At 42.3% G+C, this 47,966-nt stretch carries 50 protein-coding genes (1 of these 50 only partly in view); 5 read left to right on the top strand and 45 right to left on the bottom strand.

Annotated elements, in window-relative coordinates:
• A partial coding sequence (locus tag T500_RS16675) for an ATP-binding protein (RefSeq protein WP_196243486.1) occupies positions 1–176 on the top strand: 176 nt, incomplete at its 5' end.
• Between the two features lie 504 nt (positions 177–680).
• Here T500_RS16675 and T500_RS0108430 read toward each other — a convergent pair.
• From T500_RS0108430 to T500_RS15555, 44 genes are all read right to left on the bottom strand, one after another.
• Positions 681–1,724 carry an NAD-dependent epimerase/dehydratase family protein gene (locus T500_RS0108430; RefSeq protein ID WP_028907754.1) on the bottom strand — a complete coding sequence of 348 codons (1,044 nt, stop codon included), beginning with the start codon at positions 1,722–1,724 and terminating at the stop codon, positions 681–683.
• Positions 1,725–1,755: 31 nt separating this feature from the next.
• Entirely contained in the window at positions 1,756–3,084 is a 1,329-nt protein-coding gene (locus T500_RS0108425) for a UDP binding domain-containing protein (protein ID WP_155267489.1), read from the bottom strand.
• Between the two features lie 45 nt (positions 3,085–3,129).
• Positions 3,130–3,864 (bottom strand): nucleotidyltransferase family protein, encoded by a 735-nt coding sequence (locus T500_RS0108420; RefSeq protein ID WP_028907752.1) that lies wholly within the window; start codon positions 3,862–3,864, stop codon positions 3,130–3,132.
• 12 nt (positions 3,865–3,876) lie between these two features.
• Positions 3,877–4,362, bottom strand: a complete 486-nt coding sequence (locus tag T500_RS17335; RefSeq protein ID WP_230580878.1) for a hypothetical protein — start codon at positions 4,360–4,362, stop codon at positions 3,877–3,879.
• A 3-nt stretch (positions 4,363–4,365) separates the two neighbouring features.
• Positions 4,366–5,046: a galactokinase family protein gene (locus tag T500_RS17330; protein ID WP_230580877.1), complete on the bottom strand. Its 681-nt coding sequence runs from the start codon at positions 5,044–5,046 to the stop codon at positions 4,366–4,368.
• Between the two features lie 79 nt (positions 5,047–5,125).
• Positions 5,126–5,308 (bottom strand): hypothetical protein, encoded by a 183-nt coding sequence (locus T500_RS16935; RefSeq protein ID WP_155267488.1) that lies wholly within the window; start codon positions 5,306–5,308, stop codon positions 5,126–5,128.
• Positions 5,309–5,320: 12 nt separating this feature from the next.
• Positions 5,321–5,737 carry a WbuC family cupin fold metalloprotein gene (locus tag T500_RS0108405; RefSeq protein WP_028907751.1) on the bottom strand — a complete coding sequence of 139 codons (417 nt, stop codon included), beginning with the start codon at positions 5,735–5,737 and terminating at the stop codon, positions 5,321–5,323.
• An 85-nt stretch (positions 5,738–5,822) separates the two neighbouring features.
• Positions 5,823–6,992, bottom strand: coding sequence for a GDP-L-fucose synthase family protein (locus tag T500_RS0108400; RefSeq protein ID WP_028907750.1), 1,170 nt, complete (start codon positions 6,990–6,992; stop codon positions 5,823–5,825).
• Between the two features lie 26 nt (positions 6,993–7,018).
• Positions 7,019–8,122 (bottom strand): GDP-mannose 4,6-dehydratase, encoded by a 1,104-nt coding sequence (gene gmd / locus T500_RS15570; protein ID WP_051611966.1) that lies wholly within the window; start codon positions 8,120–8,122, stop codon positions 7,019–7,021.
• A gap of 81 nt (positions 8,123–8,203) precedes the next feature.
• Entirely contained in the window at positions 8,204–9,409 is a 1,206-nt protein-coding gene (locus T500_RS0108390; RefSeq protein ID WP_028907749.1) for an NAD-dependent epimerase/dehydratase family protein, read from the bottom strand.
• On the bottom strand, positions 9,394–10,554 hold the full coding sequence (gene wecB / locus T500_RS0108385) for a non-hydrolyzing UDP-N-acetylglucosamine 2-epimerase (RefSeq protein WP_028907748.1): 1,161 nt from the start codon (positions 10,552–10,554) through the stop codon (positions 9,394–9,396). Before wecB ends, T500_RS0108390 begins: the two co-directional genes overlap by 16 nt.
• Positions 10,555–10,601: 47 nt before the next feature.
• Positions 10,602–11,648, bottom strand: coding sequence for a polysaccharide biosynthesis protein (locus tag T500_RS0108380; RefSeq protein WP_028907747.1), 1,047 nt, complete (start codon positions 11,646–11,648; stop codon positions 10,602–10,604).
• A gap of 24 nt (positions 11,649–11,672) precedes the next feature.
• Positions 11,673–12,062: a WbuC family cupin fold metalloprotein gene (locus T500_RS0108375; protein ID WP_028907746.1), complete on the bottom strand. Its 390-nt coding sequence runs from the start codon at positions 12,060–12,062 to the stop codon at positions 11,673–11,675.
• A gap of 70 nt (positions 12,063–12,132) precedes the next feature.
• Positions 12,133–12,786 (bottom strand): sugar transferase, encoded by a 654-nt coding sequence (locus T500_RS0108370; RefSeq protein ID WP_028907745.1) that lies wholly within the window; start codon positions 12,784–12,786, stop codon positions 12,133–12,135.
• Between the two features lie 34 nt (positions 12,787–12,820).
• A complete protein-coding gene (locus T500_RS0108365; protein WP_028907744.1) occupies positions 12,821–13,936 on the bottom strand; it encodes a nucleotidyltransferase family protein in 1,116 nt (371 codons plus the stop codon).
• A gap of 43 nt (positions 13,937–13,979) precedes the next feature.
• Positions 13,980–14,801 (bottom strand): glycosyltransferase, encoded by an 822-nt coding sequence (locus T500_RS0108360; protein WP_028907743.1) that lies wholly within the window; start codon positions 14,799–14,801, stop codon positions 13,980–13,982.
• 10 nt (positions 14,802–14,811) lie between these two features.
• Positions 14,812–15,363 (bottom strand): hypothetical protein, encoded by a 552-nt coding sequence (locus tag T500_RS16410; protein WP_051611965.1) that lies wholly within the window; start codon positions 15,361–15,363, stop codon positions 14,812–14,814.
• 1 nt (position 15,364) lies between these two features.
• A complete protein-coding gene (locus T500_RS0108350; RefSeq protein WP_028907742.1) occupies positions 15,365–16,573 on the bottom strand; it encodes a CDP-glycerol glycerophosphotransferase family protein in 1,209 nt (402 codons plus the stop codon).
• Position 16,574: 1 nt separating this feature from the next.
• A complete protein-coding gene (locus T500_RS0108345; RefSeq protein WP_028907741.1) occupies positions 16,575–17,687 on the bottom strand; it encodes a glycosyltransferase family 4 protein in 1,113 nt (370 codons plus the stop codon).
• Between the two features lie 12 nt (positions 17,688–17,699).
• Positions 17,700–18,836, bottom strand: coding sequence for a glycosyltransferase family 4 protein (locus T500_RS0108340; RefSeq protein ID WP_080694836.1), 1,137 nt, complete (start codon positions 18,834–18,836; stop codon positions 17,700–17,702).
• Entirely contained in the window at positions 18,793–19,752 is a 960-nt protein-coding gene (locus tag T500_RS0108335; RefSeq protein ID WP_036908882.1) for an acyltransferase family protein, read from the bottom strand. Before T500_RS0108335 ends, T500_RS0108340 begins: the two co-directional genes overlap by 44 nt.
• A 3-nt stretch (positions 19,753–19,755) precedes the next feature.
• Positions 19,756–20,691, bottom strand: coding sequence for a hypothetical protein (locus T500_RS0108330; protein WP_028907738.1), 936 nt, complete (start codon positions 20,689–20,691; stop codon positions 19,756–19,758).
• Positions 20,688–21,602: a hypothetical protein gene (locus T500_RS0108325; protein WP_028907737.1), complete on the bottom strand. Its 915-nt coding sequence runs from the start codon at positions 21,600–21,602 to the stop codon at positions 20,688–20,690. The genes T500_RS0108330 and T500_RS0108325 overlap by 4 nt, the downstream gene beginning before the upstream one ends.
• Before the next feature lie 10 nt (positions 21,603–21,612).
• On the bottom strand, positions 21,613–23,043 hold the full coding sequence (locus T500_RS0108320; protein WP_028907736.1) for an MBOAT family O-acyltransferase: 1,431 nt from the start codon (positions 23,041–23,043) through the stop codon (positions 21,613–21,615).
• A gap of 8 nt (positions 23,044–23,051) precedes the next feature.
• A complete protein-coding gene (locus tag T500_RS0108315) occupies positions 23,052–24,182 on the bottom strand; it encodes a glycosyltransferase family 4 protein (RefSeq protein ID WP_028907735.1) in 1,131 nt (376 codons plus the stop codon).
• Positions 24,183–24,240: 58 nt separating this feature from the next.
• Entirely contained in the window at positions 24,241–25,503 is a 1,263-nt protein-coding gene (locus T500_RS0108310; RefSeq protein WP_036908880.1) for a hypothetical protein, read from the bottom strand.
• Between the two features lie 2 nt (positions 25,504–25,505).
• Positions 25,506–26,399, bottom strand: a complete 894-nt coding sequence (locus tag T500_RS0108305; RefSeq protein ID WP_028907733.1) for a glycosyltransferase — start codon at positions 26,397–26,399, stop codon at positions 25,506–25,508.
• Entirely contained in the window at positions 26,392–27,921 is a 1,530-nt protein-coding gene (locus T500_RS0108300) for an O-antigen translocase (RefSeq protein WP_051611964.1), read from the bottom strand. The genes T500_RS0108305 and T500_RS0108300 overlap by 8 nt, the downstream gene beginning before the upstream one ends.
• Positions 27,922–27,954: 33 nt before the next feature.
• A complete protein-coding gene (locus tag T500_RS0108295; protein WP_028907731.1) occupies positions 27,955–29,082 on the bottom strand; it encodes a DegT/DnrJ/EryC1/StrS family aminotransferase in 1,128 nt (375 codons plus the stop codon).
• Positions 29,083–29,102: 20 nt separating this feature from the next.
• Positions 29,103–29,537, bottom strand: coding sequence for an acyltransferase (locus T500_RS17400; protein ID WP_262502943.1), 435 nt, complete (start codon positions 29,535–29,537; stop codon positions 29,103–29,105).
• A 20-nt stretch (positions 29,538–29,557) separates the two neighbouring features.
• The gene (locus T500_RS0108285; RefSeq protein ID WP_028907729.1) at positions 29,558–29,977 is read right to left on the bottom strand and encodes a sugar 3,4-ketoisomerase; all 420 of its coding nucleotides are present in this window, start codon (positions 29,975–29,977) and stop codon (positions 29,558–29,560) included.
• 7 nt (positions 29,978–29,984) lie between these two features.
• Positions 29,985–31,094 carry an acyltransferase family protein gene (locus T500_RS0108280; RefSeq protein ID WP_028907728.1) on the bottom strand — a complete coding sequence of 370 codons (1,110 nt, stop codon included), beginning with the start codon at positions 31,092–31,094 and terminating at the stop codon, positions 29,985–29,987.
• A 5-nt stretch (positions 31,095–31,099) separates the two neighbouring features.
• Positions 31,100–31,510, bottom strand: a complete 411-nt coding sequence (locus T500_RS0108275; RefSeq protein WP_036908879.1) for a sugar 3,4-ketoisomerase — start codon at positions 31,508–31,510, stop codon at positions 31,100–31,102.
• 2 nt (positions 31,511–31,512) lie between these two features.
• Entirely contained in the window at positions 31,513–32,424 is a 912-nt protein-coding gene (rfbA, locus tag T500_RS0108270; RefSeq protein ID WP_028907726.1) for a glucose-1-phosphate thymidylyltransferase RfbA, read from the bottom strand.
• Positions 32,425–32,452: 28 nt separating this feature from the next.
• Positions 32,453–32,878 carry a serine O-acetyltransferase gene (locus T500_RS16405; RefSeq protein WP_155267486.1) on the bottom strand — a complete coding sequence of 142 codons (426 nt, stop codon included), beginning with the start codon at positions 32,876–32,878 and terminating at the stop codon, positions 32,453–32,455.
• Between the two features lie 253 nt (positions 32,879–33,131).
• Positions 33,132–34,445 carry a UDP-glucose dehydrogenase family protein gene (locus tag T500_RS0108260; RefSeq protein WP_028907725.1) on the bottom strand — a complete coding sequence of 438 codons (1,314 nt, stop codon included), beginning with the start codon at positions 34,443–34,445 and terminating at the stop codon, positions 33,132–33,134.
• A 93-nt stretch (positions 34,446–34,538) separates the two neighbouring features.
• Positions 34,539–35,549 (bottom strand): UDP-glucose 4-epimerase GalE, encoded by a 1,011-nt coding sequence (galE, locus tag T500_RS0108255; RefSeq protein ID WP_028907724.1) that lies wholly within the window; start codon positions 35,547–35,549, stop codon positions 34,539–34,541.
• A 39-nt stretch (positions 35,550–35,588) separates the two neighbouring features.
• Entirely contained in the window at positions 35,589–36,845 is a 1,257-nt protein-coding gene (locus T500_RS0108250; RefSeq protein WP_028907723.1) for a DegT/DnrJ/EryC1/StrS family aminotransferase, read from the bottom strand.
• Between the two features lie 449 nt (positions 36,846–37,294).
• The gene (locus T500_RS0108245; protein WP_028907722.1) at positions 37,295–38,185 is read right to left on the bottom strand and encodes a FimB/Mfa2 family fimbrial subunit; all 891 of its coding nucleotides are present in this window, start codon (positions 38,183–38,185) and stop codon (positions 37,295–37,297) included.
• 33 nt (positions 38,186–38,218) lie between these two features.
• Positions 38,219–38,386: a hypothetical protein gene (locus T500_RS16930; RefSeq protein WP_155267485.1), complete on the bottom strand. Its 168-nt coding sequence runs from the start codon at positions 38,384–38,386 to the stop codon at positions 38,219–38,221.
• Positions 38,386–39,195 carry a polysaccharide biosynthesis/export family protein gene (locus T500_RS0108235; RefSeq protein ID WP_028907721.1) on the bottom strand — a complete coding sequence of 270 codons (810 nt, stop codon included), beginning with the start codon at positions 39,193–39,195 and terminating at the stop codon, positions 38,386–38,388. The genes T500_RS16930 and T500_RS0108235 overlap by 1 nt, the downstream gene beginning before the upstream one ends.
• 38 nt (positions 39,196–39,233) lie before the next feature.
• Complete coding sequence (locus T500_RS0108230; protein WP_028907720.1) at positions 39,234–39,668, bottom strand: BT0820 family HAD-type phosphatase; 435 nt, start codon at positions 39,666–39,668, stop codon at positions 39,234–39,236.
• Positions 39,665–42,205, bottom strand: coding sequence for a GumC family protein (locus tag T500_RS0108225; RefSeq protein ID WP_080694835.1), 2,541 nt, complete (start codon positions 42,203–42,205; stop codon positions 39,665–39,667). The genes T500_RS0108230 and T500_RS0108225 overlap by 4 nt, the downstream gene beginning before the upstream one ends.
• A gap of 33 nt (positions 42,206–42,238) precedes the next feature.
• Positions 42,239–43,111, bottom strand: a complete 873-nt coding sequence (locus T500_RS15555) for a FimB/Mfa2 family fimbrial subunit (RefSeq protein ID WP_036908878.1) — start codon at positions 43,109–43,111, stop codon at positions 42,239–42,241.
• A 260-nt stretch (positions 43,112–43,371) separates the two neighbouring features.
• Between T500_RS15555 and T500_RS16400 the strand changes: the two genes are divergently transcribed.
• From T500_RS16400 to T500_RS0108195, 4 genes are all read left to right on the top strand, one after another.
• Positions 43,372–44,283, top strand: coding sequence for a UpxY family transcription antiterminator (locus T500_RS16400; RefSeq protein ID WP_051611962.1), 912 nt, complete (start codon positions 43,372–43,374; stop codon positions 44,281–44,283).
• A complete protein-coding gene (locus T500_RS0108210) occupies positions 44,270–45,619 on the top strand; it encodes a glucose-6-phosphate isomerase (RefSeq protein ID WP_028907717.1) in 1,350 nt (449 codons plus the stop codon). Before T500_RS16400 ends, T500_RS0108210 begins: the two co-directional genes overlap by 14 nt.
• A complete protein-coding gene (locus T500_RS0108205; protein WP_028907716.1) occupies positions 45,619–46,311 on the top strand; it encodes an HAD family hydrolase in 693 nt (230 codons plus the stop codon). Before T500_RS0108210 ends, T500_RS0108205 begins: the two co-directional genes overlap by 1 nt.
• Positions 46,312–46,629: 318 nt before the next feature.
• Positions 46,630–47,517 (top strand): transposase, encoded by an 888-nt coding sequence (locus T500_RS0108195; RefSeq protein ID WP_155267484.1) that lies wholly within the window; start codon positions 46,630–46,632, stop codon positions 47,515–47,517.
• A 63-nt stretch (positions 47,518–47,580) separates the two neighbouring features.
• On the opposite strand, the gene T500_RS0108190 is transcribed toward T500_RS0108195, so the two are convergent.
• A protein-coding gene (locus tag T500_RS0108190; protein WP_028907714.1) for a type II toxin-antitoxin system VapC family toxin crosses the window boundary here: on the bottom strand, positions 47,581–47,966 show its 3' portion. It continues 73 nt past the right edge of the window; the window shows 386 of its 459 coding nt (coding positions 74–459); the start codon falls outside the window, past its right edge — the gene reads right to left on this strand; it ends in the stop codon at positions 47,581–47,583.

Genomic DNA, 47,966 nt, shown 5'->3' with positions numbered 1-47,966 from the left:
CTATCATCGTGTCTCAATTGCCAGTTTCAAACTGGTACGACGTGCTTAAGAAGAATACCACTGCTGCTGATGCCATCCTTGACAGAATCGTGCACACAGCTGTACGTTTTGACCTCAAAGGAGAGAGTATGCGGAAGAAAAAATCGACAAAAAAGAGCGATGTTACAGAAAAATGATTAAATTTGCAGCGCCATTAGGATGAACGAGTCAGAAAAGTGAACGGATATCCCCGTTTTGGGTGGGTGGATATCGACCGTTTTTTGCACAATGTCTTTACTGTTTACTGCCATAACTCAAAATTAAAGTTGATGGCGCAAAGGTAATGCCTATTTCTGAGAACACCTAAAAAGGGGTTGGATGCTTACGAAAGTAACACTCTTGTCTTGTCCTTCTATCAGACAGCCATGCCCAAACATCTCTTGGTACATCAGATTTATCAGATGCCCCAAACAATGTGCCTTTCCCACATTTCCTCTTCCAAACAGCGCTATTACTCTCATGTCCTTTCAGTTTTTCCTTAATTCCATCAATACGTGCTTCCGCATTCCTCAGCCTTCACACCTCAACTTTCTCTAAAAACCGACAAGCGGCCATATCACTATTGGAAGTTGCTCTCAAACCAATAGCTCAATGACCGACTTGTCTGTATCTTGCTACTTGCTAAATTCGTTCGATTACCATCATTTGTGGCCATAGAACTCCTTATACCACTCCGCAAACTTCCTCAATCCCTCTCTCAACGTAATCTTCGGGGTAAACCCAAAGTCACGTTCAAGGGCTGTGGCATCCGCATACGTAGTGGGAACATCACCTGGCTGCATGGGAACAAGTTGCTTGTGTGCTTCAAAGTCGAAGTCAGCAGGAAGGACACCGGCACGAACTAACTCCTCCTGCAGGATGTTCACGAAGTCTAGCAGGTTCTCTGGCTGACCACCACCGATATTATAGACTGCATATGGAGGGATAGGCAGGCCGTCTTCACCCTTCTTACGCTCTGGAGCTTTCTGCATCACACGATACACGCCCTCTACAATGTCATCAACGTAGGTGAAGTCACGACGGCAGTTGCCATAATTGAATATCTGGATAGTCTCACCCTTCAACAGTTTGTTGGTGAAGCCAAAATACGCCATGTCAGGACGACCAGCAGGGCCATATACCGTAAAAAAGCGCAAGCCCGTTGTGGGTATGTCATACAGCTTTGAATAGCAGTGGGCAAACAGCTCGTTGCTCTTCTTCGTAGCTGCATACAGCGACACAGGATTATCCACACGATCATCCGTCGAGAATGGCACTTTCTTGTTGCCACCATATACAGAACTTGAAGAAGCATATACCAGATGCTCCACAGGGTTATGCCTGCACGCCTCTAATATATTATAGAAGCCAATCATGTTGCTCTGAATATAGGCATCAGGATTGGTGATGCTATAACGCACACCCGCCTGGGCAGCCAGATTCACCACCACGTCAAAGTGGTACTTCTCGAATAGTCCATCAATCAGAGTTTTGTCTGCCAAGTCCCCCTTCACGAACTCATATTCTATTCCCGCAGGCTTAGCTTTTTCAATCTCACTGAGGCGATAATCTTTCAATGTCGGATCATAATAATCATTCAGATTATCCAGTCCAACAATAGTACCTTCGCTCATTTCCTTAAATAAGCGTAGCACCAAGTTCGAGCCAATAAATCCAGCACTTCCTGTAACTAATATTGTCTTCATAAATTCGTATTATTCGTGCAATTCGTGTTCGTTAATCTCTCTTGAAAATGTCTCTTGTATAGACCTTCTCCTGAACATCATCCAGAGCCTCGTCGTAGCGATTGGCAATAATGGCATCACTCTGCTTTTTAAACTCTTCCAAGTTATTCACAACACGAGACCCGAAGAACGTTTCGCCATCCTTTAACGTAGGCTCATAGATGATGATATTGGCACCTTTTGCCTTCACACGCTTCATGATGCCCTGAATAGCACTCTGACGGAAGTTATCGGAATTAGATTTCATCGTCAGACGGAACACACCGATAGTCACATCCTTCTCAGCACTCTCACTCCAGTCACTATTAGCAGTATAGTAACCAGCTTTACGCAGCACCTCATCTGCAATAAAGTCTTTACGAGTCCTATTACTCTCCACGATGGCCGTCATCATGTTCTGAGGCACATCCGCATAGTTGGCCAGCAACTGTTTGGTATCCTTAGGCAGACAGTAACCGCCATAACCGAATGAAGGATTATTGTAGTGCGTGCCGATACGCGGATCCAGACCTACGCCCGATATGATAGCCCGACTATCCAATCCTTTCACCTCTGCATAAGTATCCAGCTCATTAAAGTATGATACACGCAAAGCCAAATAGGTATTGGCAAACAATTTCACAGCCTCTGCCTCCGTCATTCCCATAAACAGCGTATCGATATTCTCCTTGATAGCACCTTCCTGCAGCAGACCGGCAAAGGTCTTTGCCTTCTCCTCTGCCTCTGGATTACCGATAGCTGTTATGGCAGCATTCTCCTCGTCCCACTTTCTGTTTCTATCGGCAGGCAATATCTTTGGATAGCCTACAATAATACGAGAGGGATAGAGATTATCATACAACGCCTTACTCTCACGCAGGAATTCTGGTGAGAAGAGCAAGTTAAACTTCTTTCCCTTCAACTCTGGATCAGTCAAGAACTTCAGCGCATACTTTACATACAGAGAACGGCAATACCCCACGGGGATGGTACTCTTAATCACCATCACTGCATCGGGATTCACACTTAACACGAGGTCAATCACATCCTCGATATGATGCGTGTCGAAGAAATTCTTCTGCGGGTCATAATTCGTCGGAGCCGCAATCACAACATAGTCAGCATCCTTATAGGCAGCCATCCCATCCAGCGTTGCTGTCAAGTCAAGCTCCTTCTCTGCCAAATACTTCTCAATATACTCATCCTGAATAGGCGAAATCTTTTTGTTGATTTTCTCCACCTTCTCAGGTATCACGTCAACAGCTGTTACATGATTATGCTGAGCAAGCAGTGTTGCTATACTCATACCAACGTAACCTGTTCCTGCAACTGCAATTTTCATTTTATAATAAGTTTTTATTCGTTAGATTCGTGAAATTCTTGTTCGTTACTTACCATATTTCTCAACCGCCTCGTAATATGTATCGAGGCTACCAATATCAAAACGTCCTGCACTCATGGGCCAAGCATGCATAGTGGTATGCTCTACCATATAGTGAGCGAGATTACCTGGCGCATCCTTGCCGCAACCATTCTCTACAGAATGCCGAACCAAGTCGAGGTCTTTCTTCAAATAGATATAGAACGGTGGTACTGCCCAGTGGCTCTTTGGCACTTGTGGTTTTTCTTCCATGCCTAACACCTTATTGTTGGCATCCAGTTCTACTACACCTGTACGCTGCAGTTTCTCTATTGAAGGCTGCTCGTGGCACATGATGCACGAAGTGCCTTTGGCACTAGCAAAGTCCACAAACTCCTGGAATGAGAAAAACAACAGGTTATCCGCTGCCACTACCAACAAATCATCATCGATGTGGAGCTTATCCATGGCATACAACAAATCGCATACAGCTCCAAGACGAGTTTCGTTAGTCTCTGTGCCATCATCCACAATGGTAACCGGCTTGCTATAGTGCAAATCCTTCTTCCAGCCCTCGAAGATGCTTGCGAACTTATGATTTGTAATGATAATATGTTCATCAATCTCAGGAATCCTGTCGATATCATCCAACATCCTTCCCAAGATAGTATTCTCTCCAATCTTCAACAATGGCTTTGGGAAGTTCTTCGTCAACTCTCCAAGCCTTGTCGCATATCCAGCAGCAATAACAATGTCTTTCATACTTCACAATTATCAATTATCCAAGAATCTTGCCCCATCATCCGGCTTCACCCAGAACACCTGGAATGTCTTTTCGTATTCAGGGAACTGTTCTAGATATTTCTCTGTGAGCACCTTCTGTATCTCCTCCTTATAGGCAGGATCCACAAGGGCAATACAAGCGCCCTTGAAGCCTGCACCAGAGAAACGACCACCATAGACACCTGGCAACTGACGCATAATCTCATAGATAGCAATGAGTTCTGGTGAACCGCACTCATAATTATGGATGCTACTCTCACACGAATCGAACGACAACTTACCGAATAATTTCATATTGCCCGTTTCCCAAGCCGTCACGCCTTGACGCACACGGCGGTACTCACTATAGAAATGCTCTGCACGACGAGCAAACCTCGCAGGCATGGCTATACGAGTCTTATCAAATGTTGCTTTGGGAATATCGCGAAGGAATGTCTTATCAAACGTCTTCAGTGGCTGGTCCGTATAGGCAAGCATATTCTATGCAGCAGTCTTGCACTCATACACACGAAGATTATAGTCACTATTCACCAATGAACGAGTCAATCCAGAGAAGAAGATGCCAATCTCAAACTCTGGCATGTCAGGATTACGCTTGATGATACGCCAATCATTACTATCGCAGTCAAGGAACAGCAGTCCATTCTTCTTACCCAGTGCAATGCAAGCCTGGTCGAGAAGACCATTATTCAGTCCAATGTACTCACGTTCTGCCTCCGAAGCAATCTTCACCACCTCAAATGGCTGGAGCGTAATGTCATTCGCCTTAGCAAACGCCATCACATACGCAATCAGAACTGCAGCAGAGGAACTGAGTCCACCCACCGGCAACGAGCCCTGTATAACACCATCAATACCTCGCTTTAGTTCAAAGCGCTTGCGCAATGCATACTTGGCACCACGAGCATAGTCACCCCAATGCCCTTCCTTCACCTGACTCGGAGCATCGATGTCAAAGTCCACCGTTCCCTCGAACGTCCTCGACTCCAGATGCACATGCGGGTCACATCTTCCATCTTCCATCTGACCTCTTACATCGAAGTATAGGTCAACACCCTTGTCAATGGCAAAACCTGTCACCAATCCGTGCTGGTGGTCAACGTGTGCCCCCAATGGGCAAACCCTATACGGGCTAAAAATATGATATTGATACTTTTCCATAAATATTATTGCCTATGTTTTCCCCATTGAGGCACAAAAAGTTATGAACAAAACGCCCATACCCCTTTAACAATCTCCTTTATCCAACCATAAATCCTTGATTTCTCAACTCAATCAAGCCGTTCTCAATATCTTCCATCGGGATTGCGCCTCCCCACATCCTATAAACGTAAAGAGGTGTTATGCAACCAAAATCCATGGAACCTGACCGTACCTCGTTCTCCACAAATTCTCGCAATCGGTATAAAACATCTTCCATCATATCTTTCCTTTCTCACATCGAGGCGTACGTCTCCGACCCATCCTCACCATACTTACCATCCTTACCTTCGTATATCACGGATGGTTCTAGCACCTCTACCGTATGCCACACGCCTTTCGGCACCTGACATCCATATACACCACCTTCTGGGCACAGATGAATACGCTCAACCTCTCTCAGTGATGCTTTGCCATCGGAAGATATCTCCTCCTCATACAGCACTTCATCCAGCCTACCCTTAATGAGTATCACATTTTCATTACTCATCGGGTGCCTATGTATCGCGACTTCCGTTCTAGGCAGCATTGTGTTCAGCATACGCTGGGAGCCATCCTCTGCCGATGTGCGCAAATCTAGGTTCGTCCTCAGGCGAGGGTTTCCCTTCGCCTCTTCAAAAAGTTTTTCTAGTAATTCTTGGTTAATCGTCATAATAACGCTTTTGTGGTACAAACAAATAGGAACAGAAAATCCAAAGTCCCTTAAGGAAACCCATCATATATTAGTTTCTTAATTGTCATGAAAGAGATTCTTTATACCATTGGAATAAATTCCCAACGCCATCTTCTATCTCAACCTTATGAGTCCAGCCAAGAGAATGTAGTTTGCTTACATCAATGAGTTTACGCATCGTGCCGTCAGGCTTTGAAGCATCAAACTCCACTTCACCCTCAAAACCAACAGCCTTTACAACAAGTTCTGAAAGTTCGCGAATAGTCAACTCCTTGCCTGTGCCTACGTTGATATGGCAGTTGCGGATTTCACCCAACGATGGTATAGCACCACCTCTGCCAGCACTGTGATTACGATCTATAGCACCATCGGTGCTGGCTCCATAATGTACTGACGAGTACTTCTCAATGCCAATCACATCCTTAAAGTCCACATTCAGCAATACATGTACAGAAGCGTCTGCCATATCCTCGCTCCACAGGAACTCACGCAATGGAGTACCAGTACCCCAAAGCACCACCTTATTATCGTAGATACCATACTTCGCTAGAATGTTCAGTATGTCGTCATGTGATGACGACCCATCTACTCCCTCTACAGGACGCTTATTCAGGTCGATAGCAATCTTATCCCAGGCGCCATCATGTACCAGTTTTGCCAAATATACCTTTCGCATCATGGCCGGCATCACGTGGCTGTTCTCCAGGTGGAAGTTGTCGTTCGGTCCATACAGGTTCGTAGGCATCACGGCTATGTAGTTGGTGCCGTACTGCAGGTTGTAGCTCTCGCACATCTTCAGGCCAGCAATCTTCGCAATAGCATACTCCTCGTTGGTGTACTCCAGTGGCGATGTCAGCAAACAATCCTCCTTCATTGGCTGAGGAGCATTCTTGGGATAGATACACGTCGAGCCCAGAAACAGCAACTTCTTCACTCCATGAGCATAAGCCTCTGAAATCACATTGCACTGAATCTTCATGTTCATCATAATGAAGTCAGCACGATATAGCATATTAGCCATGATACCTCCTACAAAGGCAGCAGCCAACACTACAGCATCCGGCAGCTCTTCATCAAAGAACTTTTTGACAGCATTCTGATCTGTCAAATCCAGTTCTTTATGAGAACGTCCTATAAGGTTATTGTAACCTCTACTCTTCAGATTATTCCAAATAGCAGACCCAACGAGTCCGTTGTGGCCTGCTACATAGATTTTTGAATTCTTATCTAACATTCGTGTAATTCGTGAAATTCGTGGTTTTATTTAACAATACCCTTTTCAAGATACTCTGCTAGGTTAGTTCTTACTTTAGCGGCAGCACCTTCTGCTGCAACCTTGGCGATGTCAGATTCTACCATGATGCGAACAAGCTCTTCAAAACTGGTCTTGTTCGGATTCCACTTCAGCTTAGCCTTTGCCTTAGTAGGATCACCCCAAAGGTTAACTACATCCGTTGGACGATAGAAGTCCTCAGAAACGGCAACTACAGTCTTGCCGATGAGATTCTCAGGACCACTTACAACGATACCCTTCTCGTTGATGCCCTTGCCTTCAAACTTCAATTCAATGCCTGCATGTTTGAAAGCGAGCTCAGTAAACTCTCTTACACTATGCTGTACACCAGTTGCGATTACAAAGTCCTCCGGTTTATCCTGCTGCAGGATGAGCCACATACACTCTACGTAGTCCTTAGCATATCCCCAGTCACGCAAAGAGTCCATATTGCCCAGATACAGGCAATCCTGCAGGCCCTGAGAAATACGAGCAGCTGCCAGCGTAATTTTACGAGTTACAAAAGTTTCACCTCTGCGTTCTGATTCATGATTAAATAGAATGCCTGAGCAGCAGTACATATTATAAGCCTCACGATACTCCTTCACAATCCAGAAGCCGTACTGCTTAGCTACTGCATAGGGCGAATAAGGATGGAACGGTGTATTCTCGTTCTGAGGAACCTCCTCTACCTTACCGTAAAGCTCAGAAGTTGAAGCCTGATAAATACGGCAAGTCTCAGTCATACCCAACTGACGGACTGCCTCCAGGATACGCAATACACCTACAGCATCCACGTCAGCCGTAAACTCAGGTGAGTCAAAACTCACCTGAACGTGGCTCTGTGCCGCCAGATTATATATCTCATCAGGGCGAACCTTTCCAATCACGCCCAGCACACTCATCGAGTCACCAAGGTCTGCATAGTGCAGATGAAAATGAGGTGTGCCTTCCAGGTGTGCTATACGCTCACGGAAGTCCACCGACGAGCGACGGATTGTTCCATGAACATCATAACCTTTTTCTAACAAAAACTCGGCCAAATAGCTTCCATCTTGGCCAGTAATACCAGTAATAAGTGCTGTCTTCATATACTAAGATAATACTATTTTTACAATTCGAATTCTATTTCATCTTTCTTTTCATAAATCCAAGAAGCCTACAATCCTTTGCTATTTTACGGGCTCGAAGAACGTATCTGGCCTATTTGGATCAAAGATCTCGTTGCAGTACATAACTGTGACGAGATTTTCTGTGTCTGAGAGGTTGATGATGTTATGAGTATATCCTGGCAACATGTGGATGCACTGGATATTGTCACCAGATACCTCAAACTCAATCACTTCATCACTACCCAACTTGCGCTCCTGAATCAAGCCATGACCAGCCACCACAATGAAGAACTCCCACTTGGTATTGTGCCAGTGCTGTCCTTTCGTGATTCCTGGCTTAGAGATGTTGATTGAAACTTGACCGGCATTGAGGGTGTGAACTAGTTCTGTAAACGAACCTCTATCATCCACATTCATCTTCAAAGGGAAAGCCACTTTCTCCTTGGGAAGATAACTCAGATAAGTAGAATACAACTTCTTGGCAAACGAGTTTGCAGGAATTTCAGGAATCATCAAAGTCTTGGGCTGTTCTGCAAAAGACTTCAACAATTCCACAATCTCACCTAATGTCACTTTATGAGTGATGGGTGCAGCACAATAGCGACCATCCTCTTTCATTACGGTCTCTACCCCATCGAACTCGCAATGATGCTCCTTGCCTTGTAGGCCATTCAGCATCTCATCTACCAAATCATCAATATACAGCAATTCAAGCTCAACAGATGGATCATTGACTGTATAAGGAAGGTCGTTGGCAAACGCATTGCAGAAGGTGGCTACTGCTGAATTATAATTCGGGCGACACCACTTTCCGAACAAGTTTGGGAAGCGGTAAACCAAAACCTTAGCACCTGTTTCTTTGCTATAGTCAAAGAACAGTTCTTCGCCAGCCTTTTTGCTTTTACCGTATTCTGAGGTTCCAAAACGTCCAGCAAGCGTTGCTTGGATAGAACTTGAAAGCATTACAGGACACTTATTCCCATGCTTTTTGAGTGTATCCAGTAATGTAGAAGCAAACCCAAAATTACCAGCCATGAATTCAGACTGCTCTTTTGGACGATTCACGCCAGCTAAGTTGAATACGAAATCACAATCACTACACCACTTATCCAGTTCTTCTGCAGTATTGTCAATATCGTACTCATAAACAGCTTCGATAGAAAGTTCTGGGAACCTTCTATCTTTGCCGTCTTTGATTGTATTAAGTTGAGCACAGAGGTTCTTACCTACGAACCCCTTTGCTCCTGTTACTAGTATTTTCGCCATACCATCTTATTTACTACACCAACATAAGATTGGATAATTCTAACCACCTTGGTTGATACATTCTCATCCACGTAGTCGGGCACAGGAATACCTTGGTTGCCATCCTTGATAAGGCTTACAGCCACATCAACGCTTTGTAACAGGCCAACGGTATCAATTCCGCTCAATACGAAGCAACCTTTATCCAATGCTTCAGGACGCTCTGTAGAGGTACGGATGCAGACAGCTGGGAAAGGATGACCTACAGAGGTGAAGAAGCTGCTTTCTTCGGGCAGTGTGCCGCTATCAGAAACCACCGCAAAGGCGTTCATCTGTAAGCAGTTGTAGTCATGGAATCCCAGAGGCTCGTGCTGAATAACTCGCTTATCCAATTGGAAACCTGAAGCCTCCAAACGCTTGCGTGAACGAGGATGACAGCTATACAAAATTGGAATATCATACTTCTCTGCCATCTTATTAATCGCCGTAAACAGGCTCATAAAGTTCTTCTCAGTATCAATATTTTCCTCTCTATGAGCAGAGAGCAAAATATACTTACCTTTCTCAAGACCAAGGCGCTGGTGAATATCGCTAGCCTCAATCTCAGCCAAGTTGTTGTGCAGCACCTCGGCCATCGGGCTGCCAGTAACGTATGTACGCTCCTTGGGCAGACCTGTATCTGCCAGATACCTGCGAGCGTGCTCAGAGTATGCCATATTCACATCGCTGATGATGTCCACGATGCGGCGGTTGGTCTCCTCTGGCAGGCACTCATCCTTACATCTGTTGCCAGCCTCCATATGGAAGATGGGGATATGCAGGCGCTTTGCGCCAATAACTGACAGGCAGCTATTGGTATCGCCCAGTACCAGAACTGCATCGGGCTTCACTTCCACCATCAGCTGGTAACTCTTAGCAATGATATTGCCCATGGTTTCGCCAAGGTCATTACCTACAGCCTCCATATACACATCGGGATCTGCCAATTTGAGGTCTTTGAAAAAGACACCATTCAGGTTATAGTCATAGTTCTGACCCGTATGTGCCAACAATGTATCGAAGTACTTGCGGCATTCATTGATGACAGCTGCCAATCTTATAATCTCAGGGCGTGTACCCACGATGATCAACAGCTTCAATTTTCCATTATCTTTAAATTGAGCCATATAATTCTTGATAAATTAATGTCTAATTAATGGTAATTCGTGTTCACTTAAACCAAGTTAGGAATTCCATTCAACTCGTTCTGAATGTAAGTAAGCGAAGCGATCTTCTCTTTCGTTTCCTCCAGATTCAGGATTCTCGTATTGTTCGAGTTAAACTCATCAATCAACGCGCGCTTTACATCACCCTCCTTGAAGTACTTGTCATAGTTCAAGTCGCGGTTGTCAGCAGGTACTGCATAGAAGTTACCCATATCAATAGCCTTAGCAGCTTCTTCTTTAGTCAGAAGGGTTTCGTACATCTTCTCTCCATGACGAATACCAATCACCTTGATCTCTTCCTTCTTGCCACCGAACAACTCACAAACTGCCTCAGCCTGAGTCTGAATCGTGCAGGCAGGTGCTTTCTGTACGAGAATGTCACCATTCTTTCCGTTCTCGAAGGCAAACAGTACGAGATCTACAGCCTCTTCAAGGCTCATGATGAATCGTGTCATCTTGGGTTCAGTCAACGTAATAGGATTACCCTTGCGAATCTGGTCAATCCAAAGAGGAATAACTGAACCTCGGCTACACATCACATTACCATAACGTGTGCAGCAAATCTTGGTGTCGCCAGAGAGGCGGCTCTTAGCAACAGCTATCTTCTCCTCAATGGCCTTGGTAATACCCATAGCGTTGATGGGGTAAGCAGCCTTATCAGTAGAAAGGCAAATAACGCACTTAACACCTGCATCGATAGCAGCATCAAGCGTGTTGTCTGTTCCAATCACGTTGGTCTTCACAGCTTCCATCGGGAAGAACTCACACGAGGGTACCTGCTTCAAGGCAGCAGCATGGAACACATAGTCCACACCCTTCATGGCGTACTTCAGTGTGCTCTTGTTGCGTACGTCACCAATGTAGAACTTGATTTTGTTGGCCACCTCCGGCATACGCGCCTGGAAATCATGACGCATATCGTCCTGCTTCTTCTCATCACGCGAGAAAATACGAATCTCTCCGATATCAGTACGGAGAAAACGGTTCAACACTGCATTACCAAAACTACCAGTACCTCCAGTAATCAGGAGGGTTTTGTCTTTAAATACACTCATATTCGCATATTAATTTAAATTGTCTTACTTAGTAAAAATTTCATCCTCATCCAGAGGTCTATAGGCGCCATCCTTAGCTTCCAGAAGTATCGTTCCAGATTCAAGGCACTTCAAACTATGCCATTGACCTTTCTCGATATTCAGCACTACTCCTCCTGGCATCATATCAATGGTATCCGCGAGATTACCATTCTCATCATAGAAGTATTCTTCGAAATGTCCTCTTACACAAACACAAGTTTCTGAAGACCCCTTATGCCTGTGAATAGGCATAATAGTTCCAGGTTCCAAAGCATTCAGCATCCGCTGGCTATTATCTTCAGCAGAATTGCGCAAATCAAGGTTACACCTTAATCTTGGAGAAGTTTTCGCTTTCTGTGTCAGCTCATCAAGTATATCTTTCGTTATTTTCATTCTTCAAATCTTGGTTTACGTTGCGGGACAAACAAGAAACTACAGAACAGCCATATTGCTTTTAGGTATTTCATATAACCTCCCCAGCGTAAGACATCTTCTTACCAAGTACCGTACACAGTATCATCTTGAAATCCTTCACAAACGAGTAGTGATCCAGATAATACAGGTTCAATCGCACCTTATCGGGATAAATTACCGTATCGTTATACTCCTCGGCTATTTCCTGCATGCCACGAGTATCGCCAGCAGCCTGCTTCTGGGCTACATACTCTGAAATCATTTCGTCTTCCAGACGATATTTCAAAGTTGCAGGTCCCGTGATACCTGGGCGCAACTTCAACACTCGTCGGTCATCACCTTGCAGCTGGTCAGCATAACCAGGAACATCTGGTCTTGGACCAACAAAGCTCATGTTACCAATCAGCACATCCCAAAGTCCTGGCAGCTCATCCAGCTTATAATGACGAAGTGTAGCACCAAAAGGCGTAATGCGGCTATCTCCTGCAACAGAAACAGTTGAACCACTATGTTTAACCGTCATCGTCCTGAACTTATGACAATCAAACAACTTACCATCCTTGCCTACCCTCTTCTGAACGAAGAACGCAGGTCCTCCCGGCATTTTAATTTTTACCAATATCGCTGTTATCAGTAATACTGGCCAAAGAAACAATAGGCCGATTAACGATACCAGCCTGTCGAAGATCCATTTCAATATCATTTACTACTATCTTTATTCTATTAAATAGAAATTCTTATTCACCTCTTGCTGCAGCCCTCAATCCTACGTACATAATCCTAGGAAAAAACCTCAGCGAATCCATAGGGAATACCCTTGTATGGCGAATCAAGTCGCCACACCTTCTACTCATCGAACACACCTTACGTATCAGATAAGGATACTTTTCAAAGTAACTCATATCTCTGTTATGCCCCATATTCCCAACTTCTAGAATAAAAGCACATATCCTGTCTGCTTTCTTTTTCCACTTTACATCTGCAGAATAAAAAGGCATAGCTTCAGTTGGCATTCCAAGGTAATCTACGGCAAATGCTCCAAAAGCTTTCCATTCTGTCATCAGCCCCATTTTCTTAACCCGTGATTCTAGTAACTCTAGATTTAGAGAATCCCTATAAGCCCATAAGAGCCTACACCAGTCACAAACTTGACGAACCCCCAGTCCTCCTTTATAAAAATGGTTCAAGTAATGCGTAAAAACATAAACAGCATCTATGTCAAAACCCGGAATAAAAACTTGCGTTCTTTCATTTAACCATGAACGAACATTGCCACCATAGAACACATCTCGCTGCAACTCATCCATCACTTTGTTTATTCTGTTTGACATACCGCCATAAAGTGTACCATGTAGCTCCACAGTCCAAGTGTCTATGGTCATACCTAGGTGTTTACCTTTTTTCCCCTCTGGTTCAACAGAACTTGCTATTGGCAGCAGGAAATCCTTAGCCTTTGTATAACCGCTATCATTCAGAAACAAATCGACATCGCCACCACATCGCCAAAGTGGTCGCTCATAACATTGTGCGACCCCTTGGCCTTTCAGTAAAAGTGCATAGATATCTTTATTCCGCAACCTTTCAATTAGGTTTGCGATAAAGGAATTCATTGCTATATTTTGCTGTTCTATCTGTAACGTTTGGCCTATAAATTGAAGAGATACTTCCTGCGGAACTTTCACATCTTGAACATGATCCATACCTGCAGTTATAAGCCCCATAACCGACTGTTCATCTGCAATCCGCATTATCTCGTTATAATCTATTTTCCCATACTGTAGGATCTGGGCATCACTTTCCCATAGCCCAGCCCTAAGTAATTCGAAGAAAGTATCAATATTATTTGATTTCATAACCTTACCTCATACTGCATCTGTTCAAATAAACAGTGGTTATTCATTTCCTTGCAAAAGTCCTGAATACCCACCCCCTAACACTATTGGGTAACATCAATTGAATTATAAAACGTTCTATATAGTTAACAATGAACTGGTATCGTGTAATCAGACCTTCTTTTAACATCAACTTCTTGATGCCAATTTCGCTGTCGAAATATTTCTTTCCACCACGTCTAGCATATTGATCAGCACCACTTCTTACATTTACTGCCACATCGGGAATATTAGCGAACTTGCAGCCCGCCATCATCATTCTTACCCAAAGATAATAATCCTCATTCCAAAACCAATCTTGATAATTTCCAACCTTTAACACAGATGCTTTGCGAAACATAACAGTTACATGATTCAAAGCACAACGGCTCTTCATGAACTCATATATCTCCTCATTCGAAAGGGGCACCTCACGCCTACCAACAATATTCTCTGGCGTATCAATAAATTCTGTCATCTGGGCACCAACAATATCACATTCAGGATGAGTTTCAAGGTATGCCAATTGCTTCTCAAAGCGATTTGGAAGGCAAATGTCATCACTATCCATTCGTGCACAAATATCGTATTTAGCATTCTCAACACCTAGTTTCAAGGCATTGCCCAATCCGCCATTCTTTTCCAATCGAATAACATTCATAACCTCAGGGTATCTACTCTCATACACCTCCAACACCTGCTGCAACTCATCAGGCACTGGCCCATCTTGCACCAATACTATCTCCGATGGTTTCACACTCTGATTTACCAACATACTGTCAAGTGCAACACTGACAAAATCTGGTCTATCATTCTTATAAATTGATGTACAAACACTAAATTTCATATTTAATATATTACTCTTTATTTAACAACCGCCCAGGACAGCCAACATAAACACCTGATTCAAGTGCATCCTTGACGATACAGCAATGGGCAGCCAAAGTAACATCGTCAGCAATCATGCCACCCCCAACTATACTACTATTTGTATACATAGTTACATTATCACCTATGACAGGAACGCACCATTTTTGGTTACCTTTTCCCATCTTATGCCCAATTGTACAATTTTGATATATTGTAAAATTACAGCCAATCTTAGTATGAGCAATCACTATACTAGATGGATGGGGAATACTTAGCCCTTTCCCTATTACTGTCTGAGGGTCTATATAAATTCCATATCTCCTAGCGAGTTTAACTTTAATCATTAACGCCAACATCCGTTTTATGCCTCCACAGGAATAAAAATATTGCATTTTTCTTATCAAATATGTAGCGTTCCCCTGTGGCGAGATATATTTGGCTCTTATCTTATCTATCCACGACAAGCGTCTATGAAGAAAACTTTCATAGAATTCATATACCTCAAATTTAACAAGTTCATTATACTCAGACTTATCCATTTTATTTCATATTATTGATTGCGTCGAATGTTCGCTTACAGTTACATGTATCATGAAACGCAAAAAAGTCATCCACCTTATTTTTATACTCTAATGGCATCTGCATATTGTTTTCGATGATATTTTCAATCTCAGAAACAAGCAAATCCTCCTTTTCAACAACCGGTCCAAATCCATCACGTTTATATACAAAATACCCTTCTTGATATTGTCCTTTCCTATACTTATCATAGTCGAACTGGTAATATATAAGAGGTTTTTTCATATATGCAAAATCAAAATAAATACTAGAATAGTCTGTGATTAATGCAGCAGATTCCATTAGCAATTGCTGAACATCATATTGTCTAGCGTCGGCTATTAATATATTTTGAGAATTACAATTAAAATCACCTAAATACTTTTGCATGGTAGAATGTGGGAAAAACAAAAGCTTTATATTGTATTTTTCCAATACATTTTTCAGTTTCTCGCTATGTAACAGACTACTCCAAGTCAGGAAATATTCTGAATCCGTAAATTTTTTCGACTTTTCATACTTCAATGTATCACTGGATATAACCCGTAACCATTCCCTCATTGTCGGCATCACCAAGATCTGCCTCTTTACCTCATGATCCGATAGCAGGTTATCATATCGGCAAAGGCCAGTTAAAGCCACGTTCTTTTCCGGATAGTTAAGAGTGTCTATCATCAGATCATGTTCTGGCTTAGCTGAAGTGAATATGAGATTAATCTTAGTTATCCTATAGTTTATCCATTCCTGATTATCCTTACAAATACCATGTCGTATATAGGCTCTATTTTTAACAAGTCCCAGATAGACTTCCAAAATAAAGCATAAAGCAGCATTGGGCTTTCCTTCTTTTTGCGATGATATATTTCGTTTTGCTGCAAAATAATATGCCCAATGTTTCAAGGATCCATACGGAATAGTTTTGCCTAGTTTCGATACTTTGGGGTAATCCACACTAGTACTGTCAATAGCATATACCGCATCAATTTCCGGATGGTATTCACACATATATTTAAAAAACCAATAACCATTATCACGAGCCTCGTTGGGTCGCTCACATATCAGCCATAGGTTCTTGTATTTTATACGAACAAAGATTGACATCAAAAAACCAACAATCATAGGGAACACTTCCAGAAGATCGTGTATCTTGACGAATTTCAATCTTTTACCAAACTCAACAAAACCATTCATTTTATTTTCTATTCAATATTTTCTTATATACGTTTTCATAGTTCTCAGCTAATTTCCAAATACTGAATCTATCAAGTGCTAACTGTCTAGATTGCTGTGATACTTCCTCCTTGTCCCATTCCATTGATTTTTTAAGAGCATCAATAAGTTCTTCTTTGGAATCTCGTGAGAACAACGCACCTACACCTGTCCCCTCAATCAACTCTTTGTGAGGCTCGATGTCAGACAAAACAACAGAAAGGCCACAAGCCAAAGCCTCTAAGATAGAGTTCGGAAGCCCTTCTGCCAGAGAAGCTGAAAGCATAACGTCAGAAGCTTTTAAGTATATAGAAGGATCTTTTACTTGACCGATAAAATGTATATTATCATCGTTCTTTGTTTGTTCTCGCATCTCCTCTAATTGTGGTCCACCACCCACAAAAAAAGCAGATAAACGTTCATCCTTGATCTCATGCAAAGAATCCACTATCATTTGAATATTTTTTCTTGTTCTTACACTCCCTAAAATAAGAATCATCACCTGATTTGCTGTCAATCCGAGTGATGTCCTTGCCTCTTCTTTTTCAATTGAAGTGGCTGGTTTGAATTTTTCTGTATTAACTCCATTCTGTACAGCATCTATATTCATGAAAAATTCATTCATAAAAACAGATTGTAATGATTTAGAGCAAGCCACAACCCCATCCATCTTTTTAAGCATCTTTAAATGCAAATAATTTAATAATGGTTGCTGCCATTTAGGAAATTTTTCAACAACATCATGAGGATGAGAACGCTGTGTTGATACTTTTATCGCACCGCATTTCGTTAGCAGACTAACCGTGTCAGCTCTATACCCTGCTGAGTGTATTACATCTACATGATGCTCTTCCACATATTGGCGAAGTTTCTTCACACATCGCCAAGTACTCTTCAGAGGTTGCATAAACTGCACCACCTCTATACCATTGTCATAGAATCTTTGTAACCATGAATTATTTTCTTCTTCTGGTGCTAAGGTCACCAAAGCTGCATGCACTCGCCCATTCTGCTTCATTCCTGTCAGTATGTTCAGTGCTTGATTTATCGGCCCCGAAGGCCTTGCACGACTTATCAAGTAAATTACTTCTAACATTGTTGTAATTGTTTATTTCTCAATAATCATTAAATCATTTATTAGATCCAACCATTGTCTGTATATATTTTCTGGATCCAATTTTTGCTGTATTTTCCTTGCATTTTCACTTAATCTTACCGCATATTCCCTATCAGACAATACTTTAGAAATAGAATCGCTCAACAACTTAGTATTACCTTTTGGTACTAACAAACCGTTCACGCCATTCTCTATTAAAAATTTCGCACCACCACCATCTGAATCTGTTGCGATACAAGGTAGCCCTAAAGCCATTGCTTCTGCGAGTGTATTCGGCATGCCCTCAAAATTAGAAGACAATACATATAAAGATGCAGACCCAATACTATCAGCAATATTGTTCGAGAACCCCTCAAAACAAACCTTGCTCGATATTCCGAGATCAAGTGCTAATGCTTCCAGCTTATCTTTTAATCCTCCTTTGCCATAAATAATAAGTTTATAGCCAGGAAAATCAGATTGAATGGCTGCAAACGCCCGAATTAGTAATGGATAATTTTTGGCACCGACAAGTCTACCCACGGCCACTATTTCTTTTTTTCGCTCACCGTTAAATTGTTTACGCAAGAAGGCTGGGTTAATAGCGTTCGGTATAATATGTACTTTTTGGGGACCCATTATACCCCTGTACCATTCTGCATTCGTTTCGGTTTGACAAACACAACCATTTGCTCTCCTTGATAATACGCGAAGTAAAACTTGCATGTATTTTGGATAACTTAATGGATAATTTCGCTCTGATATAATGACTGGTACTTTAGGACGCATACTCAAAAGAAGAAGAATAGTAATTGGAAGGAAAGCTATATAGCACTGTACTTTCTCCCTCTTTACATAACTACGCAGCCTACTCCAACGCAAATAACTATTTTTTATATTACTTCCTCGTTCATCCTGAGTAAGAAGACACACGCGATTTATCCCCTCAGCAATGGTATATGACGGCACGTCATCAGACATTGTCAACAGAGTTACCTCATGTCCATTCTGGTTTAGATAATTGGCTAAATTGCAAACTGTTCGCTCTGCTCCACCCCCAGAAAGGCCACCAATAAATATTGTTATCCTCAACATTATTTTTTGATTACTTAGTAACTTTATATTTCCATTTACCATATAACAAGCCATTAAAGATTTTTAATGGCTCAACAAAAAGTTGAATGCCCACGCAGCATAAAGAAAAAAATATAGCAATTAACAAAAGTGTAATGCCCTGCACCATTATATTATTAATTCCAAAAAGCCAATCCAAGTTTAGACTACGTATAAAATAGTAGTGGCAGACATAAATCCCTAAAGTGTAACTACCAATAAAAGCTAAAGGCCGAATCATTTTCATTTCCTTCACCTCCAATTCTTTAAACAAAAAAGTCAGAGAAGTAGATGCTAGTATTGAAACAATACTGGAAATCCAAATGTTTGATGTATCCATATGTCCTTCACCAAAATGATAATACCCCACAAGAAGAAGAAACGCCACCCCCAATATGGAATATATATCTATTGGCAATCTATTCACAATATCATATTTTTGGAAATAGTACCCCATCTCGAAAATAACCGCAAAAAAGAATATATACTTATGGGTCACAACCATCCCTGCCAATAATGCAATCCCAAGTAACAATATCAACAACATACCATATTTCCACTGAAAAGCTAATCGACCTACTGCATGAACAATACAGACCAAAAGGAGCGCATTTAGAAACCAGTATTGACCAAAATTAATATGGACATCCTTAAGATTCATAAAAAAACAGGGTACCATCACAGTCCATACCAAAAATGGAACAGTCAACATTAGCACACGTCTCCAGAGATATTTTCCGACCACTTTAATTCCAAAAAGTGGCATTTTTACTTCTGACAAGTACTGAGCCAAACCACTTATAAAGAAAAAAAGTGGCATATGGAAACTATAAATCAAATTGAATATTGGATGAGAATACCATTCATTTGCATTGTATTGGATGAGATGGCCCATAACCACTAACAAAATAGCGAACCCACGTAATGCATCAATATATAACAAACGAGCCATATTTTATCCATTTATGAGTTTATTAATCTCTACACGTTTACATTCTTTACCACCAATCAGTGCACCATAGTAAGAAAATGCGCTTTTATATAGATGTTCACAATTTAGTTGATAAACAGCCTTTGCTCGTGAAATCATATACAAATCTACAAGAGCCTTTCTCACAACGTCTTCTGATGAATGATAGCTTATATGCCCGACATTACCTTCTAGTGTATTAACCCCTCTTTTGCGACATTCCTCCAAAAAAATATTACTATCGGAGAATACAAGAGCAGGACTTTTTTCCTGTTCTGCCAATATCATAATAGAGCGAATACAATCATCCATCAGCTGCAGTCTTTCATTTTCACATAATGGCCTTTGAGAGTATCTCGTTTCTTGTAGCTCTAAAGCATTCACAAAACGTACATGTACTGCAATATATTGATTAGGCTTGTGAGGAAACTCCTCTAAGCAAGAATTTAACATCTTCGTTGGCCTAAACAAAGCATTATAATCGCGTGTCCATAACTCGTGATTATTTTTTACGCCATTGCTCATACGAAGGTCATGCCCAACATAGTTATACAAATGATACTGCCCAGTTTTATTTTTAAGTTGTTGAACATCCCCTTTTCCGTAATAATTTGTCAAGCGTATATGGAATATATTATGCGAAATCTCACTTGGGCTAATTTTCCAATTTATCTTATTAGGTTCAATATAGTTCGGAATTGAGGATCCCGGTTCAAATAATATTTTAAAATCGAGATTATTCTCAATAGCTATTCCATAACTACCTACCACCCCCTTCAGTCGATCCAGTAGCCCAGGATGATTACGATGAGGGTCAAAAATGAAAACCAAACCATGTGGCAAGTCTTCTTCCCTCCCCCATGGTCTGTAATACTTTAGTAAATAAAGTGCATTATGCACTGTCCATTTGAAATTTCTCATTGAATTGATGGTATTGTCTTCATAATTGTATCTGCCACTAAAACAGAAAAAGTACTTGCCCCCTCTGCATTCATGTGAGCTTTATCATAAAACATTTCCGGTCGCTTGTCAAACAACCGCTCATAGTCTACAAACAAAATATTATTACTATTACATAAAGTACGAACTGGCTCATATAAGCTATCGTCTTCATAAACTGCCAAAGGTGAAAGAAAAATAACAAGAGAGATATTACGTTGTTTACACGTCTCCATCAATAACTGAAGATAATGTAATTTCAAATCATCGTATTCATATTTCAAAACTTTTGGAGTTTCATTATCCTTTTCTTTTCGAGTCACATCTTGTTTTACACCAAACTTCGGATGAAAGCCTCGTAATGAATCAGGATCACTTTTTATACAATCACCTATAGACTGAGGTAATTGTGAATTATATTGATAGGCTTTTGAGAACATTTTCCAACGCTCTGTAGAATCTATGCTTGTTAACACTTCGTTGGCTGCTTCACAACCTTCAATCTGGCGCACATATCGTAGATATTTATGATTATCGCCAGGTTTCAAATCAAATGAGGAATAGACATCGTAAATTATCAATTTCGGCTGATACCGCTCTAATATCTTCATTAACCGAGGATAGAACAAAATGATTCCATAACCACTGATGCCGCAGTTATAGCATTTTACCCCCACCCTCCCCTCTATAACTAAAGGATTATAATGGTGCATCGCCCGTGAAGATCCAAAAATCAGCACGTCGTCTTTCATTTTGTTAAACATATAATAGTTACGGTATGTTTCGCCACTTTGAGCATGTGACATTAACCACCTCATAGTAGCTCCAACACCCCTATCAACAACCACACAAATCAACAGAAATAAAAGTATTTTCAATATAAGTCTTTTCATAGTTCTGCATTTAGAAACTAGCATAGATAAACTGACTGGAATCAAGCACTCCAAATAACAGTAAAGAGAATACGATCACTATGTATGTAGCCCAGCGAACTATCACATATCTGCTGTTAATCAAAGTGAATGATGACAATTCCTCAACTATCTCTTTGATTAAAACCGTAGCCAAACTTGCTATGATCAGCACATTGGTTGTGGAGAATCCCCAATATATCGACGACCCTGGTTCAATAAAAATCTTCCTAATATAATCACAGGCAAAAGAAAGAGAAGGTGAACGGAAGAATATCCACGCGAAGTTAACTAATAAGAATGTGAAAACAATACGTCCGAACTTTAACAATCCTTTGGCCTCACTTTTCTGGACACCCAGCATTTTTTCAACTATCTGGTATATTCCATGCAATAGCCCCCACACAATAAAAGTCCAATTGGCGCCATGCCATATACCACTCACAAGGAATGTAACCGTAATGTTCCAGTAATTACGAAGTTTACTGCAACGACTACCACCCAGCGGAATATAAATATAATCCTTCAACCATGTAGATAGCGAAATATGCCAGCGACGCCAAAACTCTGTGATACTTTTAGAGAAATATGGGCGATTAAAGTTGTTGATAAGGTCAAATCCCATAATCTTACCCACACCAATGGCCATCAATGAATATCCTGCAAAATCACCATAAATCTGAAACGAATAGAAGATGCTAGCCAATAAGCATGTTAAACCTGTCTGCATATCGTAATTGCTATAGACAATATCAACATAGAGGCCAAGTCTGTCTGCCAATACCACTTTAAGGAACATACCCCACAACAGCCATTTGCAACCTTGGATTACACCAGTTTCGCTAAAGGTTCTTTGAGCATTAATCTGTGGTAGCAAATCTTTAGCTTTACTGATAGGACCTGATGCTATTTGGGGGAAGAATGATACGAACAGCATATAATTCCACCAATTGTGCTCGACCTTGATACGTTGGTAGTAGACATCCCACAAGTAGCCAACGGCTTGTAGTGAAAAAAAGGAAATTCCTATCGGAACTGCATAGTTCAACCCGGGCAACCCACTATCTATTCCACAGGCACCAAGTAGCACATTGAGGTTATCGCTAATAAAATGGTAATATTTAAAGAACAGCAATGGCAACAACGACAATAATACGCCAGAGGTAATAATCCACTTCTTACGTCCATAAGCCTCATGACGTTCTATTAGTAATGCCATGCCCCATGTCACGAATGTGATACCCAGAAGCAGCAAGGCAAAAGCAGGGTTCCACTTTATATATAACGCATAGCTAATGGCTATCAGCAAATAATTGTCCCAGCGACTACTATTTCTTTCTGGCTTACATAATGCGAGAACAAGGTAATAAGCCGCAAAAACAAGTGGGAACAGCCAAAGGAATTCAAAGGAATTGAAGAACATCTCTTATATTATTTCGTATTGATAATTCTAATTAATTTCTCTGTTTCTTTCACTGCGTCGAAACTATTTAGCGCAACTTCTCTTCCTTTTTTGCCAATTTGTTTTGCCTTTGCCGGGTGGGTTAACACCCAATCTATTTTTGCAGCAAAATCTTCATCACTATTTGGATCAGCCATTAACGCACTTTCACCATCTTTCAAGAAAAGCGGTATGTCTCCAACCGATGTTACTACCACAGGATTCTCCGTTAAAAGATACTCCCCCAATTTTGTCGGGAATCCGTATTTTGCCTGCATATTATCAGGCCTTGCTAAGGCAAGCATCTCTGCATTCTTTAGTAACTGTGGTATTTTATCTGCAGAAACGACTCCAGTAAAAACAATTTTATCCTCAATGCCCAACTTGCGGACCAACTGCAGGTTTCCTGATTTGTCATCTACACTTGGTGTCTTTCCTATAATGAATAATTTCAAAGAAGGATGTTTCTCACACACGATTGAAAAAGATTTTATCAATTTGTTAACCCCATCCTTATTGTTTGAAGCTTTTCCACAATATGCAATATATCGCTCAGTGCCATCCTTTGTTTGAATACCTTCAAATCTTCGACTGTCAACAGTCATATTGACGATATGGATTTTTTCTGCACTTACACCTTTTTCGATAAAATATTCTTTCAAATTTTGAGATATGACTATTAAACCCTTCAATTTTTTACAGAGTTCAATATGTTCATTTAAAGTAGGATGGTGGAGCCACGTCCCTGTCAATGATACTTCCGGGTTTTCAGTCTCCTCATAGTAGACATCTATTCCTTTTTTATTGATAATGCCCCCCTTAATGTCATTCAATCCATATATATAAACCTTGTCGCCTTTATGAAGCTGCATGAGGAATTGTTTAACATAAAACCAATAAGACAGATATTTCAAAAGCCGGTGGTTAAAAAACATATGCTCCCAACAATAATTCACACTAACATATTGAAATGTATCCTCTATCTTACTCTTATTTTCATCAGGCAAGAAAAAGTAAACATGCACGCGAATTTTCATTCGCTCAAGATTTCTAAGATAAGCCAGCGCCCTATTAGTCCAAGCTGTATTAGGGCTATATGATTCGTAAAGGAAATATATCATATTAGTATTTTTCAACAAATCAAGATATTCTAAAAAATTGATTCAAAAACAACTTTATTTAAGAATTCCCGTACATTAGTGTATCAATTGATTGGTTAGCCGAAGATAATAACTGTTTCCTTTTGTTTTCGACATATTTTGTATAAATAACAAAAGTCGCAAATAATATTAATAACCTCAATTCACCACCATTGGGAAGATATCTACACTTTAGATTTAAAATTAAAAAAGCAAGAAAGAAGAAAAGGCCGAATGATTTATATTTATTTTTTGCAAGTTTTCGGCTTACAACTATGATATAAGAAAATAGTGGTATAACATACAACAAGCCACCATACATTATCTGATTTACATAACCAACATCAGAGTTTTGTCCCATAGCTTCACCACTGAAAACAGACCTACCAATACCCCATATCCAGTCTTTCATATTCTGAGGCATAATCCACATCGTATCAATCAAAGTTTCGGTAGTTCCGCTCTCCAATGACCTTTGGCTGATAATGGTATCAATTTGGTCAACAAACGACTCTAACCATTGTGATGTTTCGCCACTAACTCCAATCATAGAAAAAAGAGATTCAATATTATAAAACACTATCGAAGCAACAATAATAAAAAGGATAGAACTTTTTATATTCTTATTTGACATCAAATAAATTGCAACACCAACTATAGCAACTACACCTCCCGTTCGAGCATTCACCATGCCTGACAGTAAATAGAAAGGAGTCAACCATAGTATCCATTTGTTATATTTTGAATAATAACACGCAAAAACGACCATCGTTCCCTGAATATAGCCATAATGACTGGTAATCGAATCAGAGATACCAAAACTTCTATACAATGCTAGAGAAATTGAACTATTATCATCGAACCTAAGGAATGTCATTCGAACAAATGCATTAATAGTAGGAGAAGTGAGACATAGTATAGTAATAAAAGCTGCCACACCGCCAACAATCATTAATGATTTTAGAAAATTTTCTTCATTACTTATTTTTATAGAATTAGCAAATATGATAAACATAAAAGGCAAAACGAACAAATCAAGAATTGCCTCTATTTGAATCATAAAGAAACCGTATTCGCCACCCATTGCAGTTCTCAGCAATGTATAAGTTAACGTCAATAAAAGAACAAACAATTCAGCTTTAAATATTTTGAGATAAAGGCTGAATTCTTTGTATTTCTTGAATACTATATAAATAGCAGGCAAATACAATAATCGAATACTATGTACACCACCTCCCATCCCCAAATAAGGGTCATGGAAATAGAAATATAAACAAAGTATAAAAACAATATATTTCCACATAATTAGCTCACTTTTATTTCCCACATTCGTGTAAACAAGCCTTTCGCTATATCATATAAATACAATATATTTCTCTTCCCACGAGTAATAAAAAGATTTTTAACAAGGTATTTCAATGCCTTTAATTTATATTTCTTATATGGCGCTATTAGAGCTCCACTTTGTAATTCCCAATTCTGTAATGCCTGTTTATATTCTGGGCGATAAGAAAACATCTCTACGGTTTTTCTATGGGATTCTACCAACTTCCACGGATCCCGTTTATTACCAAGAGGTGCAACCCGATATTTCAACAGATAATCATCAATAAATCCTATTTCATAATTTTCTGCAATTTTACAATTCATGTAATAATCTTCTGCAAGCAGTTCTGGCCTGTAATAGCCTAACTCCGCTAAAACTTCTGATTTCATTGCAACACATATACCAAGGTTATATTTACGCAAAAAAACATCTTCGAAAATATATCCAGACTTATAACCCTGAAACGAATCTTTACCTATTATTTTCGACTCCAAATCAATTCTTATAGTCCGTGCGTAACACATAGCAAAGTTAGGATGCTCTTCCATGTATTTAACCTGCTTTTCTATGCGATTAGGCATATACACATCATCTGAAGCACAGATAAAAATGTATTTACCATGCGCATAATTCTTTGCCATATTAGTCAATGACGCAGATAATCCGACATTTTCTTGGTTCAGTATGAGTTGATATCCATACTTTTCTTGGTTTTCTTTGAGTATTCTTGGTGTACTATCTGTTGAATTATCATCAGTTATTATCAACTGAAAATTCTTAAAGGTTTGATTCGCCAAACCCTCCAAGCACTCAGTGATATAACGCTCATGGTTGTACGCCGAGACTATTACCGTTGCCAAATAATCAAACATTCCGCTTTTCAACTTTAGTATTAATATATTTCATTAAACCTATACGATTATCAAGCCCTTTAAATGAATAAACGGCTGATAGTAAAAAAATAAACGAACCAATTATATATTTTTCCCAAATACTTTTAAATACAAGTGCCACCGTCAAACATGCAATCAGAAATATAAGATGAATAATAAAAAGACGTACAAATGAGGATGAGAAAGTAAAATCGTAACGAATATGAGAAATAATATATACTTGTATAGTATAAAGGATATAGCCTACAGTAAAAGACATACCAAGACCAGACAAGCCGCCAATATGGTAGCCTAGAAGATAAGAGCCGAGGAAATAAACACTTGAACTAATTTCATTTATTATAAATAACCGAGACTCCCCCTTTGCAACAAAAACAAATGAAACAGACCAAGATGCCATTTTAAAAAGCATACCAGTTGCGCACCAAATTATATAAGAATTTGCCCCATAAAAACTTGCTGAGTACAACAACTTAATTACCAAGGTTGAAAAAATAACACATGCACACATTATTGGTGCTAATATTAGTATCCCTATTTCACCTTGTTGATTCATTATTTCTCTGCACTTCTCATTATCTTTGTTGACGGATGCTAATCGAGGATAGTAATCTGTCGCCATCGCAGTAAATACAAGACCGGCATAAGACCCCATTAGTGTGAAACCTGCTGTAAATAACCCAACAGCATCAACTCCACCCTCCATGCGAATAAAACTACGTAGCACATACGATGAAAGGTATACAAGAACGCCACTAATACTCATAGCAATTCCCATCTGAAGCATTCCCTTTCCTTCTTTTACTACTATATATTTATTAACCGTAACCTGTTCTATTTTTATTCTTTTTGAGAAATACCAGGAAAGTAACAAGCCAGCAACAGAATTAAGTACTAATGTTGGAACAATCCCCTTAATACCTAATAGATAATACAAAGGTACCGATATTATCAAGCCAAATGTCGCTCCTAAAGCAGACGCTTTGGCCAAATCTTTCAAACGCCGTGTCCCCTGCAGAATGACTTTTTGTCCTGCACTTAACTGGTCTAATAATAAAGTTAGGGAAAGAATTATGAAAGGTATTACATAATCATTATTTCCAAACGTTGCCTGACTTAGATGTTTTGAAAAACATATCACAAGCAACATCCCTAATAATCCTGTTAACCACACAAGTCGTCTTAGCACAGTAACAACAATGCTAACTTTGTGCACATCACCTGAAGAATACGACTCAGAGACATTTTTTACTGCACTTTGTTTTAATCCAAACGAACTAAGCCCTTGAATCAATTGAGTTGCAGAAGTAAACAAACCTTGTATTCCGACACCAGCAGGTCCAAGCAAAATCGCAATAAATTTTGCTTTAATTATACTTATTAGTATCTGATATACTTGAACTCCACCAAATAATGACGTAGCCTTAAATATACTACGGTAGCTTGATGTCTCTTTGTTTTTTTCTATTGTTGGCTCTTTGTCTTTTTGTTTTTCAGACATTCCTATTATTTATAAGTTAGTGTACGTTGTTATCTATTGAAACTTATTAATAGTCTCAATAATAAATTTAATTTCCTCGTTCTTAATAGCAGGCCCGATAGGCAAACTCAATTCCTCATCAGCCAGACGTTCAGTAATAGGCAAACTCAACTGAGGTACATTCCATGCCTCCTTGGCATAACACTCCTGCTTATGAGGCGCAATAGGATAATGGCAAACGGTACCAACGCCATTCTCCTCCAAATAGTCATGGAGTCTATCACGATTCTCCTTGCCTTTCACGATAATTGGGAACAAGTGATAAGCATTCTGCTCATCAGGGAGCAAGTCAGGTAATGTAATCAAAGGATTGTTTATATGCTCATAATAATAATGAGCCACTTCTTTACGATGCAGGTTATCTTCTACCAGATACTTCAACTTCACATCCAGAACAGCAGCCTGAATCTCATCTAAGCGACTGTTACGACCTGCATACTTGAACACATACTTTTTCTGACTGCCATAGTTAGCCAAGGCGCGTACAGCTGCTGCAAGCTCAGGGTCATTAGTCGTTACTGCACCACCATCACCAAGGGCACCAAGGTTCTTGCCAGGATAGAAGCTATGACCTGCTGCATCTCCAATAGAACCGGTAACTCGTCCATCAGTAAACTTACAGCCATGGCTTTGGGCACAATCCTCTACGAGCTTCAGGTTATACTTCTTGCAAAGCTCACCAATCTTGTCAGTATATGCAATACGACCATAAAGGTGAACAATAGCGATAGCTTTCGTCTTAGGTGTTATCAAACCTTCAATCAAGTCGTCATCAATCTCCAATGTATTAGGCTTTGGCTCACAAAGAACAGGTACCAGTCCATTCTCTGTGATACCCAGTATGGTCGCGATATAGGTGTTTGCAGGTACAATCACCTCATCACCTGGCTTCATTATCCCCATCTCAATGTAAGCTCGGAATATCCAAATAAGAGCGTCAAGACCATTGGCGCAACCAATGGTATATTTCGTGCCAATAAACTCTGAGTAGTGCTTTTCAAACTGCTCGTTTTCCTTACCCTGAAGGTACCAACCTCCATTCACAACACGGCTTACAGCCTCATTTATTTCAGCTCCATGTAGAGCTGTAACATCTTTTAATGATAAAAACGGTATATTCATATTATCTTAATTTTCAATTCTCAAAAGTCAACCTTACGATAGAATCTTGCTGGATTACCCAACCACAATTCACCTGCTGGCACATCCTTTGTCACTACTGAACCTGCAGCAACAAAAGCACCTTCGCCAATGGTTATACCAGGAAGAACCACACATCCAGCTCCAATAGTTGCTCCTTTGCAAACACGAGTTTTAAGCAGAGTCCAGTCCTTATTCTTAGAACGAGGATACATATCATTGGTAAAAGTCACATTGGAACCTATCATAACATTATCCTCTAATGTGATTCCATCCCACACCTGTACTCCACATTTTATGGTCACATTATTACCAATCACAACATCATTTTCTATCAAGCAATGCGAGCAAATATTACAATTCTCCCCTATCTGAGCATTAGGGAATATCACACAGAACTGCCAGATCTTAGTACTCTCTGGCACATTCTGATTCATACAGTCTGCTAATTTATGTATCATTGATTTCTGAAAGCTAAGAATTCATCATAATCGCGAATATAATCATCCGCTTTATATACATCGGAGGCTAAAACCATACATACAGCTCCAGAAGAGAAATCATCCAAATCACGCCATATCCCTGGTTTAACATAAAGACCCTGATAAGGTCTATTCAATGTAAAACTACGTTTAACATTGCCATCATCCAATGTAACCCTAAAACTACCGCTGGCAGCAACAATTAGTTGATATAAATCTTTATGGGCGTGAGCCCCTCTAGATTCACCGCCGGGTACATCATAAAGGTAATATACCCTCTTAACGTCAAATGGCACCGTATCTCCGTTTTGAACTACTGAGATATTCCCCTTCCTGTCACTATGATGCTTATTCAGTTCAATTATTGAACAATCATAAACGGTATTTTTTTTCATTCCAATTCTATTTTTTATTCAAAAGCCATTTCTTCATAATAGCAGATGAGGGTTTTTCTATGAATTCATGAATAATAATAGCTCCTATCAAACATGAAACAAACGAAACCGTAATTTTCAACATATTATTCTCTGAACCAATTATGTTACATATTTTACAGCTTATAGTCCATAAAGGTAAAATTTGACATAAAAAGAATGTAAAAGATATACCACTTAAATACAAAATTAATTTGGAATGTTTTAATTTAGAGAATCTCATTCTTGATAATAACACAATTATTATACTCAATGAGGGTAATACTATTATATTGAATAACATATAATCCCTTGGAATACCCATTTCTCGACCAAACGAAATAAATAGTATCAAGAACGTAATTGCAACGATTAATATAATGATATTAAATATATAATTATCTTGCATTTTATTATTCTCATTCTTACAACATCCACATGCAAAAATCATTCCTATAAAGAATTCTATTAGTCTGTAAAAAGGATTTGCATAAATAGCTGTAGACTCTAAATGAAAATACAATCTCACGATTGGAATATAAAATAATATTAAACATAAAACTATTAGTACTATTACCATTGCTTTCTTCGTCATCTGTAAAACCAAGTTTTGCAAAAAAGGGTATATGGCATAACATATTAATATGCATGAAATAAACCATGTTCCTACATTATGTGATACTGAAAATAAAGAAAGAGTTGATTGTAAACCAAAAGCTTCGACAGGCAATAGAACTATTACATCTTTTAAAGATATGGCACTGCTAATTATTTGATAAAAAACATGCATTGTTGCAACAGCATAATACAAGGGGATGATTGTTATTAATCTCTTTAAATAGAATATTTTTATATCTTTTATTTTTCCTAGATCCTTATCCTTATACGAATTGAAAAGGACAAATCCAGAAAGCACCATAAAACCAGTCATTGCTATTGCGCCCATAGACACAAAAGAATTAAAAACCCAATAATCACATTGAAAATGAAGTTTTGAATGAAACATAAAAATCAGTAGGGCCAGTGCAATTCTTAGGATATCCAGGCCAATCATTCTCTGTTTTTGCCCCCCCCTATTAACGTTTTTTGTTTGTTCCATGTTTACTATAATCCTTTAAAAACCAAATATTCGTTATAATCACGAATATAGTCTTTTACATCATATTTTGTAGAAGACAGAATTAATGCTAATGAGTTTGTTGAAAAATTATCCATCTCACGCCACAGACCTTTAGGAACGAATAGGCCATAGTATGACCTATTTAAATGAAATACTTTTTTATTTACCCCATCCTCAATAATAACATCAAAACTACCAGATAAAGCAATAATGAATTCTTTGTTTTCTTTATATGCATGACCACCACGACATTCCCCACCAGGAACATCATAAAGCCAATATGTCCGCTTGATTTCAAAAGGTATATGATTCAACTGCTCCACAAAAGAAAGGTTTCCTCGTGGGTCAGTGAACTTTGGTAGTTCTATTATATTTACATTCTCGATTGTTGTCATAGCTATCTTCTAAAGGTTTCTGAATTAACGTCTTCTTTCATCTCATCAATCACCTTCAACAGATACTGACCATACTGGTTTTTCAGCATGGGTTTGGCAATCTCTCGCATACACTCCTCTGAAATCCAACCATTGCGATAGGCAATACCTTCCAAGCAAGCGACCTTCAAGCCTTGGCGCTTTTCAATGACTTCAACAAAGGTAGATGCCTCTGCCAGAGAATCATGTGTGCCTGTATCCAGCCAAGCAAAGCCACGACCAAAGACCTGTACTTTCAATTCACCATCATTCAGGAATTCTTGATTGACAGTGGTGATTTCCAATTCGCCTCTTGCGCTTGGTTTGATGTTCTTAGCAACTTCAACCACCTTGTTCGGATAAAAGTAAAGACCTACAACAGCATAGTTGGATTTCGGCTCTTTTGGTTTTTCCTCAATACTAAGGCAATTCCCCTCCTTGTCGAATTCAGCTACACCATAACGCTCGGGATCAGACACCCAATAACCAAAGACTGTAGCCTTGCTGTTCTTATCAGCATCTTCTACTGCATTTCGCAACAGCTTTGTAAAGCCTGCGCCATAGAAAATATTATCACCTAGGACTAAGCAGGCAGAGTCATTGCCTATGAATTTCTCACCAATAATAAATGCCTGTGCAAGCCCATCCGGTGAAGGCTGTTCAGCATACTCAAAATGAACGCCATAGTCACTACCATCACCCAACAGGCGTTTGAATCCTGGCAAGTCGAAAGGGGTACTTATGATAAGTATATCACGTATTCCTGCTAACATTAGGGCAGAAATCGGATAATATACCATTGGTTTATCGTAAATCGGGAGCAACTGCTTGCTGACCCCCTTCGTAATGGGATAGAGGCGTGTTCCAGAACCGCCAGCTAATACTATTCCTTTCATAGTTTTGTAAATTACAAAGCATTTCTTATTAACTATAAAACCTATTAAATAAAGTCTTCACTCTTTGTACTCGAGAATTATAAACTCGGTCTGTTTCTGGCCACTTAGTATAATTAAGACGTTTCACAACAGCAGGTACACCAGCTAATAATAGATTTGAATCTTCCGAATGATTTACTAAAGAGTGGGATGCTACTGTAATTCCATCTCCGAGGTTTATATTTCCCACTATTTGTGAACCTGTTGAAAAATACAGATAGTCACCTATTTCTTTCTTACCAGCTATGCACGTACAAGTATGCAAAACTGCGAAATTACCAACGCGGGCATTCCCATTAACGACAATTGTACCATGATGGGGTATCAAAACCCCATATCCTAAAGAGTTATAACCTATCGTAAACCCCAACTTAACCCCTAATTTATAATACCTATACCACCAGTAAGCCTTCATAATTGACTCCAATGGGCTACACTTATGTGATAAGTTGGCATAATACGCATAGCATCTCATCGCATGTAAGTACTCAATTATGCCCCCCCCAAATAGGATGCTTAAAAAGAATTCTTTTACATTCCGCTTTTCGGGTTTACCATTCATAATCCGGTCGGCTAGTATATAAAACTGAAGATCTTTCTTGGTTTGTATCATTCACTTAAACGAGTCTAACAACTGAAATAGTTCCAAGAATAAATGTATTGAGTATTTACTTCTCGCCGATGCGAGTATATACGAAACCATTCTCCTCTAACTCCTGACGATCATAGATGTTACGACCATCAACTACCACATTGCCCGTCATCACTTTCTTGATGACGTTCCAACTGGGCATACGGAACTGGCGCCATTCTGTCATCAAGGCAAAGACGTCTGCACCATCGGCAGCATCGTACATATTCTTGCAATACGTTACTACATCACCAATACGACGCTTGCACTCGTCCATGGCAATGGGGTCGAAGACTCTAACGGTGGCTCCATCAGCCAGAAGTTTATCGATAACCACCAATGCAGGCGCTTCGCGCATGTCATCAGTCTCGGGTTTGAACGAGAGGCCAATAATTGCAATAGTCTTGCCCTTAACAGGGCCTGCCATCTTGATAATCTTGTCATAGACGATGGACTTCTGCTTCTCGTTAACGCGCTCAACGGCCTCAATGACTTCCATGTGGTACTCGTTGTCGAGACCGGTATGAACCAAAGCCTTTACGTCCTTGGGGAAACAGCTGCCGCCATAGCCACAACCTGCATAGAGGAACTTGGAGCCAATACGAGAGTCAGTACCTATGCCTTTACGCACGCTATCTACGTTAGCGCCAACGCGCTCACAGAGATTGGCTATATCATTCATGAAGCTGATGCGAGTAGCGAGCATGGCATTGGCTGCATATTTGGTCATCTCGGCACTGGGAATGTCCATGAAGATGACACGGAAGTTCTGGAGCATGAGGGGGCGATAGAGTCGCGTCATTACTTCCTTTGCCTTCTCTGACTCTGTACCTACAACTACTCGGTCGGGTGACATGAAGTCCTTAATAGCTGCTCCTTCTTTCAAGAATTCAGGATTAGACGCAACATCGAATGGAACATCAACGCCTCGCTTATCCAGCTCTTCCTGAATAGCTGCCTTTACCTTTTTAGCAGTACCCACGGGTACGGTTGATTTCGTCACCAGAATGGTATACTTTTTGATATTCTGACCGAACTGCTTAGCAACTGCCAGAACGTACTTCAGGTCGGCAGAGCCGTCCTCATCTGGGGGCGTGCCTACGGCACTGAAAACTACCTCTACATCATCAAGAATCTCTGTCAGATCAGTTGTGAACTTCAGACGCTCAAATCCAACGTTGCGTTTTACCAGTTCCTCCAATCCGGGTTCATAAATAGGCATGATGCCGTTTTTCAACTTCTCAATTTTCTGAGCATCTACATCTACACACGTTACATGTGCTCCCATTTCGGCAAAGCACGTACCACTGACAAGGCCTACATAGCCTGTACCTACAATTGCTATATTCATATTTTCAGATTTTTTAAAATTCAAAAAAGGGGCAGGAATATCAGGTCTATTGAACCTTTTCTTTATGAGAGACCCTGATAAGAACCTGCCCCATTAATATCCATTTGGATTATTCTTTTGCCATATCCAGCTGTCGCGTACCATTTCATCAATGCCATACTTAGCTTCCCAGCCAAGTTCGGCTTTCGCCTTTGCAGGATTGCAATAGCAGGTAGCTATATCTCCAGATCTGCGAGGCTTAATAACGTATGGAACATTAACACCATTTACCTTCATAAATGCATTAACAACATCAAGAACACTATAACCATGGCCAGTGCCAAGGTTATAAATGCCAAGGCCACACTTGCGCTCTATGGCTTTCAAGGCAGCTACATGGCCAGAAGCCAAATCACAGACATGGATATAATCACGAACACCTGTACCATCAGGCGTATCGTAATCATTACCAAAGATACCAAGCTCTTTACGAATGCCTACAGCAGTCTGAGTGATATAAGGCATGAGGTTGTTGGGTATGCCATTGGGATTCTCGCCAATCATGCCGCTCTGATGAGCGCCAATAGGATTGAAATAGCGCAACAACACCACATTCCATTCTGGATCAGCCTTCTGAACGTCCATCAAAACCTCTTCAAGCATACTCTTTGTTTGTCCGTAAGGGTTGGTGCAATGCCCTTTGGGGCATTCTTCTGTGATAGGAATAATGGCAGGATCACCATAGACTGTAGCAGAACTACTGAAAATGATATTCTTACACTGATGCTGGCGCATCACATCCAAAAGGATGAAGGTGCCAGTCATATTGTTATGATAGTACTCCAAAGGTTTTGAAACCGATTCACCTACAGCCTTCAGGCCTGCAAAGTGAATGACTGCATCAAATTTGTTCTCATCGAATACCTTTGAGAGTGCTTCCTTATCGCGCACATCTACCTCATAGAAAGGAATCTCCTTTCCGATTATCTTTGCGACACGTCGCAAAGATTCTGGGTTGCTGTTCACCAGGTTGTCTACAACAACCACACTGTGTCCAGCCTTATCAAGTTCTATTATGGTGTGGCTACCAATGTAGCCTGCACCACCTGTTAAGAGTATGTTCATTATCTATTTTGCTTCGTGGCAGGAGGCAAGCTCCTGACATTATACAATCGCTTCCTTGATACAATCCACAATATACTTCACATCCTCATCACTCACGTACGGGCCTGCGGGTAGGCACATGCCGATTTTGAATATATCTTCCGATACCCCATTCACGTATGCGGGTGCATTCTTATAAACCGGCTGCTTGTGCATGGGCTTCCAAACGGGACGAGCCTCAATCTGAGCCTGATCCATGAACACGCGCAGCGCCTCCACGTTCTCATTCGGCTGACAATCTGTTGTTGCCGACGAAGCAGCATGAATCACGCCAGCTGCACCACCAACGGCACCTGTCACGATGGTCTTGTAGGCGTTCTCCTGACCCTTGATTTTCAGTGATGGATCAAGAGTGATGGTGCAAAGCCAGTAGTTACTTTCGTAACCGCCTGTGGCAGGCTGGCTGTGAACAGTCACACCCTTCACATCCTTCAGCAGCTCTTCATACAGAGCCTGCACGTGCTTGTGGTGTGCAATATGGTCATTCACCACCGTCATCTGGCCACGGCCAATACCAGCACAGATGTTACTCATACGATAGTTATAGCCAATCTTCTCGTGCTGATAATATGGATAGCTCTCACGATACTGTGTGGCGTACATCATAATCTCGCGCCACTCATCCTCGTTCTCGGTAATCAGGGCGCCACCGCCAGAGGTTGTAATCATCTTGTTACCGTTAAAGCTCAGCACGCCATACTTACCAAACGTACCAAGCACCTGACCATTGAACTTAGAGCCAAAGCCCTCGGCTGCATCCTCAACTACAGGAATGCCATACTTGTTGGCAATCTCCATGATGCGGTCAATCTTGTAAGGCATACCGTACAGAGCCACCGGCACAATGGCCTTCGGGTACTTGCCCGTCTTCTCCTTACGGTCAATAATGGCCTTCTCCAACAGCTCTGGATCCATGTTCCATGTCTCGCGCTCTGAGTCAATGAACACGGGAGTGGCGCCAAGGTATGTTATGGGGTGTGACGATGCACAGAATGTAAACGACTGTACACACACCTCATCGCCTGGGCCTACGCCACAGGCGAGCAATGCCAAATGCACAGCTGCCGTACCTGCAGACAAAGCGACAACTCGCTTGTTCTGCCCGCAGAACTCTTCGAGATCTTTCTCGAAACCATTCACATTTGGACCAAGGGGCACAACCCAATTGGTATCAAATGCTTCTTTGATATATTTCTGCTCAATACCGTCCTCACTCATGTGCGCTAAGCACAAATAAATACGTTTTCTTTCAGCCATATATAGTTTTATTAATTGTTTCTTTCTCGTTCAAATGTTATAATCCCGCGGGGATTAACCGAAATTATATTATCAAATCACTAATACTCGCGCTACGCGCTCGTGCGTCTACCGCCGCATGGGGCTCGCTACGCACTTCCGCCACTATTATTCCGTTAACTATATTTAACCGTTCGTTCTCTCCGTATCTTGTCCCTCTCATCTCCCTTCCATCTCCCTTGCATCTCCCTTGCAACGAACAGAGAAAATCGCACGTTGCGGTTAACGATTTTTAATCATTTTGCGTTCAGACATATATTTAGATTTATATATCATGTTATGTCGCCCCTACAGGGCTATTGTGGCGCGTGGGCCACACATCGTAGGGGCAAGCCCCTACGCTAGGTTATTAGACCCCGTCGGGGTCGTAGGGGCGAGGCCCTACCCTAGTATATTTAACCCTTACAGGGTTAGAAGGTGACGTTGTAACCGGGGCCCCAGGTGGTGTTGAGTTTGAAGCCGAAGGCTGAGGAGCCTGCAGTGAAGATGGGGCCGGAGACGGTGGTTATGTTGTTGCGTTTAAACGGTACATTGGGTACCACTTTGGTGAACAATACATTGTCACCGGCATCGAGCACCTCGATGGTGATATCCATCGTTTCCTCATCGGTATAGAGCAGTGGCATACTACCTACGTTAATGGTAGAGCCTACTGCCGCAGAAGGACTATTGGTTTGGGTAAAACCACCATCTGTAAGAGCTAATCCTGTAGAAGGGTTGAAGCTTTTGCCGCCTTTTGCAAACGTCGTGCGGATCTTATCGATACCTGCGGGGCGGTTATCGGTAGATTTGATCTCGAGCTTAGCACTGATACGATCTAACGTGACATCGATATCAACCGCATCTGAATTTGTTACTTGTACACTCTGCACCTTACTAAACGTTTCGCGAGGGCGCTCACTGGTATAGGCCGCTTCTGTAGGGCTGGTTAACGTAAACACGTCACCATCGTAATGGGCATAGCCTAATGCCACCATGGTGTAATTACCAACAGGCAACTGGCATGTAAAATCTCCAAACGAAGTGTAACTACCATCGCCTTTGATACGCTTTACATCTACCACAGCTTTACCATCGGCATCATAGATAGCCAACTGCAGGACATCAACGCCCGCATAACTTGCGGCATCATCCGCTCGCGTCTTAGCAGGCCCATCGTTAAATCCCGACATCGAGATTGAGAACTCGTTTACATGTACCTTTACGGGTACCAGCTCGTCGGGGTTAATCACTTCACTCTCGCTGCTGCATGCAGCGGCCAGCAGCACTAGGGCTGCAATGGCAATCAATTTAGTTTTCATAAGTTATAGGTTTTATAGTTTTATAAATAGGAACTATCCTACGGTATAGACAAATATCACAGCCAGCGCCATGAGGATGGCTATGATTGTGAGCGTAATTTTTAGCACCTTCTCGATGACTTTTTTACGCTGTATCGAGGCCAGACTCCGTTGCTTGAACAGGCTGGAACCGTCTTTATGATGATGATGATGTTCACTCATTATTTCAGGATATTATACAACAGTGATGTTAATGAAATCAAGATGCTGGTAGCAGAGAACCACAGGGTAGTGGTCTGACCTACCTTTGAGTTCTGGGCCTTGACGTTGTTAGGCTCAACATACAGCACATCGTTCTGCTGCAGATAATAATAAGGTGAGTTAACGATATTGGCATCATTCAGGTTCAGCGTTACAATCTGCTTTTTACCAGTGGCATCCTCGCGAATGAGCTTTACGCGATCGCGCACACCATAGATAGACAGGTCGCCTGCCTGAGCCAATGCCTCGAGAATGGTAATTTTTTCGCGAGATACCTGGAATGTACCAGGGCGATTCACCTCGCCTAATACCGATACCGAATAGCTGGCCATAGTCACCGTTACCACGGGATTCTCGCTCTCGGCCATATAAGGACGGATCTTCTCGGTAACCAACTTCTCGGCCTCGCTCTTGGTTAAACCACCTACATGCAGCTTGCCTACGATGGGGAAGTTGATGAAGCCCTGGTTATCAACCAAGTATGGCATGAGTGTGCCACCTGAACCACTGCTGATGGTACGGCCTTGCTGATAGGCATTCTGCAACAGCAGGTTGAAAGGCAGTGATGCCTCGGAGTTAGTGGTATTTACCGAAATGGTAATCTGATCCTTGGGCATGATGCGGGCATCATACAGGAAGCGAGACTTCTCGAAGTTAATACTGTCGCTATTCTGCAAATAAGCAACATTCTTGACAGTTCCGCAGGAACTGAGCAGCAAAGCTGCGAAAAATGTAAAAATGTAAAAATGTAAAAATAAAAACTTTTTCATCTTTGAAAAAATTTAAAAATTAAAAAATGCAAACATTTTTAGAATTGCCACCAGTGTTTCTTTTTGGGTGGGAGGGCGTGATGAATGGATGATTGCGACACAATCTCGTCGATAACATCATCCCATTTATGCTTATTCTTAATCATCTTATAGATGGTGCCCCAATCGGGCAGACCACCCAAGTTGCGATCATCAATAAACACATCTACCTTTAGCTTGCGCGAAAAGTGGGGATTGTTATCGGTAGTCTCCTCAGGGTAGTCGCGATTGATGGCATAGAACTCTAACCCACGCTCACGGCACCACTCTACAGCCTCATCGAGAAGCTGGCCCTCGCGTACCGACCACAGAATGATACGATGACCATCCTGGCGAAGCATCTTCAGAGTATCGATGGCGAAAGGTATCTCATCGCCTATCTCAGGGTACTTATGGGTTACAATAGTACCGTCGAAATCAACAGCTATAATCATTTCTTGATACTATCATCATTCTTGTTTGAGTAGCGGCTTTCGGCATAGCTACCGTAGTTACCATAGTTGCCGTAACCGTACTTACCATAGCCATACTTGCCATAGCCGTAGCGGCCATAACCGTAGCGACCGTACTTACCGTACTTGCCATAGCCATAGTAATAGCCGTACTTCTTCTTCGACATATCCACACCGTTCAGAATCATGCAGGTGTTGTTGAGCTTGCCTTCGGCTGTTAAGCTGTTGAGCAAGCCGATATTAGCCTTTGGTGTATAGTCGGCACGACATACGTAACAGTTCACATTACTGTAACGGGCAATCTGCAAGGTATCGGTAACCAAACCTACAGGGGCTGTATCGATGATGACATAATCGTAAGTCTGCTTCAGCAGCTCAATCACATCGCTCATGTTCTTACGGGCCAACAACTCGGTGGGGTTTGGAGGTGTAGGACCGGCCAACAGCAGATCCAAATTCTCGTTAGCACCCGATGGGCAGATGGTGTTACGCAGATCGGCCATGGTAACCTGATCCTTTACCAGCAGCTGACTAACGCCAAGGGTACGGTCCTTTACACCGAACAAACGGCCCAGGGCTGGCTTACGGATATCCAATCCGCAAAGCACTACCTTCTTACCCAGCAAAGCGAACGATACCGCCAAGTTGGCTGCCAGGAACGTCTTACCCTCGCCCGAAGTGCTTGAGGTAAACAGGATTACCTGATCGCTCTCCTTCATCATGAACTGGATATTGGTACGCATTGAGCGGAAAATCTCGTCGATCTGGTTGTTCTTGTTGGCCTGCACCACAATACCGGCAGCGGTCTTAACCGACTCGCTGGCCACGGGCACATCGGCCACAATAGGCAGCTTGGTGAGGCGCATCAGGTCGTCGTGACCCTCGATGCGATAGCTGAACAGCTGGATGAGCAGGATGATACCAAAAGGAATACCCAGGCCCAATACCATGGCAGCCAACAGGATGATGGCCTTTTTAGGACTTACCTGCCCCATGGCCAATGGCTCATCGATGAGCTTACCCTTATCGGCAGTAGCTGCCAGTGAGATGCTGTTCTCCTCGCGCTTCTGCAACAGCAACAGGTACAAACCTGACTTTACCTCCTGCTGGCGACCAATCTGGTTCAATACACGCTCCTGCTCGGGGGTGCTGCCAATACGGTTCTGATACTTGGCCAACTGGCGCTGGAGGCTCTGGCGCTGGATATCAGCCGTACGACGGGCCTGCAACAGAGCGGTACGGATAGAGGCCTGCAGATCGTCCAAAGTAGAGGTTAAAGCCACTACCTGTGGGGCCTGCAAACTGGCTGTCTTCAAGTAGCGGTTGCGCTCCTGAACAGCAGAGTTATACGATGATATCAACGAGGTAGAAGCCTGGTCGGTCATACCTACGTTAGAGGGGATAATCTTATACTGGTTGCTGGGGTTATCCACAAACTCGCGCAAGTAATCCATCAGCTGAATCTGTGAGTTTACCTCGGTGAGTTTGGTTTCGTACTGAGTGGTCTGAGCCAACGACTGGCTGGCATCCATATTCAGCTGAGTAACCGAATTGCGCTTCTTATAATCCTCGAGCTTACCCTCGGTAGAGCCCAGTTCGGCATCAATCTTCTCCAGACGGGTGTTGATAAACTCCTCGGTCTTGAGGGCCACCTCGTTCTTATCGGTATTGGCCTGACGGTTATAGCAGATGGCCAGCTGGCGCAGGTAATCCAGTCCACGACGGGTGCTCTGATCGGTGAGTGTGAGCTGTGCAATTGAAGTCTGCTTGGAAGTGGGGGCCACAGTAAGAGCCCCGGCATAACCTGTGGCTACCGTCATAGGGGGCAGGATGCGTACATGATACATGGTACCATCTTCCATCGCCTTCGGGCCATTCTGAGTAAAGGCTAGCACACCATAATCGGTACGCAAAGTGGCAGGCAGTTTCTTGAACTCGTGCGAGAAACTACCGGTGGCCTTACCATTGAAGAAGGTTTCGCCCTTGACATAGTAGGTGCCATCGTTGCGCTCGAGCGTAAGCTTGATAGACTTAGAGCCTTCGAGCAGCTCCTTGTCCCACTGGCTGAGCGATACCGAATCGATATCCACACTAACGGGCTGGTTCTTGTAAATGAGCTGCTTGGTTAAGCGACCTTTTGAGGCATACTGGGTATAGAGCTTAAGGTCGGTGACCGCATCGCGCGCCAAAATACGCGACTGGAGGATTTCCATCTCGTTCTCGATACCGGCAGAATTACTCATAAAGCCAAAGTCCTGCATGTTGGCCAGCATCTGATTAGAGCTTCGACGACGGTTGTCATCGTCCTTGATCAGCATCTTGGCCGACACCTGATAGGTTTTAGTAGCATAGCGCAAATAAATAAGCGCTCCACACAAGCAGATGAACAACGACAGCAGGAACCACTGCCAATTGAGCACCAGCATTGCAAAAAGGTTCTGGAAAGAAAACACAGACTGTTCTTCCTGAAGATCGGTATTGTCCAAACCTTCATCGATCAATTTTGATTCGTCAATCATATATGCTTTTAATTAAATTATTTATCGTGTAACTTAAAATTCGATAGTTTGCTCGCCCTCCCATTCGGCATTGATGCCTATCACAATGGTGATGGATGAGCCTGTTGCGCCCGAGAAATAAGGCCCACTGAGCTTGGTAATCATGCGTTGCTTAAGCGGCACATCAAACTCGCGCTCACGGAGCTCGTTATCGTTATCGTCAAGGGCCGTAGCCTGCAGGTGAATGGTGCCCTCGGTATCGTGCAGGAACGTGTAGAGATCGAAGCAACAATTCTCATCGCCCGCATCTACCGGGAACGTTTCTTTCTGAGTGCTGTTAACCGAACCCAAACCGGTAGCTGCATCGAAGGCGCCCGAGCCACCCTTATACACGAATTGCATTTGCGACACACCATCGGGAATAGCATCGGTAAACACCACTCGGCACAGCGATACAATGCGACGCATCACAGCTTGCACCTGCTCCTCGTCGTCGGCATCGGTAACCACCACATTCGAGTTGTGCAGGAAGGTATCGGTAAAGCCATCCTTGTTCTCGAACTTAATCTTCTTGGAGTTGGTCATCGTAGGGTTGCCACTGCTGTGGCCCACTACCACCACCTGATAGGTGCCAGGATCGACCTTGAAATAGGCCGTGCCAAAGCCAGAATCGCCCACCTGCTGGTGGATCTGCTTGACCAATTTTCCATCAGCATCGTAAACAGCATAACTAAGCCTACTGCAATAATCAGCAATAGCCGCACGCGTTAATGACGTGCCAAACGACTGTTGTTCGATCTGAAAGACTGATACTACGAGATTGCCATCTAAATCGCCCTGAGTACTGTATTCGCCAGGAATAACAGGCTTCTCGCATGATGTAATGATTAATAAGATAAGGTAGAATGGTAGGATTAGTCGTCTCATCTTTTTTGATATCCAGTGAATTTCCTCCCTTCGTGCTGACCAGCATAATTTGTTTACAGTCAGTACGTTATGACGTTTTTAAGTTTTATTAATACATTGGTATTCGGGACAGAATTGTAATCGATTTCCCTTTTCCGCGGGCAAAGGTAAGCTAAATTTGCGACATAACCAAATAAAAATGCAAAAAAAGACAATTATTGCGTGATTTTTTGCCTATTTCGTTTTTTTATGCTATCTTTGCAGGCAAAATTAAGATTTTGATGGCAGAAATTCAGGAAGAGACAGAAAAATGGTATGTGTTGGGCTGCTTGAGTGTTCACCGCGAAGAGAAAGTAAGGGATGCACTCAGGAAAGCAGGTTTCCGCAGTCACGTACCTATGAAATATGAGGTAAAACACGTGCGTCGCCAAGAGCAACGTACGATGGTGCCTGCCATCTCAGGACTGATTTTCGCCCGTGGTACCGAAGACGCACTGAAGGAGTATATACACCACAAATCGAAAGATAGTATATATATGCGAAAATCCACCTTCTCGAACAAGCAGGAGTATCTGACGGTACCGGATTACGCCATGGAGCAGTTTATCGAGTTTACCCAGATACGACAGGAGAACATTACCTACTTTAAGCCCGAAGAGCTGAAGCTGAAAGAGGGCGAGAAGATTCGCATAAAGGGTGGTATCTATGATGGTTACGAGGGCATCATCCTGCGCTTTAAGGGCAAACGCCACAAGCATCTGGTGGTACAGATACCGGGCGTCATCATTGCTGCCATTGAGATAGAGCCCGAGCTCATCGAGCCCCTGAACAATATTAAGGAACAGGAGATCAGGGAGCGCCCGTCGAAAGATGTGGATGGAGACAAAAAGTACCTGCTGGAACTGGCTGAGTGGCTGCTGGACAACCTGAACGACAAGGATGTGCCCAAGGTGGAATACAACCTGAAACTGGTGGAGCTGAAGCGTACACGCGCCCGCCTGCTGAAGTTTAAAGGTTTCACCCCTACCACCGAAGCAGAACTGGCTCTGCCGATGTATCTGGCTGCAGTAATTTTAGATGAGGACGTGAAGAAATGCCGCGAGCGACTTGAGAAGGCCATAGGGCGACTGAAGGAGACGAGTAAATTAAAAATAAAATGCACTAAAATTTTAACTGATTATGGAAATGATTAAGCTTGACATTACGAAGGCTGCCTGCTTCCTGAAGGAAGGTGCAGTGGAGAGTTTTGAACCAAAGGTAGCTGAGGCACAGAAGGCTCTTGAGGCCGGTACTTGCCCTGGCAACGACTTCCTGGGTTGGTTGCACCTGCCCAGCAGCATCACACCTGCATTCCTGGATGAGCTGCAGGCTTGTGCCGACACCCTGCGCGCTAACTGCGAGGCTATCGTAGTGGCCGGTATCGGTGGTAGCTATCTGGGTGCACGTGCCGTGATTGAGGCCCTGAGCAACGCTTTCAGCTGGCTGGTGAACGATCCTAAGAACCCCACCATCCTGTTCGCAGGTAACAACATCGGTGAGGACTATCTGTTCGAACTCACAGAGTACCTGAAGGGTAAGAAGTTTGGTGTGATCAACATCTCGAAGAGTGGTACTACCACCGAGACTGCCCTCACCTTCCGTCTGCTCAAGAAGCAGTGTGAGGCCCAGCGTGGTAAGGAAGAGGCTAAGAAGGTGATTGTGGCTGTGACCGACGCCAAGAAGGGTGCTGCACGTACCTGTGCCGACAAGGAGGGTTATAAGAGCTTTATCATCCCCGATAACGTTGGTGGTCGCTTCTCAGTTCTTACTCCAGTAGGATTGCTGCCTATCGCCTGCGCTGGTTTCAGCATCAAGGATCTGGTAGCCGGTGCCCAGGAGATGGAGAAGGCTTGCGCCCCAACCGTACCATTTGCCGAGAACCCCGCTGCACAGTATGCTGCCGTACGTAACGGACTGTACCAGAGCGGTAAGAAGATTGAGATTATGGTGAACTTCCAGCCTAAACTGCACTTCTTCTCTGAGTGGTGGAAGCAGCTCTACGGCGAGAGCGAGGGTAAGGACCTGAAGGGTATCTTCCCTGCCAGCGTTGACTTCACAACCGACCTGCACTCAATGGGTCAGTGGATTCAGGAAGGTGAGCGCACTATCTTCGAGACTGTGATCTCTGTAGAGGAGCCCGAGAAGAAGCTGCTGTTCCCCAACGACGAGGAGAACCTGGACGGCCTGAACTTCCTGGCTGGCAAGCGTGTGGATGAGGTGAACAAGATGGCTGAGCTGGGTACACAGCTGGCTCATGTGGATGGTGGTGTGCCCAACATGCGCATCAGCGTGCCTAAGTTGAACGAGTACTACATCGGACAGCTCATTTACTTCTTCGAGATTGCCTGCGGTATCAGCGGTAATGTACTGGGTGTGAACCCATTCAACCAGCCTGGTGTAGAGGCCTACAAGAAGAACATGTTCGCCCTCCTCGACAAGCCCGGCTACGAGGCAGAGAGCGCTGCTATCAAAGCAAGACTTGCAAAGTAATGATTAGAGCAGTATTATTTGATATGGACGGGGTGCTGTATGATTCCATGGGGAATCATGCAGTGGCCTGGGTCCAGTCGATGAAGAAGTTCGGAATCAATATGACAGCCGATGATGCCTACGCCACAGAGGGAGCTCGTGGCGTAGACACCATCCGTTATATGGTAAAACAACAACAAGGTCGCGATATCACCGAAGAAGAATCGCAACTCATGTACGATGAAAAAACACGCATTTTCCACTCAATGTCAGAGGCCCCCATCATGCCGGGAATCCTATCCCTCATGGAACAGATACATGCAGCCGGCATCACCATTGGCATCGTGACAGGCAGTGGACAAAAGCCGCTTATTAATCGTATTTTGCGTGATTTCGGCAAATACGTTACCATCGATAACATCACAACGGCTTACGATGTGAAACGAGGCAAGCCCAATCCCGATCCCTATCTCATGGGCCTCCAAAAGGCCGGCAACCTACAACCGAGCGAAGCAATGGTCGTAGAAAACGCCCCCCTAGGTGTCCGAGCAGGCATCGCCGCCGGCATCTACACCATCGCTGTCAACACCGGCCCCCTCCCCGATCAAGTCCTCCTTGATTCAGGAGCCAACATCCTATTTTCAACTATGCAAGCCTTAAGCGATTCCTGGAAGGATTTACCCCCTGTCAAGGGACAGGTCCCTGTCATCTAACCCTGCCAGGGGACAGGTCCCTGACATCTGCTGCCCTCTAAACTTTCCCCAAAATTCCCTTTTTCACAACCACCCAACCCTCCTTCATCCTAAGGAGGGCTTCAAACCACTCTCCAAACCCCTCGCCAATCTTTGGCAAGGGGCTTAAATTCTGGATTTGGGAAAACCCAAATCCATCCTATGTTTTGGCAGGCCGGGACTTCGGCCTATATTGCTTATGGCTGCTCCTTGAGCAGCGGCCCATAGGGCCTTTATCTAATACCATGCTAAAACACCGAGGGTATTAGGGGCGAGCAGCCCTTATTATATAAAGAAAATGTGCACTTTTTCTGGAATAATGATGAGATTGTTTGGGATTTTTATTATTTTTGCAGCGCAAATAAAGAGCTAAGTTTAAATCATAAAACAGAAAATATGCCTAGACAATCACGAAAGGAGTCGGGAACGGGTATTTACCATGTGATGATACGTGGTATCAACCACCAGAAGATATTTAATGATGAAGAGGACTATTTCCAATTCATCGCGACACTCGACAGAATGCGTTTTCGTTACGACGACGAAGGGGCACCATGCGGGAGCAATTGTACTTATTATGCCTATTGCTTGATGTCAAACCATCTGCATCTGCTGATACGTGAGCGCGGAGAGACCGTGGGTGAGACTATCAAGCGCATTGCTGGTAGCTATGTGTTCTATTATAACCGCAAGTACGGTCGCGACGGGCACCTGTTCAAGGATCGATTCAAATCAGAGCCGGTTAACGATATGGGGTACTTTACCACTCTACTCCGTTACATCCACCAAAACCCAGTGAAAGCAAAGCTTGTTGAGCGAGTTAGTGACTACGCCTATAGCAGTTGGGGAGAGTTTGACGGAACTGTAGAGCCGGTGTTTCAAATCTGCGATACGACAACAGTATTGAAGAGAATTCCATTTGACGAACTGAAGGAATGGGTTGACGAGCCGCTGGAGGATGACGTACCTTGTCTGGAAATGGAAGACACGCCGAGGGAGAGACCGTCGGACGATCAAATTATGCTATTGATTAAGGAGCATACCGGTGTTACGAATAGTACTGCATTCCAGCAATTGCAAGATGGTATCAAACGGGATGTGTTGAAGTTTCTGAAATCAAAAGGAGCCTCTTATCGTCAGTTAGAGCGATTAACGGGTGTAGGCCGCGGCCTTATCCAAGGCCTGTAAGCCACCCCTGACAGGGGACAGGTTCCTGACAGTTCTTCCACATGACAGGGGACAGGTACTCCCTTAACGTTCTACCAATTCCTGCTCTATGAACTGTTGGGGTGTGTAGATTTTCACTTGTCCATCTGTCGACTCCTTATAGTCTGAAATATTAAATGAGACCAAAGCCTCACATCCAACCTTCTGAGCTACTTGATACTGACAACTGTCTTCCAAGTCTTTATACCTTTTATCAGAAACACCTTGTAAAAGGCTATTCTTATCATGCTCCGCAATATCAAACATCTGAAGTATCTTATTCATGATAATCCGAAGACTCTGCAAACACACCTCGCCAACGAGCCCTTGTTCTTTATGTAAGTATTTCAGAATAATGAAATGTATGGTATAGAAAGCTCCTACAGACATGAACATCTGAGCGCCTCTGTTATGGAGTTCTTTTAATAGTT

Origin of the sequence: Xylanibacter ruminicola Ga6B6 (assembly GCF_000687715.1) — a bacterium.
GTDB classification, from domain to species: Bacteria; Bacteroidota; Bacteroidia; order Bacteroidales; family Bacteroidaceae; genus Prevotella; species Prevotella ruminicola_B.
Note: the sequence above shows the minus strand (reverse complement) of the source record. Positions and strands in the feature narration are given on the sequence as shown.

Excerpts from the sequence above, each read along its gene's own strand:
- T500_RS0108430 (WP_028907754.1), bottom strand. The coding sequence starts at position 1,724 with ATGAAGACAATATTAGTTACAGGAAGTGCTGGATTTATTGGCTCGAAC.
- T500_RS0108425 (WP_155267489.1), bottom strand. The coding sequence starts at position 3,084 with ATGAAAATTGCAGTTGCAGGAACAGGTTACGTTGGTATGAGTATAGCA.
- T500_RS0108420 (WP_028907752.1), bottom strand. The coding sequence starts at position 3,864 with ATGAAAGACATTGTTATTGCTGCTGGATATGCGACAAGGCTTGGAGAG.
- T500_RS17335 (WP_230580878.1), bottom strand. The coding sequence starts at position 4,362 with ATGCTTGCCTATACGGACCAGCCACTGAAGACGTTTGATAAGACATTC.
- T500_RS17330 (WP_230580877.1), bottom strand. The coding sequence starts at position 5,046 with ATGGAAAAGTATCAATATCATATTTTTAGCCCGTATAGGGTTTGCCCA.
- T500_RS16935 (WP_155267488.1), bottom strand. The coding sequence starts at position 5,308 with ATGATGGAAGATGTTTTATACCGATTGCGAGAATTTGTGGAGAACGAG.
- T500_RS0108405 (WP_028907751.1), bottom strand. The coding sequence starts at position 5,737 with ATGACGATTAACCAAGAATTACTAGAAAAACTTTTTGAAGAGGCGAAG.
- T500_RS0108400 (WP_028907750.1), bottom strand. The coding sequence starts at position 6,992 with ATGTTAGATAAGAATTCAAAAATCTATGTAGCAGGCCACAACGGACTC.
- gmd (WP_051611966.1), bottom strand. The coding sequence starts at position 8,122 with ATGAAGACAGCACTTATTACTGGTATTACTGGCCAAGATGGAAGCTAT.
- T500_RS0108390 (WP_028907749.1), bottom strand. The coding sequence starts at position 9,409 with ATGGCGAAAATACTAGTAACAGGAGCAAAGGGGTTCGTAGGTAAGAAC.
- wecB (WP_028907748.1), bottom strand. The coding sequence starts at position 10,554 with ATGGCTCAATTTAAAGATAATGGAAAATTGAAGCTGTTGATCATCGTG.
- T500_RS0108380 (WP_028907747.1), bottom strand. The coding sequence starts at position 11,648 with ATGAGTGTATTTAAAGACAAAACCCTCCTGATTACTGGAGGTACTGGT.
- T500_RS0108375 (WP_028907746.1), bottom strand. The coding sequence starts at position 12,062 with ATGAAAATAACGAAAGATATACTTGATGAGCTGACACAGAAAGCGAAA.
- T500_RS0108370 (WP_028907745.1), bottom strand. The coding sequence starts at position 12,786 with ATGATATTGAAATGGATCTTCGACAGGCTGGTATCGTTAATCGGCCTA.
- T500_RS0108365 (WP_028907744.1), bottom strand. The coding sequence starts at position 13,936 with ATGAAATCAAATAATATTGATACTTTCTTCGAATTACTTAGGGCTGGG.
- T500_RS0108360 (WP_028907743.1), bottom strand. The coding sequence starts at position 14,801 with ATGAAATTTAGTGTTTGTACATCAATTTATAAGAATGATAGACCAGAT.
- T500_RS16410 (WP_051611965.1), bottom strand. The coding sequence starts at position 15,363 with ATGGATAAGTCTGAGTATAATGAACTTGTTAAATTTGAGGTATATGAA.
- T500_RS0108350 (WP_028907742.1), bottom strand. The coding sequence starts at position 16,573 with ATGAATGGTTTTGTTGAGTTTGGTAAAAGATTGAAATTCGTCAAGATA.
- T500_RS0108345 (WP_028907741.1), bottom strand. The coding sequence starts at position 17,687 with ATGTTAGAAGTAATTTACTTGATAAGTCGTGCAAGGCCTTCGGGGCCG.
- T500_RS0108340 (WP_080694836.1), bottom strand. The coding sequence starts at position 18,836 with ATGGCTTGTTATATGGTAAATGGAAATATAAAGTTACTAAGTAATCAA.
- T500_RS0108335 (WP_036908882.1), bottom strand. The coding sequence starts at position 19,752 with ATGGCTCGTTTGTTATATATTGATGCATTACGTGGGTTCGCTATTTTG.
- T500_RS0108330 (WP_028907738.1), bottom strand. The coding sequence starts at position 20,691 with ATGAGAAATTTCAAATGGACAGTGCATAATGCACTTTATTTACTAAAG.
- T500_RS0108325 (WP_028907737.1), bottom strand. The coding sequence starts at position 21,602 with ATGAAAAGACTTATATTGAAAATACTTTTATTTCTGTTGATTTGTGTG.
- T500_RS0108320 (WP_028907736.1), bottom strand. The coding sequence starts at position 23,043 with ATGTTCTTCAATTCCTTTGAATTCCTTTGGCTGTTCCCACTTGTTTTT.
- T500_RS0108315 (WP_028907735.1), bottom strand. The coding sequence starts at position 24,182 with ATGATATATTTCCTTTACGAATCATATAGCCCTAATACAGCTTGGACT.
- T500_RS0108310 (WP_036908880.1), bottom strand. The coding sequence starts at position 25,503 with ATGTGGAAATATATTGTTTTTATACTTTGTTTATATTTCTATTTCCAT.
- T500_RS0108305 (WP_028907733.1), bottom strand. The coding sequence starts at position 26,399 with ATGTTTGATTATTTGGCAACGGTAATAGTCTCGGCGTACAACCATGAG.
- T500_RS0108300 (WP_051611964.1), bottom strand. The coding sequence starts at position 27,921 with ATGTCTGAAAAACAAAAAGACAAAGAGCCAACAATAGAAAAAAACAAA.
- T500_RS0108295 (WP_028907731.1), bottom strand. The coding sequence starts at position 29,082 with ATGAATATACCGTTTTTATCATTAAAAGATGTTACAGCTCTACATGGA.
- T500_RS17400 (WP_262502943.1), bottom strand. The coding sequence starts at position 29,537 with ATGAATCAGAATGTGCCAGAGAGTACTAAGATCTGGCAGTTCTGTGTG.
- T500_RS0108285 (WP_028907729.1), bottom strand. The coding sequence starts at position 29,977 with ATGAAAAAAAATACCGTTTATGATTGTTCAATAATTGAACTGAATAAG.
- T500_RS0108280 (WP_028907728.1), bottom strand. The coding sequence starts at position 31,094 with ATGGAACAAACAAAAAACGTTAATAGGGGGGGGCAAAAACAGAGAATG.
- T500_RS0108275 (WP_036908879.1), bottom strand. The coding sequence starts at position 31,510 with ATGACAACAATCGAGAATGTAAATATAATAGAACTACCAAAGTTCACT.
- rfbA (WP_028907726.1), bottom strand. The coding sequence starts at position 32,424 with ATGAAAGGAATAGTATTAGCTGGCGGTTCTGGAACACGCCTCTATCCC.
- T500_RS16405 (WP_155267486.1), bottom strand. The coding sequence starts at position 32,878 with ATGAAGGCTTACTGGTGGTATAGGTATTATAAATTAGGGGTTAAGTTG.
- T500_RS0108260 (WP_028907725.1), bottom strand. The coding sequence starts at position 34,445 with ATGAATATAGCAATTGTAGGTACAGGCTATGTAGGCCTTGTCAGTGGT.
- galE (WP_028907724.1), bottom strand. The coding sequence starts at position 35,549 with ATGAACATACTCTTAACAGGTGGTGCAGGCTACATTGGTAGCCACACC.
- T500_RS0108250 (WP_028907723.1), bottom strand. The coding sequence starts at position 36,845 with ATGGCTGAAAGAAAACGTATTTATTTGTGCTTAGCGCACATGAGTGAG.
- T500_RS0108245 (WP_028907722.1), bottom strand. The coding sequence starts at position 38,185 with ATGAAAACTAAATTGATTGCCATTGCAGCCCTAGTGCTGCTGGCCGCT.
- T500_RS16930 (WP_155267485.1), bottom strand. The coding sequence starts at position 38,386 with ATGAGTGAACATCATCATCATCATAAAGACGGTTCCAGCCTGTTCAAG.
- T500_RS0108235 (WP_028907721.1), bottom strand. The coding sequence starts at position 39,195 with ATGAAAAAGTTTTTATTTTTACATTTTTACATTTTTACATTTTTCGCA.
- T500_RS0108230 (WP_028907720.1), bottom strand. The coding sequence starts at position 39,668 with ATGATTATAGCTGTTGATTTCGACGGTACTATTGTAACCCATAAGTAC.
- T500_RS0108225 (WP_080694835.1), bottom strand. The coding sequence starts at position 42,205 with ATGATTGACGAATCAAAATTGATCGATGAAGGTTTGGACAATACCGAT.
- T500_RS15555 (WP_036908878.1), bottom strand. The coding sequence starts at position 43,111 with ATGAGACGACTAATCCTACCATTCTACCTTATCTTATTAATCATTACA.
- T500_RS16400 (WP_051611962.1), top strand. The coding sequence starts at position 43,372 with ATGGCAGAAATTCAGGAAGAGACAGAAAAATGGTATGTGTTGGGCTGC.
- T500_RS0108210 (WP_028907717.1), top strand. The coding sequence starts at position 44,270 with ATGGAAATGATTAAGCTTGACATTACGAAGGCTGCCTGCTTCCTGAAG.
- T500_RS0108205 (WP_028907716.1), top strand. The coding sequence starts at position 45,619 with ATGATTAGAGCAGTATTATTTGATATGGACGGGGTGCTGTATGATTCC.